The sequence below is a fragment of the Parvibaculum sp. MBR-TMA-1.3b-4.2 genome, from assembly GCF_053628815.1.
Map to the genome: position 1 here is coordinate 2303478 of NZ_JBRJHC010000001.1, position 55361 is coordinate 2358838.

56 protein-coding genes, 2 tRNA genes and 1 riboswitch (2 of these 59 cut by a window edge) are annotated in these 55361 nt (G+C 62.6%); of the genes, 36 read left to right on the top strand and 22 right to left on the bottom strand.

The genetic code is table 11. From position 1 onward, the window contains the following. The 3 genes from ACSSVQ_RS11025 to ACSSVQ_RS11035 form a co-directional block, all read left to right on the top strand. Positions 1–394, top strand: the 3' portion of a protein-coding gene (locus ACSSVQ_RS11025) for a YchJ family protein (protein WP_293325702.1). Its footprint begins 104 nt before the window's first position; 394 of the gene's 498 nt are visible here — the last part of the coding sequence; its start codon lies beyond the left edge, outside the window; it ends in the stop codon at positions 392–394. 112 nt (positions 395–506) lie between these two features. Next, complete coding sequence (locus tag ACSSVQ_RS11030) at positions 507–2003, top strand: MFS transporter (protein WP_454183053.1); 1497 nt, start codon at positions 507–509, stop codon at positions 2001–2003. Beyond that, positions 2003–3427, top strand: coding sequence for an MFS transporter (locus ACSSVQ_RS11035; RefSeq protein ID WP_454183055.1), 1425 nt, complete (start codon positions 2003–2005; stop codon positions 3425–3427). The genes ACSSVQ_RS11030 and ACSSVQ_RS11035 overlap by 1 nt, the downstream gene beginning before the upstream one ends. 112 nt (positions 3428–3539) lie before the next feature. Here ACSSVQ_RS11035 and ACSSVQ_RS11040 read toward each other — a convergent pair whose 3' ends face one another. Together ACSSVQ_RS11040 and purH are read right to left on the bottom strand one after the other, a co-directional pair. Continuing rightward, positions 3540–3860: a heavy metal-binding domain-containing protein gene (locus ACSSVQ_RS11040; RefSeq protein WP_454183057.1), complete on the bottom strand. Its 321-nt coding sequence runs from the start codon at positions 3858–3860 to the stop codon at positions 3540–3542. A 76-nt stretch (positions 3861–3936) separates the two neighbouring features. Beyond that, entirely contained in the window at positions 3937–5550 is a 1614-nt protein-coding gene (purH, locus tag ACSSVQ_RS11045) for a bifunctional phosphoribosylaminoimidazolecarboxamide formyltransferase/IMP cyclohydrolase (RefSeq protein WP_454183059.1), read from the bottom strand. 190 nt (positions 5551–5740) lie between these two features. Here purH and ACSSVQ_RS11050 point away from each other — a divergent pair, with 190 nt between their 5' ends. After that, positions 5741–6172: a PaaI family thioesterase gene (locus tag ACSSVQ_RS11050; protein ID WP_454183061.1), complete on the top strand. Its 432-nt coding sequence runs from the start codon at positions 5741–5743 to the stop codon at positions 6170–6172. A 3-nt stretch (positions 6173–6175) separates the two neighbouring features. Here ACSSVQ_RS11050 and ACSSVQ_RS11055 read toward each other — a convergent pair whose 3' ends face one another. From ACSSVQ_RS11055 to htpX, 6 genes are all read right to left on the bottom strand, one after another. Then, entirely contained in the window at positions 6176–8065 is a 1890-nt protein-coding gene (locus ACSSVQ_RS11055) for a heparinase II/III family protein (protein WP_454183063.1), read from the bottom strand. A gap of 90 nt (positions 8066–8155) precedes the next feature. Further along, complete coding sequence (rpe, locus tag ACSSVQ_RS11060; protein WP_454183065.1) at positions 8156–8818, bottom strand: ribulose-phosphate 3-epimerase; 663 nt, start codon at positions 8816–8818, stop codon at positions 8156–8158. 93 nt (positions 8819–8911) lie between these two features. Beyond that, on the bottom strand, positions 8912–9940 hold the full coding sequence (locus ACSSVQ_RS11065) for a glycosyltransferase family 9 protein (RefSeq protein WP_454183067.1): 1029 nt from the start codon (positions 9938–9940) through the stop codon (positions 8912–8914). 25 nt (positions 9941–9965) lie between these two features. Next, the gene (locus tag ACSSVQ_RS11070) at positions 9966–10829 is read right to left on the bottom strand and encodes a class I SAM-dependent methyltransferase (RefSeq protein ID WP_454183068.1); all 864 of its coding nucleotides are present in this window, start codon (positions 10827–10829) and stop codon (positions 9966–9968) included. Positions 10830–10941: 112 nt separating this feature from the next. Then, complete coding sequence (locus ACSSVQ_RS11075; protein WP_454183070.1) at positions 10942–12276, bottom strand: RsmB/NOP family class I SAM-dependent RNA methyltransferase; 1335 nt, start codon at positions 12274–12276, stop codon at positions 10942–10944. Between the two features lie 98 nt (positions 12277–12374). Continuing rightward, entirely contained in the window at positions 12375–13238 is an 864-nt protein-coding gene (gene htpX, locus ACSSVQ_RS11080) for a zinc metalloprotease HtpX (RefSeq protein WP_454183072.1), read from the bottom strand. A gap of 120 nt (positions 13239–13358) precedes the next feature. On the opposite strand from htpX, the gene ACSSVQ_RS11085 reads away from it, so the two are divergent. Together ACSSVQ_RS11085 and ACSSVQ_RS11090 are read left to right on the top strand one after the other, a co-directional pair. Continuing rightward, the gene (locus tag ACSSVQ_RS11085; RefSeq protein ID WP_454183074.1) at positions 13359–13586 is read left to right on the top strand and encodes a DUF1674 domain-containing protein; all 228 of its coding nucleotides are present in this window, start codon (positions 13359–13361) and stop codon (positions 13584–13586) included. A gap of 28 nt (positions 13587–13614) precedes the next feature. Continuing rightward, entirely contained in the window at positions 13615–14310 is a 696-nt protein-coding gene (locus ACSSVQ_RS11090; protein ID WP_454183076.1) for an extensin-like domain-containing protein, read from the top strand. 3 nt (positions 14311–14313) lie between these two features. On the opposite strand, the gene ACSSVQ_RS11095 is transcribed toward ACSSVQ_RS11090, so the two are convergent. From ACSSVQ_RS11095 to ACSSVQ_RS11115, 5 genes are all read right to left on the bottom strand, one after another. Further along, complete coding sequence (locus ACSSVQ_RS11095) at positions 14314–14745, bottom strand: hypothetical protein (protein ID WP_454183078.1); 432 nt, start codon at positions 14743–14745, stop codon at positions 14314–14316. Positions 14746–14965: 220 nt separating this feature from the next. Next, on the bottom strand, positions 14966–15661 hold the full coding sequence (locus ACSSVQ_RS11100; RefSeq protein ID WP_454183080.1) for a hypothetical protein: 696 nt from the start codon (positions 15659–15661) through the stop codon (positions 14966–14968). A 132-nt stretch (positions 15662–15793) separates the two neighbouring features. Further along, on the bottom strand, positions 15794–17761 hold the full coding sequence (acs, locus tag ACSSVQ_RS11105; protein WP_454183082.1) for an acetate--CoA ligase: 1968 nt from the start codon (positions 17759–17761) through the stop codon (positions 15794–15796). Positions 17762–17848: 87 nt separating this feature from the next. Continuing rightward, positions 17849–19102: a CaiB/BaiF CoA transferase family protein gene (locus ACSSVQ_RS11110; RefSeq protein WP_454183084.1), complete on the bottom strand. Its 1254-nt coding sequence runs from the start codon at positions 19100–19102 to the stop codon at positions 17849–17851. Between the two features lie 18 nt (positions 19103–19120). Then, positions 19121–19570: an N-acetyltransferase family protein gene (locus tag ACSSVQ_RS11115; RefSeq protein ID WP_454183086.1), complete on the bottom strand. Its 450-nt coding sequence runs from the start codon at positions 19568–19570 to the stop codon at positions 19121–19123. Positions 19571–19610: 40 nt separating this feature from the next. Here ACSSVQ_RS11115 and ACSSVQ_RS11120 point away from each other — a divergent pair, with 40 nt between their 5' ends. After that, positions 19611–19970 carry a hypothetical protein gene (locus tag ACSSVQ_RS11120; protein WP_454183088.1) on the top strand — a complete coding sequence of 120 codons (360 nt, stop codon included), beginning with the start codon at positions 19611–19613 and terminating at the stop codon, positions 19968–19970. Between the two features lie 63 nt (positions 19971–20033). Further along, positions 20034–20780, top strand: a complete 747-nt coding sequence (locus tag ACSSVQ_RS11125) for a creatininase family protein (protein WP_454183089.1) — start codon at positions 20034–20036, stop codon at positions 20778–20780. A 3-nt stretch (positions 20781–20783) separates the two neighbouring features. Here the strand turns inward: ACSSVQ_RS11125 and ACSSVQ_RS11130 are convergent, their stop codons facing one another. From ACSSVQ_RS11130 to ACSSVQ_RS11145, 4 genes are all read right to left on the bottom strand, one after another. Then, on the bottom strand, positions 20784–21155 hold the full coding sequence (locus ACSSVQ_RS11130; protein WP_454183091.1) for a Rieske (2Fe-2S) protein: 372 nt from the start codon (positions 21153–21155) through the stop codon (positions 20784–20786). Between the two features lie 14 nt (positions 21156–21169). Then, a complete protein-coding gene (locus ACSSVQ_RS11135) occupies positions 21170–21598 on the bottom strand; it encodes an EVE domain-containing protein (protein WP_454183093.1) in 429 nt (142 codons plus the stop codon). Positions 21599–21617: 19 nt separating this feature from the next. Continuing rightward, the gene (locus tag ACSSVQ_RS11140) at positions 21618–21905 is read right to left on the bottom strand and encodes a YciI family protein (protein ID WP_454183095.1); all 288 of its coding nucleotides are present in this window, start codon (positions 21903–21905) and stop codon (positions 21618–21620) included. A gap of 112 nt (positions 21906–22017) precedes the next feature. Beyond that, positions 22018–23019, bottom strand: a complete 1002-nt coding sequence (locus ACSSVQ_RS11145; protein ID WP_454183096.1) for an NAD(P)H-dependent glycerol-3-phosphate dehydrogenase — start codon at positions 23017–23019, stop codon at positions 22018–22020. An 89-nt stretch (positions 23020–23108) separates the two neighbouring features. Between ACSSVQ_RS11145 and ACSSVQ_RS11150 the strand changes: the two genes are divergently transcribed. Together ACSSVQ_RS11150 and ACSSVQ_RS11155 are read left to right on the top strand one after the other, a co-directional pair. Next, on the top strand, positions 23109–23750 hold the full coding sequence (locus ACSSVQ_RS11150) for a TetR/AcrR family transcriptional regulator (protein WP_454183098.1): 642 nt from the start codon (positions 23109–23111) through the stop codon (positions 23748–23750). 432 nt (positions 23751–24182) lie between these two features. Further along, positions 24183–24311: a hypothetical protein gene (locus ACSSVQ_RS11155; RefSeq protein WP_454183100.1), complete on the top strand. Its 129-nt coding sequence runs from the start codon at positions 24183–24185 to the stop codon at positions 24309–24311. Between the two features lie 165 nt (positions 24312–24476). On the opposite strand, the gene tsaD is transcribed toward ACSSVQ_RS11155, so the two are convergent. Then, positions 24477–25559: a tRNA (adenosine(37)-N6)-threonylcarbamoyltransferase complex transferase subunit TsaD gene (gene tsaD / locus ACSSVQ_RS11160; protein ID WP_454184687.1), complete on the bottom strand. Its 1083-nt coding sequence runs from the start codon at positions 25557–25559 to the stop codon at positions 24477–24479. Between the two features lie 149 nt (positions 25560–25708). On the opposite strand from tsaD, the gene hemC reads away from it, so the two are divergent. The 6 genes from hemC to ACSSVQ_RS11190 all read left to right on the top strand — a co-directional run bounded on the left by hemC (position 25709) and on the right by ACSSVQ_RS11190 (position 31841). Continuing rightward, a complete protein-coding gene (gene hemC, locus ACSSVQ_RS11165; protein ID WP_454183102.1) occupies positions 25709–26635 on the top strand; it encodes a hydroxymethylbilane synthase in 927 nt (308 codons plus the stop codon). Between the two features lie 6 nt (positions 26636–26641). Beyond that, positions 26642–27400 (top strand): uroporphyrinogen-III synthase, encoded by a 759-nt coding sequence (locus ACSSVQ_RS11170; protein ID WP_454183104.1) that lies wholly within the window; start codon positions 26642–26644, stop codon positions 27398–27400. A 51-nt stretch (positions 27401–27451) separates the two neighbouring features. Further along, entirely contained in the window at positions 27452–28936 is a 1485-nt protein-coding gene (locus ACSSVQ_RS11175; protein WP_454183106.1) for a mitofilin family membrane protein, read from the top strand. An 8-nt stretch (positions 28937–28944) separates the two neighbouring features. Continuing rightward, entirely contained in the window at positions 28945–30627 is a 1683-nt protein-coding gene (locus tag ACSSVQ_RS11180) for a heme biosynthesis HemY N-terminal domain-containing protein (protein ID WP_454183108.1), read from the top strand. Further along, positions 30621–31631, top strand: a complete 1011-nt coding sequence (locus ACSSVQ_RS11185; protein ID WP_454183110.1) for an alpha/beta fold hydrolase — start codon at positions 30621–30623, stop codon at positions 31629–31631. The genes ACSSVQ_RS11180 and ACSSVQ_RS11185 overlap by 7 nt, the downstream gene beginning before the upstream one ends. A 134-nt stretch (positions 31632–31765) precedes the next feature. Beyond that, a tRNA-Thr gene (locus ACSSVQ_RS11190) sits at positions 31766–31841 on the top strand. Positions 31842–31891: 50 nt separating this feature from the next. Here ACSSVQ_RS11190 and ACSSVQ_RS11195 read toward each other — a convergent pair. Then, complete coding sequence (locus ACSSVQ_RS11195; RefSeq protein ID WP_454183112.1) at positions 31892–32614, bottom strand: SDR family NAD(P)-dependent oxidoreductase; 723 nt, start codon at positions 32612–32614, stop codon at positions 31892–31894. 176 nt (positions 32615–32790) lie between these two features. Here ACSSVQ_RS11195 and ACSSVQ_RS11200 point away from each other — a divergent pair, with 176 nt between their 5' ends. Together ACSSVQ_RS11200 and ACSSVQ_RS11205 are read left to right on the top strand one after the other, a co-directional pair. Next, the gene (locus ACSSVQ_RS11200) at positions 32791–33576 is read left to right on the top strand and encodes a DUF4386 domain-containing protein (RefSeq protein WP_454183114.1); all 786 of its coding nucleotides are present in this window, start codon (positions 32791–32793) and stop codon (positions 33574–33576) included. Between the two features lie 56 nt (positions 33577–33632). Next, entirely contained in the window at positions 33633–34559 is a 927-nt protein-coding gene (locus ACSSVQ_RS11205; protein ID WP_454183116.1) for a helix-turn-helix transcriptional regulator, read from the top strand. A 155-nt stretch (positions 34560–34714) separates the two neighbouring features. On the opposite strand, the gene ACSSVQ_RS11210 is transcribed toward ACSSVQ_RS11205, so the two are convergent. Further along, positions 34715–34903 carry a hypothetical protein gene (locus ACSSVQ_RS11210; RefSeq protein ID WP_454183118.1) on the bottom strand — a complete coding sequence of 63 codons (189 nt, stop codon included), beginning with the start codon at positions 34901–34903 and terminating at the stop codon, positions 34715–34717. A 467-nt stretch (positions 34904–35370) separates the two neighbouring features. On the opposite strand from ACSSVQ_RS11210, the gene ACSSVQ_RS11215 reads away from it, so the two are divergent. The 13 genes from ACSSVQ_RS11215 (at position 35371) to ACSSVQ_RS11275 (ending at position 50410) form a co-directional block, all read left to right on the top strand. Then, positions 35371–35712, top strand: a complete 342-nt coding sequence (locus tag ACSSVQ_RS11215) for a P-II family nitrogen regulator (protein ID WP_167095826.1) — start codon at positions 35371–35373, stop codon at positions 35710–35712. Between the two features lie 251 nt (positions 35713–35963). Beyond that, entirely contained in the window at positions 35964–36761 is a 798-nt protein-coding gene (locus ACSSVQ_RS11220) for a sensor histidine kinase (RefSeq protein WP_454183119.1), read from the top strand. A gap of 3 nt (positions 36762–36764) precedes the next feature. Continuing rightward, on the top strand, positions 36765–38516 hold the full coding sequence (locus tag ACSSVQ_RS11225) for an ATP-binding protein (RefSeq protein ID WP_454183121.1): 1752 nt from the start codon (positions 36765–36767) through the stop codon (positions 38514–38516). Positions 38517–38634: 118 nt separating this feature from the next. Further along, entirely contained in the window at positions 38635–39288 is a 654-nt protein-coding gene (locus ACSSVQ_RS11230) for a MarR family winged helix-turn-helix transcriptional regulator (RefSeq protein ID WP_454183123.1), read from the top strand. Positions 39289–39661: 373 nt separating this feature from the next. Then, the gene (locus ACSSVQ_RS11235) at positions 39662–41647 is read left to right on the top strand and encodes a DUF1302 domain-containing protein (protein ID WP_454183125.1); all 1986 of its coding nucleotides are present in this window, start codon (positions 39662–39664) and stop codon (positions 41645–41647) included. 416 nt (positions 41648–42063) lie between these two features. After that, positions 42064–43422, top strand: a complete 1359-nt coding sequence (locus tag ACSSVQ_RS11240; RefSeq protein WP_454183127.1) for a DUF1329 domain-containing protein — start codon at positions 42064–42066, stop codon at positions 43420–43422. 539 nt (positions 43423–43961) lie between these two features. Continuing rightward, positions 43962–45047 carry a WD40/YVTN/BNR-like repeat-containing protein gene (locus ACSSVQ_RS11245; protein WP_454183129.1) on the top strand — a complete coding sequence of 362 codons (1086 nt, stop codon included), beginning with the start codon at positions 43962–43964 and terminating at the stop codon, positions 45045–45047. A 160-nt stretch (positions 45048–45207) separates the two neighbouring features. Beyond that, entirely contained in the window at positions 45208–46017 is an 810-nt protein-coding gene (locus ACSSVQ_RS11250) for an enoyl-CoA hydratase/isomerase family protein (RefSeq protein ID WP_454183130.1), read from the top strand. A gap of 14 nt (positions 46018–46031) precedes the next feature. Further along, on the top strand, positions 46032–47219 hold the full coding sequence (locus tag ACSSVQ_RS11255; protein WP_454183132.1) for an acyl-CoA dehydrogenase family protein: 1188 nt from the start codon (positions 46032–46034) through the stop codon (positions 47217–47219). A gap of 14 nt (positions 47220–47233) precedes the next feature. Beyond that, positions 47234–48400 (top strand): acyl-CoA dehydrogenase family protein, encoded by a 1167-nt coding sequence (locus ACSSVQ_RS11260; protein ID WP_454183133.1) that lies wholly within the window; start codon positions 47234–47236, stop codon positions 48398–48400. Positions 48401–48411: 11 nt separating this feature from the next. Beyond that, positions 48412–48792 (top strand): hypothetical protein, encoded by a 381-nt coding sequence (locus ACSSVQ_RS11265; RefSeq protein ID WP_454183135.1) that lies wholly within the window; start codon positions 48412–48414, stop codon positions 48790–48792. Positions 48793–48836: 44 nt separating this feature from the next. Next, a complete protein-coding gene (locus ACSSVQ_RS11270; protein ID WP_454183136.1) occupies positions 48837–49622 on the top strand; it encodes an SDR family oxidoreductase in 786 nt (261 codons plus the stop codon). Between the two features lie 83 nt (positions 49623–49705). Beyond that, positions 49706–50410: a glutamine amidotransferase gene (locus tag ACSSVQ_RS11275; RefSeq protein WP_454183137.1), complete on the top strand. Its 705-nt coding sequence runs from the start codon at positions 49706–49708 to the stop codon at positions 50408–50410. Positions 50411–50414: 4 nt separating this feature from the next. On the opposite strand, the gene ACSSVQ_RS11280 is transcribed toward ACSSVQ_RS11275, so the two are convergent. Next, positions 50415–51815, bottom strand: coding sequence for a DUF1254 domain-containing protein (locus ACSSVQ_RS11280; RefSeq protein WP_454183139.1), 1401 nt, complete (start codon positions 51813–51815; stop codon positions 50415–50417). A gap of 89 nt (positions 51816–51904) precedes the next feature. Here ACSSVQ_RS11280 and ACSSVQ_RS11285 point away from each other — a divergent pair, with 89 nt between their 5' ends. Then, positions 51905–52582 (top strand): Crp/Fnr family transcriptional regulator, encoded by a 678-nt coding sequence (locus ACSSVQ_RS11285; protein ID WP_454183141.1) that lies wholly within the window; start codon positions 51905–51907, stop codon positions 52580–52582. Positions 52583–52636: 54 nt separating this feature from the next. On the opposite strand, the gene ACSSVQ_RS11290 is transcribed toward ACSSVQ_RS11285, so the two are convergent. Then, positions 52637–52712, bottom strand: a tRNA-Ala gene (locus ACSSVQ_RS11290). Between the two features lie 254 nt (positions 52713–52966). Between ACSSVQ_RS11290 and ACSSVQ_RS11295 the strand changes: the two genes are divergently transcribed. From ACSSVQ_RS11295 to ACSSVQ_RS11310, 4 genes are all read left to right on the top strand, one after another. Further along, positions 52967–53260, top strand: a complete 294-nt coding sequence (locus ACSSVQ_RS11295) for a YggT family protein (protein WP_454183142.1) — start codon at positions 52967–52969, stop codon at positions 53258–53260. Then, positions 53250–53573, top strand: a complete 324-nt coding sequence (locus tag ACSSVQ_RS11300; protein ID WP_454183144.1) for a DUF167 domain-containing protein — start codon at positions 53250–53252, stop codon at positions 53571–53573. The genes ACSSVQ_RS11295 and ACSSVQ_RS11300 overlap by 11 nt, the downstream gene beginning before the upstream one ends. A 37-nt stretch (positions 53574–53610) precedes the next feature. Next, positions 53611–53697, top strand: a riboswitch (ZMP/ZTP riboswitch). Positions 53698–53717: 20 nt separating this feature from the next. Continuing rightward, positions 53718–54626, top strand: a complete 909-nt coding sequence (gene folD, locus ACSSVQ_RS11305; protein ID WP_454183146.1) for a bifunctional methylenetetrahydrofolate dehydrogenase/methenyltetrahydrofolate cyclohydrolase FolD — start codon at positions 53718–53720, stop codon at positions 54624–54626. A 17-nt stretch (positions 54627–54643) separates the two neighbouring features. Beyond that, positions 54644–55361, top strand: the 5' portion of a protein-coding gene (locus ACSSVQ_RS11310) for an aldo/keto reductase (protein ID WP_454183148.1). Its footprint extends 293 nt past the window's final position; 718 of the gene's 1011 nt are visible here — the first part of the coding sequence; it begins with the start codon at positions 54644–54646; its stop codon lies beyond the right edge, outside the window.

Here is a 55361-nt window from a genome sequence, read left to right on the forward strand (position 1 = left end):
GCTGATGCGCTCGCGCTATACGGCCTTTGCCACGCATAATGCCGATTATCTGGAAGAGACCCTGCTGCCCGGCACGCGGGAGGATTTCGACCGCGAGGCCGCGCTGGAATGGGCGAAGTCCAGCCTCTGGACAGGGCTTGAGGTGCGCTATGCGGAAGCCGGCAGCGAGCAGGATGAGGATGGCGTCGTCGAATTCGTAGCGCATTTCCAGGCGGACAATCAGGACCGCGTCCATCACGAGACGGCGACCTTCCGCAAGCAGGACGGGCGCTGGTGGTATGTGGACGGCATCATGGGCGCGCGTCCGCGCAAGGTCGAAAAGATCGGCCGCAACGATCCCTGCTCCTGCGGGTCGGGCAAAAAATACAAGAAGTGCTGCGGGCAGGCGGCCTAGGCGGGCCCGTCCGACGTTACGGCCGAATAACTTTTCCCTGTCCTCCTTTCATGCTCCAATTACGAAAAAATTGGGCCGCTCCCGGTAAAGGCGAGCGGAACGGGAGGATAATTTGGTCGATTTTGCGAAGGAAGCGGGCCCTGCCGTAGAAGCGGGCGCGCAAGGGGCGGAGTCTTTTTCAGCAGGCGCCGATCATGACGGGCATCCGCTCTCCGCGACGGGCGACAGGGCGGCGGACAAGAAGGGCCAGGTGAGCTGGGCCGTCTTCGAATGGGCCCGCAATCCCTACGTCCTCCTCATCACCATCTACATTTTCTCCCCCTATTTCACCAATGTGGTGGTGGGCGACCCGGTAAAGGGTCAGGCCATATGGGGCAATATCAACTCCATTGCCGGGTTCGTTATCGCCTGCCTGGCACCGGTTCTCGGTGCGATCGCGGATTCGGGCGGACGGCGCAAGCCCTGGCTTGCCGTCTTTGTCGGGATCATGGCCCCGGCCACTTTCGCGCTCTGGTGGGCGATGCCCGGGCCGGAAGGTCTGTCCATTTCGACGATTGCGGCGCTGATCGTGATCGTCTCGGTGGCTTTTGCCTTTTCGGAAGTCTTCCACAATTCCATGCTGCCGTCGGTCGCGCCGAACGAGCGGATCGGGTTTCTTTCAGGTCTGGGGCTGGCGCTGGGCAATGCGGGCGGGCTGCTGATCCTCTGCTTCATGCTCTATGCCTTCATGCTGCCGGGCCGGGTGAGTTGGGGGTTCATCCCCGACCATGCGCTGTTCGGTATCGATGTCAGCACATTTCAGAACAGCCGTATTGCCGGTCCGATTGCAGGTTTGTGGCTCTTCTTCTTCACGTTGCCGCTGATGTTCTTCACACCCGACAGGCCGCGCGAGGCGCGCCCGGGTCTGGTGGACAGTATCCGGCAGGGCGGCACGCGCGTTATCAAGACGGTGCGTCAGCTCAAGCATTACCGCAATGTGGCGACCTATCTCATCGCCCGGATGTTCTACAATGACGGGCAGACGGCCATTCTCATTTTCGGCGGTGTCTATGCGGCGGGCATCTTTCACTGGGATGCGCTGACGCTGACGATCTACGGCATCGTGCTGTCGATCTTCGCGGTCGGCGGCGGGTTCTTCGGCGGCTGGCTCGACGACACGTTCGGGTCGAAGGCTGCGATCCTCATTTCCATCGGCGGCACGTCTCTGGGTCTGCTGCTTGCCGTTTCCATTACGCCGACGGAGCTCTTCTTTTTCTTTCCCTGGGATCCCAATGCACCGAAAGTCTGGGACCTGCCTTTCTTCGCCACTGTTCCCGAACTTCTCTATGTGATGGTGGTCGTTCTGATCGCGATTTTCATTACCGCGGCCTATGCCAATAGCCGGACCATGCTGGCGCGACTTGCCCCTGCAACGAAAATGTCGGAGTTTTTCGGTCTCTATGCGCTATCGGGCACGGCGACGGCCTTTCTCGGGCCGGCGGTTGTGGGGTTCACAACGTCCTTCTTCCAGAGCCAGCGGGTCGGCTTTGCCTCCGTTCTGCTGCTTCTCGGTGTCGGACTGGGGCTCGTTCTCTTCGTGAAGGAAGAACGGGCGGAGGCAGCAGAGTAGTGAGTGAGATCATCGAGGGGGCCGTGCCCCAATGGCAGCCGCCGCACGACACCGGCGGCAAGGAACCGGCCTCCAACTGGGCGCAAGGCGCCTGGGTTCTCTATGAATGGGCGAACCAGACATATTTCTCGCTCATCACGATCTTTCTCTTTCCGCCCTTCTTCACCAATGTGCTTGCTGCCAACCCGGTCGAGGGGCAGGCCTATTGGGGATATGTGCAGGCGATTGCCGGCGTCACCATCGCACTTATGAGCCCGCTTCTTGGCGCAATGGCGGATGCGGCCGGACCGCGCAAACCCTGGATCGTTGCGTCCATGCTGATGTGCGCGACGGGCTGTTTCGGCCTCTGGTTCGCGATACCGGGCGAGCCGCTTTTCCATGTCATGGTGTCGCTCATCGTCGCGGCGGTGGGGATGGAATTCGCCATCATCTTTGCCAATGCCATGCTGCCCACCATCGCATCCGATCGTCGCATCGGTCTTTTGTCGGGTATCGGCATCGGCATGGGTCAGCTTGCGGCGATTTTTGCGCTTATTCTTGTGCTGATCTTTTTCCAGTTGCCGGGCGAGGTGAGCGCATCCTTCATTCCGGCCGAACCGCTTTTCGGATTGTCCAAGGCCGCGCATGAGACGGACCGCATCGTCGGGCCGATCTCGGGCGCATGGTTCGTCATCTTCATGCTGCCGCTCCTCTTCATGGTGCCCGATCAGGTGACCAAGGGTCTTGGGCGGCGCGAGGCGGCGAAGGCTGGGCTCATACGGCTTTGGGAGACGCTCAAATCGGTACGCCATTTCCGCAATGTCGGTCTTTATCTGCTGGCGCGCATGCTGTTCTACGACGGTATGACGGCGATCTTCGTGTTCGGCGGTATTCTGGCTGCGTCCATTTTCCAATGGGGCGCGATGCAGATGGCGATCTACGGTGTCTGGGTCACGCTCTTCGCGGCGCTGGGCGGATTCGTTGGCGGCTGGGTCGACCTCAAGATCGGGTCGAAGCGCACGCTGGTCTGGGCGATCATCGGCGTGGTGGTGTTCTTCGCCGTCATCCTGTCCTTCGACAGGGACCGGATTTTCTATTTCATCACCGTGCCGGTGCCTGAGGATGCGGCGGCCTTCTCCACATTGCCGCAGCAGCTCTTCCTGGTGATGATCGCGCTCTTCGGGCTGATGGTGGGGCCGGTCATTGCGTCGAGCCGCACCATGATGGCGCGCATCTCGCCCAAGGAGATGATGACGGAGTTTTTCGGTCTCTTCGCGCTATGCGGGAAGGCGACGGCATGGATCGCCCCGCTTTTCATCGGCATTGTGACGGAACTGACGCAGAACCAGCGCTTTGGTCTGATGGTCGCGATCCCGCTGATCCTGACCGGCCTCGTGCTGCTGCTCTTCGTGAAGGAAGAACGCGCCAGCGCCGTCGTGCATTGACGTGAGGTTCAACTGCAAAGTCGTCATTCCGGGCTTGACCCGGAATCCATAACCATCTCTCCATGGACCCCGGATCAAGTCCGGGGTGACGGGTTATGAGCGATTTGAGCCTTTAGCCCAGCGTGACCGCTGTGCCCGAGGCGATGCAGATCAACATGGAGCCGGACTGGCCGACGACCTCATAGTCCAGATCGACGCCGATGATCGCGTCGGCGCCCAGCCGGGCGGCATCTTCCATCATGTCGCGCATGGCTTCGTCGCGGGCCGATTTCAGCACCTTCTCATAGGAGCCCGAGCGGCCGCCGACGAAATCGCGGATGGAGGCAAAGACATCGCGAAATACATTCGCGCCGATCACGGCTTCGCCCGAGACGAGTCCCTTATAGTCGGTGACATTGCGGCCTTCGACGGTCGGTGTGGTGGTGACGATCATGGGCTTCTCCTCCTTCAAAGCAAAATCCCCCGAGCATCGCCCGGGGGATCTGAGACTGTAAGGCTACTTCGTCTTTTTAATGACGGAAGTGCCGCATGCCGGCGACGACCATCGCGAGGCCTTTTTCGTCAGCCGCGGCGATGACTTCCTCGTCGCGCATGGAGCCGCCGGGCTGGATGACTGCCGTGGCGCCGGCTTCGGCCGCCGATAGAAGGCCGTCGGCGAAGGGGAAGAAGGCGTCGGAGGCGACGACCGATCCGATGGTGGCGGGCTTGCTCTCGCCTGCGGCTTGCGCTGCGTCTTCCGCTTTGCGGGCTGCGATGCGGGCTGAATCCACGCGGCTCATCTGGCCCGCGCCGATGCCGACGGTGGCGCCGTTCTTCACATAGATGATGGCGTTCGATTTCACATGCTTGCAAACCTTGAAGGCGAAGCGCATGTCGGCAAGTTCCTGATCCGAGGGCGCGCGCTTGGTCACGACCTTGAGGTCGAGATCGTCGACGCAGCCATTGTCGCGGGACTGGACCAGCATGCCGCCCGATACGGATTTGTAGAAAAGGCCGGGCGAGCGCGGGTCCGGCAGGCCGCCAGTAGTCAGCAGACGGAGGTTTTTCTTCGCCGCGATGATGCGCCGGGCGTCCTCATCCGCGTCCGGCGCGATAATGACTTCGGTGAAGATCTTCGCAATCTCTTCGGCCGTTTCCCCGGTGAGCGGCATGTTGGAGGCGACGATGCCGCCAAATGCGGAAACCGGGTCGCAGGCAAACGCCTTTTTATAGGCCTCGGTGAGCGAGGCTCCCGTAGCGACGCCGCAAGGGTTGGCGTGCTTGATGATGGCGATGGCGGGCGCTACGGCCGGGTCGAACTCGCCGACCAGCTCGAAGGCGGCGTCGGTGTCGTTGATGTTGTTGTAGGACAATTCCTTGCCCTGAAGCTGGGTCGCGGTGGCCACGCCCGGACGCCGGTCGCCCGACACATAGAACGCCGCATTCTGATGCGGGTTTTCGCCATAGCGCAGTGTCTGCTTCAGCTCGCCGCCGAAGGCGCGCCATTCCGGCGCGTCGTTCTCGAGTTCCTTTGCGAACCAGTTGGAGATCGCCGCGTCATAGGCCGCCGTGCGCGCATAGGCCTTGTGGGCAAGGCGCTTGCGGGTGGCGAGCGTGGTACCGCCTTTTTCCTTCAGCTCGTCGACGATCGCGCCATAGTCCGACGCTTCCACGATGACGGAGACATAGGCGTGGTTCTTCGCCGCGGCGCGGATCATGGCCGGTCCGCCGATGTCGATATTCTCCACGCATTCCCCATAGCCCGCGCCCTTCGCAACGGTTGCCTCGAAGGGATAGAGATTGACGCAGAGAAGGTCGATGCCGGCGATGCCGTGTTTCTCCATGGCCTGCGTATGTTCGGCGTCGTCGCGCACGGCGAGGAGCCCGCCATGCACCATGGGATGCAGCGTCTTGACCCGGCCATCCATCATTTCCGGGAAGTCCGTGACCTCGGCAACGTCGCGCACCGGCAGCGCCGCATCCTTGATCGCCTTGGCCGTGCCGCCGGTGGAAATCAGTTCCACGCCCGCCTCGTGAAGGGCGGTGGCGAATTCGATGAGCCCCGTCTTGTCGGAAACGGACAGCAGGGCGCGGCGCACGCGCTGGATATCGGCGGCGTCGGGGGCGGGCTTGGTGGAGACCATGGGACATGCCTCGGCAATATGTGACGGGATGCGGGGGCGATAGCACGAAACCCGGGCGGTTCCAAGCTGGGTGGACGGGCGGGGGCCACAAGTGGTCCCAACCGATTGTGCCGGATTGGCCCTTAGAGGGGACCGAAGGCGGCCCTATCTCTTTGAGTGATCGATAGAACCACCCGAGAAGAGGTCAGAGATGAGCGAAACTGCCACGCCTGAAGAGGTCGCCGCTTCTCTGCAGGCACATCCATTGCCCTTTGCCAATTTGCTGGGGCTCGAGCTCGTTTCCGCCGGGCCGGACAAGGTCGTGGCCCGGCTCAAGGTCGAAAAACGCCACTGCACCCTCCCCGACATCCTGCATGGCGGGGCCATCATGACGCTGGCCGATACGGCGGGGGCGGTGGCGACGGTCCTGAACCTGCCGAAGGGGGCGACAACGACCACGGTGGAGAGCAAGACGAATTTTCTTGCGTCTGTACCTGTGGGTGATGTCGCGACCGCCACCTGCGAACCCTTTCACAAGGGCGGCAAGCTGATGGTCTGGCAGACAAAGGTCACGCGAGGCGATGGGCGGCTTTGTGCAGTCGTCACGCAGAGCCAGATGGTTCTCCAGCCGAAGGCGGGCTGAAGCTCAGCCCTCCTCCGGTTCTTCGTCAGGCATGGCGAGTTCAGGCAGCTCCGGCATGGCGGCGGTCTCGTTTTCCTTGCCCGCATTGCGGGTGGAAAGCCGTCGCCAGGCCCAGTTCACCTTGGCTTCTCCCCGGAAAACCTCGCCGGAAACGACGATCTGCTCGGCGCGGCGCGTGGTGTCTCCCGAGCCCAGATAGACGCTTTCCTCGATGTCGATGGCGCAGTCGCCCTGGCCCGATCGGGCGCGGAACTGCCAGCCATCGCCATTGGGCAGCAGCACCAGCACGTTGGAGCGGTCATGGGCGAGCGAGACGCGCGCATCCGGATGGATGTGGAAACGGACCGCATAGGGCGGGTCTTCCGGCGGCTTGCGCCAGAAGCGGGGGGGGCTCCAGGGCCATTTGCGGACGGGACGGCCGAGTGGTTCCAGCAGGTCTTCGCCGCGCAAATCTTCGCCCGAGCCGGAAAGATAGAGGCGGCGGCGATGGATGAGGCCGAAATCGGCGGCATAGCCGTCATGGGCGGCCTCGAGCCAGATGCCGGCCTCGTTTTCATTGCGGCGATTTTCGACACGCGTCGGGCCTTCCATGATGCGCGCGCCCAGGAGGCGGCGCGAGAGGCGGCCCCGCAGCATGCGGGCCGACGAGGTGTCGGCCAGCACCAGCGTGGAATGGGCCGCCGTCGCGCGGCTTGCCGCCTCCCAGTCGGGACCGAGGATACGGGTTGCGCCGCAATTCACGATCATGCGGGCGCGGCCCGCGCTCATTTCGAGCGACAGGCAGCCTGCATGGGCGTCATGGCTGAAGGGGCCTGGCGGCGGGTGGCCCGTATCGACCACGATATTGGCGGGCCCCGCTGCCAGCCGCTGATAGCCGGAATGGGGCGCGAAACCGAAAGGCCGTCCTTTGGTATCGTCACGGTCGAGGGCTGCGTCGATCGCGCCTTCCGGGCCTTCGTTGGAGCCGTTGAAAAGGGCGAGCCTGCCGTCGCCTTGCCGGAAGAAGCGCAGCATGGGCGTCATGCGGTCAATGGCGTCGCGGATCGGCTTGGGGACATTCATATGCCGTTCGCGCAGGCTGTCGCGCAGCATGAGAAGGTCGAGCAGGATGGAAAGCTGGGCGGAGGGGTTGCGGCTGACATGACCGCCATCCGGCAGGATCTGCCGGTCGAGTTCGCGGCAAAGAAGCCGCAGACCCTTGTCCAGCCGGCGATGGCCTTCCGACAGGCAGAGGCCGGAAAAGGCGAGGCCCATGGCGGCGGTAATGCGGGGTGCTCCCTCCGGGGCGCGATGGGCAGTACGGGCCAGGTGGCGGGCCTGCCGTGCCATGTTGCGCAGCAAGGTCGAGCGATAGACGAGTTCCGAACCGTCTATGATGAGCGGACCGTTGGAGGCGAGCGAGATGAGGCGCCGTCCGATGACATGGGGCCGCCACGCGACCGGGTGCCAGCGGCCTTCGACCTCGATCCATTCCGACATCAGTTTGCGGGCATATTCCCGGGCGGACGATCCGTTGTTCTGCACATTGGCGGCCGAGAAATGCCTGAGCCATGCAAAGCCGTGAAGCTCTTCCGCCCATGTCAGGCTGGGCGGATCGGCGGCGAATGGCGAGGAAGCGCCCGGCGCGCGGACTTGTCCGCCGGGCAGGAACCAGCGGCCCTGGAACATGGCGTCGGCGCGCGAGGCGCGACCGGGGCGCAGCTCCCTAGGGTAGTGGAGCATGTGATCGGGCATGGGCCCGCGCAGCGTCTGGCCGTAGATCCATGTGCCGTAGAAGCGATCCATGGCGGCGGTGCGGATACGGCCGGCTGCCGCAAGCGCAAGGTCGATCAGCCGGTTCCCCGAGACCGGGCCGCCTTTTGCCGATGCCTTTTTCGCGCTCTCACCGGCCATCGTCCGTGACCGCCTCCCTGAAATGTCCCGAGTAACGCATCGAACAACGTCCCGAATGACATCCCTGCCAGAGCCCTTTTAAGGGGGCGCTCAACCCTTGCCGCGCAGGGCCGCGATATTGTCCGCATAGGCGGCAGGGCCGCCCTTGAAGGTCGCGGTCCCTGCGACCAGTACATTCGCACCCGCCGCGATCGCGCGGGGGGCCGTCTCGAAATTGATGCCGCCATCGACTTCCAGCTCGATATCGAGGCCCTCGGCATCGATCCGCTTGCGAATGGCTTCGATGCGGGCAAGCTGGCTTTCGATGAAACTCTGTCCGCCGAAGCCCGGATTGACCGACATGACGAGGACGAGGTCGAGATCGCCCAGCAGCGGCCAGAGCATCTCAAGCGGCGTGCCCGGGTTGAGCGACAGACCCGCCTTGCAGCCCGCCGCCTTGATGGACTGAATGGTGCGATGGGGGTGGAAGCCCGCTTCGGGATGAAAGGTGATGATGTCGGCGCCCGCTTCCGCGAATTCCGCGATATAGGGATCGACCGGCGAGATCATCAGGTGCACGTCGAAAGGCTTCGTCGAATGCGGCTTCAATGCTTTCACGACCGACGGGCCGATGGTGATGTTGGGTACGAAATGGCCATCCATCACATCGACATGCACATAGTCGCACCCCGCCTCGCATATGGCGCCTACTTCCTCGCCCAGACGGGCGAAATCGGAGGCGAGGATGGAAGGGGCGATCTTGATGGCGCTCATGTGATTCTCGGTGGCGGAAATACGGGAGACTTGCGGCAAAAAGCCTGATCTCCGTTCAGTAGCACCCGCCTTGAATCGGTGCAAGAAAGCCCGTCAGCTCCGGCACATGCCGGTTTGCGCCAGCGCCGCCTCCATCTCGTGCTCCACCCGATCGAGCGGTATCAGCTTATGATCGAGACCTCCGAATTCCTGTGCCCAGACGGACCTGAGGCCGGGAACGAGCGGGGCGTATTTCGCAGGGGTATGGCGGCCATAGAGCAGGACGAGGGGTTTGGCGGAGATGGCCAGCAAATGCCCGAGCCCGGAATCGTTTGCGATGGAGCCTGCCATGCGCCGGCCGAGGGCGGCGACCAGAAGGGGGCCGGGCTTTTTTCCCGGGGGCAGGGCTTGTTCCGGAAAAACAGCATCCGGGAATGCGGTCCTTAGCGGCTCCAGCAGGTCCGCCTCGCCGGGGCCGACCATGAAGACCGGAAGGAAGCCACGTTCCCTGAAATGCCCGGCAAGCGCGATGAACCGATCCAGCGGCCAGCGTTTGGCCGGATCGCCCGAGCCGGGGGCGATGCCGATATAGGGGGAGGCCTCTCCGTTTGTGCCGGAGCCCGGCAGCAGGGTGTCTGCCAGCGCGTCGAGTTCGGCGGGGATTTCGACGGGCGTGTCGTCGCGCCTGAAGTTTTCGCCCGCGGCCAGCTCGGCCAGCCGCAACAGATGTTCGACGAAGTGCCTCGGTTTGGTGCGGTCGTCGTCGGGGGGTTGGACGCTCGAAAGGCGATAGTCCATGGCAGCGGAAATGAAGCATTTCGGCTTGAGGCCACGCCTCACTACCAGCGATCGCCAGAAAAGCGTCTGTGTGTCGATCGCGATGTCATAGGGCGTGCCGGGGATGCGTGGCGGGAAGATGAGCTGCCGCTTGTGCTGCGACAGGTCCGTCATGATGTGTACCCGGTCGATGAAAGGTGCGACCAGAGGCGCGAGGACGCCTGCATAGACGCATTGATAGGCGGAGACCCAATGGATTTCCGCGTCGGGGAAGCTTGCCCGCAGGCTTCGGACAAAGGGAAGCTTGAAAAGCCCGTCGCCGAGCTGGTCATGCCCGGAAAAGACCGCGATGCGTTTGCTCGCCACATCGGATGATGCGGTCCCCCGAACTCTATCTACCATTTGTCCCCCATCGGCTGGAGAGGATAGATAGCAAATTGGGCCGATCTCTCCAAACGCGGGGCGCGGCGCCTTTTGCCGCGTCTTTTGCCGCAGTAGTGCCGACATTCCGGGCGAGGACCTTCAATCCGGGCTTCCGGCAGTACTCGACCTTGACGACCTCCAGCCCATAGGCCGTCAGAAGCGCGGTCAGCGAGGGCCTGTCGAAGAAGATGAGGTGATGCGGCGGGACGACCTGGTTCCAAAGCTCGAACTTGTGCGGGACGTGTCGGTGGCCGGCGTCGGGCGTTGTCAGATAAAGGATCGCGCCGGGGCTCATGCGGGCCGACATCGCGGCCAGATAGCCATGCGGGTCGGTCAGGTGTTCGATAACCTCGGCGCAATAGACGAAGTCGAAATTGCCCCATTCGTCCGGCAGTTCCGAAACGGGCCCGGCGTGGTAGCGCCCGTTCGGGAACATCTCTCTGGCCAGACGAATGCTTTCAGGGTCGATATCGTTGCCGAACGCCTCGAATCCCAGACGCGAGGCGGCCTCGACCGCCGTGCCGATGCTGCAGCCGAGGTCGAGAAAACGCCTGCCGGGCGCCAGGCGTCGGTAACGCCGGATGCGGCGTCTGGCCCGGGTGAGTTTGCGGGCGGTCTTGCCGATGTAGTGGGGGGTGGTTTCGTAGTTGCTGTAAAAGGCGGCGAGTTCCGCGACGCCGGGCATCGGATCGACATAGCGAATGCCACAGCCGGGGCAAAACAGAAGCTGGAACCCCGATTTGGTCCCGATGGGTGCTCCCTTGTCAGATCCGCAAACCGGGCAGAGCGGTGCGGCGGTCTCGACTTGCGGGACCGAAATAGTTTGTTCCATCCTGAAAGATTAGAGGGAAAAACATCTCGTGTATTTCATCAAATTCACGCTGAGAAATACGCGATCTATAAGTATTATTTTTATACTTATACTGTTTTTATCTATTGTCTTTTCAGTTAGACCGGATCAGCCGGGCCGCGTAGAAACCGTCCATGCCGCCCCTGTCGTCTAGATGGCAGGGCAGGCTGCGCATATCGCCTTCCGCCGTGACGAGGGCGCTCAGATCGCCGACTTCCGACGCACGGATGGGCAGGCGTGCAAAGCCGGGCCGCCCGGCCAGAAACGCGTCGATCTGGCGCGGGCCTTCTTCGGCTTCCAGCGAGCAGGTGCAATAGACGAGGATGCCGCCCGGTGCGAGAAGGCCGGAGGCATGGGCCAGAATGCGGGCCTGCAAGGCGGCGAGCTTGTCGCGGTCGCCCGGTGTTTTGAGGCGCAGCACATCGGGATGGCGGCGCGCGGTGCCAGTCGCCGAACAAGGGGCATCGAGGAGGATACGGGCCCATTGCCTTTTGGGCTGCCAGAGCGCGGCGTCGGCGGCGACCAGTTCGGCTGCAAGATTGACGCGGGTAAGGTTCTCGCTCACGCGTTCCAGACGGGCCCTGGAGCGGTCGAGCGCGGTGACCCGCGCGCCCATGGCGGCAAGTTCCACCGTTTTGCCGCCGGGCGCGGCGCAGAGGTCGAGCACTTCGGCACCTGCGATCTGGCCGAGCAGGCGCGCAGGGATGGCCGCCGCGGCGTCCTGCACCCACCAGGCGCCCTGATCGAAGCCCGGCAGCGTATCTACCCGTGCCGTCTCTCTCAGACGCAAGCTGCCTGTCGGCAGGATCTCCGCACCGAGTTCGTCCGCCCAGTACTGGCGTTCGTGATCGTGCTTTACCGAGAGATCGAGAGGCGGGTCGGCATAATGCGCTTCGGCGATGGCGCGTGCGGTAATCTCGCCATAGGCACGCGACCAGCTCTCGAAGAGCCAGTCCGGCGTGTCGAGATGCGCCATGTCGAGGCCGGTGAGCAGCGTGTCGCGTTCGCGGTCCGCGCGCCGGAGAATGGCGTTCACCAGCGCCTTGAAATGCTGGGCAACGCGGCTGGCGCTTGCGCTTTCCACGGCCATACCGACGGCGGCATGGGGTGCGACGCCCATGAAGAGAAGTTCGGCAAGTCCGATGCGCAGAATGTTGCGTACATGGCCGGCGCGCGCGGGCAGGGGCTTTTCAAGGAGGCCGTCCAGCACGTGGTCGATGCTGCCGAGGCGGCGCAGCGTGGTCGCGGCGATGGCGCGGGCAAAGGCACGGTCGCGCGCTTCGCAAGCGGCCAGCCTGCCGCTCGCCGCTTCTTCGGCGAAAGCTTCGTCGAGCGGGCGGCGCTTTTGCAGAACGGCGCGCAGCAAGGCGGCGGCTCCGGCGCGGGGTGCGAGGCCCTGCGGCGCTTTCTGTCGGGTCGGTGTGGACATGGCAGGGTTAGATCATAAGGGGAGAGCGAAAGGAAGCATGGAAGCGGCCCTTCCGCCTACGGATGGCTCACGCTGCGTTTTGGCGGCATTGCGGCGTCTTATCCCCAAGGGCGGCCGTTTGCCCGGTTGATGTCCTGAGCCAGTTTCTTGAGCGCGGCAACGCGGTTCGCGGTCGCCGGGTGAGTGGAGAAGAGGCTGTCGCGGCCTTCGCCCGAAAGCGGATTGATGATGAACATATGCGCCGTGGCGGGATTGGCTTCCGCGTAGTCGTTTCGTGACCTGTGGGCATAGTTCTCGATCTTCTCCAGCGCCGAGGCGAGCCACATGGGATGGCCGGAAATTTCGGCGCCTGCCTGGTCGGCGGAATATTCGCGGGTGCGGCTGATCGCCATCTGCACCAGCCCGGCGGCCATGGGCGCAAGGATCGCCAGCGCCAGCGAGCCGATGATGCCGCCAGCGTTTCGATTGCCGCCGAAGAAGAGCGCGAAATTGGCGAGCATGGAAACCGCGCCTGCGATGGTCGCGGTGATGGTCATGGTCAGCGTGTCGCGATTGCGGATATGCCCGATCTCATGGGCCATGACACCGGCGAGCTCTTCGGGCGTCAGCATTTCGATGAGGCCGCGCGTTGCCGCCACCGCTGCGTGGTCGGGATTGCGGCCCGTGGCGAAGGCGTTGGGCTGGGGCGTGTCGACGATATAGGTGGCGGGCATGGGAATGCCGGCATTCTCGGCCAGGCGGCGAACGAGGCGCACATATTCAGGCGCCGTGCGCTCATCCACGGGCTGCGCTTTGTACATGCGCAGCACCATCTTGTCGGAGTTCCAATAGGCAAAGAGGTTCATGCCCGCGGCCAGCATGAACGCGAAGGCCATACCGGCACCGCCGCCGATCAGATAGCCGAGGCCCATGAAAAGGGCTGTCATGGCGGCCAGCAGCATGCCGGTTCTGAGCGTATTCATCTGTTCGTCTATGGCTCCGTTGTTTGTCCGACGGGTTCCTGCGGCGCAGGGTGGCGCGCGAGAGAACCACGCTCTATATGTGGACAATCATCATGGGCTTCAAGCAGATCCGGAGCGGATATGAGCGCCGAAACTCCCCGTAACGCCGCCGAAGAGACGGAAAACGAGCCGAAAAAGGAGCCGTCCCCGGCTGCGCAGCGCGCGCTGGCGGAGGCCGAGGCGCGCCGCAAGGAAGCCGACCGGCTGGCGGCGGAAAATCCCGCCCCGAAAGAGGTCGACGGGCGTGGCGGCAAGGACCCGGCGCGCTATGGCGACTGGGAAGTGAAGGGGATCATCTCCGATTTCTAGATGGCGGAAGGAGGGGCACAAGGACGGGTTGAGCCGATGGGCCATCGCCGCGCGGATAGCCCTGTTCTCGGGCATGGCGTTCCTGGCGGGCTGGGCCTTGTGGAACCTGCCCGACAGCATCAATCCCTTTTCGCCGCTCGAAATCGCCGACGCGCCGACGCTTGCCACCCCGATCAAGCTGCGCATTCTCGAACACCGGCCGGAGGCCTGCATCGCTGCCGTGCGGCGTTCGCGCGTCGAGTTTGCGCGCGCGCCCATCACATCCGACCATAAAGGGTGCGGGGCGGAAACGGCGCTGACGCTGGAGCGCTCGGATGTGAGTTATGGCGGCGGGGTCAAACTTTCCTGTGCGACCATGGCGGCGCTTCTCATCTGGGAGCGGCATGTGGCCGAACCGGCGGCGGAAGAGATTTTCGGCTCGAAGCTCACTCGTATTGTCCACTACGGCACTTATCAATGCCGCCATATCAATCACGATCCCGATCAGCGGCTTTCATATCACGCGACGGGTCGGGCCATCGACATCGCGGCCTTCGTGCTGGCGGACGGGAAAAAGATCAGTGTTCTGAAGGACTGGGGAAAAGACACGCCGGAAGGAAAGTTTCTCACGCGCGTACATGACGGTGCCTGCGAGGTATTTCGTGGCGTGCTGGGCCCCGACTACAACAAGCTCCACGCCAATCATTTCCACATGGAGATGGGGCGGTGGAGTTTCTGCAAATAGCCGCTACTGCGCCCGTACATAGATGGAGATGTTGGTCGGCTTGGTGCCGTCGGGCAGCAGCACGGCCTGGATGAGGCGCATGGCGCCGCCCGTGTCGTCGAGCTGGCGCGAGGCGATCATCAGTTCGCGCCCCTTCATATAGGCGGCGCTGTTGAGTTCGCGCGCCGAGACCGGCGTCACCGACATGGCGTCGGCAAGGTCGCCACCGGCGAAAGGTTCGGGTTTGCCATCGGGCTTGCCGGTGAAGCTGGCTTTATGCGCTTCGCCCTCTGCATCCACCCATTCCATGTGAAAGGCGAGGCGGCCATCCGGCGTTTCCTCAATGCGGTAACTGCCGGAGCGGGGCGGATCGCCCTGTTCGTACTGGCAGCTATCGGGGTCGAGAACCCAGAGGCCGAGAAAGCCCTGCCAGAGCAGGTCGGATTTGTTGGACATGAGGGCGGCTCCTTCGCGAATGACGGTTCCCCGTTACTCGCGGAGTGAGGCCGTCGCGTCAAGGATATAGCCGTCGCCGTCCGGCTTCACATGACCCGCCACGGGGGCGAAATGCGTGTCGATCATCAGGATCGCGCTATCTGCCAATTCGTTATCCTGTCGTTCCTGACAGAATTCGCGAAAACAGTCAGATGGGGAGGGCGATGGCCCCGCGCAATGGCTAATGCGGCACCGGTAGCGTGCAGGGCTTCGCGCTGTCGGCCGTATTGCAGATCACAACTTCCTCTTGCGCGAATTTCATCATGGCGGCCTGGGCTGCCTCGAACTCATCGCGCTTCTTGTCAGGACCCTTGAGGCCTGCTTTGCCGTCATCCTCCAGTTTGTTTGTATGCCATGCCCTTTGAACCTGGAGTGACCAGCCGCCTTGACTGGTCATGGAGATGCCGATCAGGGACTCGAGGTTTTTCACCTGTTCTGGGCGTGCTGCCTTGGCCTCCGGTCGCACGATGCAGGACATGTAGAAAAGGGCGGTCGGATAGCCGTTGCGCGTTTCTGTCGGCACCATCATTCGTTCGGGATGTCCGATACAGAGATCGCGGTAGAACTTTATCGTCATCGCCTTCGCGTTATTGACATACTGTTCGTCGTCGGGCGCCTTTTCCGGCCTCGTAAGCACCACCGTGATCATTTCCTCCCAGTCGGACACTGTCTGTCCGTCAGGAACATATTCATGAATGATGGTGCGCCTGGTGCCGGATGCTTTCTCGTCGGTGAGGGCTTCGACCCATCCTTCCGGCAGATCGATCAGGACTTTCTCCGTCGAATCCGGGATGTCGATTCCTATAGTCCCGGCATGCGCAGCGACTGTTGCGCTCAGCACAAACAATGAGCTCAGCAGTCCGACCCTGAATGACATAGCTTCCCCCTTCCCGTCATCTTCCTGAAACGAGTATTTCAGCGCCCGCCGGCTCTGTCATGAAAAAAGGGCCGCTCGAATGAGCAGCCCTTTCATCCGCATCCGCAAACCTTTTTTGTGAGCTTGATCCGCTCAGTCCGCCTTGTTCTGGCGGTTGTCGATGAGGTCGTCCACCACGCCGGGATCGGCCAGCGTCGAGGTGTCGCCGAGATTGGAGAAATCGTCCTCGGCGATCTTGCGCAGGATGCGGCGCATGATCTTGCCGGAGCGTGTCTTGGGCAGGCCCGGCGCCCACTGGATGAGATCTGGCGAGGCGATGGGGCCGATTTCCTTGCGGACCCACTGCACCAGTTCCTTGCGCAACTCCTCGGTCGGCTCGTCGCCGGCATTGAGCGTCACATAGGCGTAGATGCCCTGACCCTTGAGGTCGTGCGGATAGCCGACAACAGCGGCCTCGGCGACCTTGGGGTGGGCGACCAGCGCGCTTTCCACTTCCGCCGTGCCCATGCGGTGGCCGGAGACGTTCAGCACGTCGTCCACGCGGCCCGTGATCCAGTAATAACCGTCTTCGTCGCGGCGACAGCCGTCGCCGGTGAAGTAGCGGCCCGGATACTGGATGAAATAGGTGTTCACGAAACGCTCGTGATCGCCATAGACGGTGCGCATCTGGCCGGGCCAGCTGTCGTCGATGCAGAGATTGCCCTCGGTCGCGCCTTCCAGCACGTTGCCTTCGTGGTCGACGATGACGGGTTTTACGCCGAAGAAGGGGCGCGTGGCGGAGCCGGGTTTCAAATCGGTCGCGCCGGGCAGCGGTGTGATGAGGATGCCGCCGGTTTCCGTCTGCCACCAGGTATCGACGATGGGGCAGCGTTCGTCGCCGACCACCTTGTGATACCAGAGCCAGGCTTCCGGATTGATCGGCTCGCCGACCGAGCCCAGCAGGCGCAGCGATTTGCGGCTCGTCTTTTTCACCGGGCCTTCGCCTTCGCGCATCAGCGCGCGGATGGCGGTGGGGGCGGTGTAGAAGATGTTGACGCTGTGCTTGTCGCAGACGTCCCAGAAGCGCGAGCTGTCCGGATAGTTCGGTACGCCTTCGAACATCAGCGTCGTCGCACCATTGGCGAGCGGGCCATAGACGATATAGCTGTGGCCCGTCACCCAGCCGACATCCGCCGTGCACCAGTAGATGTCACCGTCGTGATAGTCGAAGACATATTGATGCGTCATCGACGCATAGACCATGTAGCCGCCGGTCGTGTGCATGACGCCCTTGGGCTTGCCGGTCGAGCCGGAGGTGTAAAGGATGAAGAGCGGGTCTTCCGCGTTCATCTCTTCCGGCGGGCAGTCGGGCGATACTTTCGCGGCTTCTTCCTCGTACCAGATGTCGCGGCCGGACTGCATGTCCACATCGCCGCCGGTGCGTTTCACCACGACGACCGTATCCACGTCGGGGCATTGTTTCAGTGCTTCGTCGGTGTTCGCTTTCAGCGGGATCTTGCGGCCGCCGCGCACGCCTTCATCGGCCGTGACGATGCAGCGCGAGTCGCAATCGACCACGCGATTGGCGAGGCTGTCGGGCGAGAAGCCGCCGAACACCACGGAGTGCACTGCGCCGATGCGCGCGCAGGCGAGCATGGCGTAGGCCGCTTCGGGGATCATCGGCATGTAGATGGTGACGCGGTCGCCCTTCTTCACATTGCGCGCCTTCAGCACATTGGCGAAGCGGCAGACATGCTCGTGAAGCTCGCGATAGGTGATCTTCTTGTCCTGGTCCGGTTCGTCGCCTTCCCAGATGATGGCGACCTGATCGCCGCGCTTTTCAAGATGACGGTCGATGCAGTTGGTGGCGGCATTGAGCGAGCCGTCTTCGAACCATTTGATCGACAGATTATGCGGATCGTAGCTGGTGTCCTTCACCCTGGTGTAGGGCTTGATCCAGTCGATGCGCTGTCCGTGCTCCCGCCAGAAGCCTTCCGGGTCATTGACGCTCGCGTCATACATTTCCCGGTACTTCTTTTCATCCACCAGCGCGCTCTTTTTCCACTCGTCGGGGACGGGGAATACGGTTGCCGATTGCGTATCGGTCTCAGCTTTGGACATGGGGTCGCCTCCTTCCCGGAATCCTGACAAATCGTTCGATTATTGTTGTTGGCGGGCATTATGGGCCTCGGTGCCCGAGGCCTCAAGTTATCCGCCCTTTCGTGTCAGTTTTGCGATTTCTTCATCGCTGAAGCCCGCTTCGCGCAACACTTCCTCGGTGTCCGCACCGAGGCGCGGCGGATGGCGGCGAATGGTGGACGGCGTTTCGGAGAAGCGCACGGGCGGGCGCAGCGCGAAATAGCCGCCCGCATCGGGGTGCTCGTAGCGGGCGAAGAAGTCGACCGCCTTGAGATGCGGATCGTCCTGCAGATCGTCCAGCCGGTTCGCCTTCACCGCGGGAATGGACAGCGGCTGCAACACATCGAGCCACTCCTGCGTGGTCTTGGCCTGCGTCGTTTCCTCGATCATCGCGTAGAGCTCGCGAATGTGCTGGGTGCGCGTCTTGTAGTCCTTGAAGCGCGGATCGTTCTTGTATTCGTCGAGGCGGCCTGCCAGTTCGAAGAACTGTTCCCACTGCTTGTCGGAATAGGGCAGCAGGCCGATATAGCCGTCCTTGGTCTTGTAGGGGCGGCGGTCAGGATTGGTGATGCGGCCATAGGTCCAATCGCCGGTGGGCGGGTCGTAGACATGGTCGTAGAAATGCTCCGCCAGCACGAAGGAGGTGACCGCCTCATACATGGGCACTTCCACGAACTGGCCCTGGCCGGTCTTTTCCTTGTGATAGAGCGCCGAGGTGATGGCCGAGACCATGAAAAGGCCTGACACCTTGTCGGCGACGATCGTCGGCATGTAGCGGGGCTGTTCGTTGCCGTCCATGTGCGGCAGCAGGTCCGATGCGCCGGAGCCCGCCTGGATGAGATCGTCATAGGCGGGGAGGCCGGCGTAAGGGCCGTTGGAGCCATAGCCCGCCGCATGGACGAAGATGATCGACGGGTTCACCGCCTTTACATCCTCATAGGAGAGGCCGAGACGCACCATGCCGTCATAGCGGATGTTGGAGGTCAGCACGTCCGCCGTCGCGATGAGCTTCATCAGCGCCTCGCGGCCCTCGTCGGACCGGAGGTCCAGGAGGACGGAGCGCTTGTTGCGGTTGATGGTCATGAAGATGGGACCGAGATCGGCGGGCGCGCCTTCCGGCGTATGGCCGGGCCAGCGCATGATGTCGCCCCCCATGCCGCCACCCCCCGTGGCGGAGGGCGCTTCCACCTTCAGCACATCCGCGCCCATATCGGCCAGGATCTGGGTTGCATAGGCGCCGAACACCACGGCGGTCAGATCCACAATGCGCACGCCCTTCAGCGGGCCGGTGTTCTCGGTGGCCAGCTCATTCGTCTTCGTCAACGCCTTCACTCCCTGACTTCAATTTTCATTTTTATGGCCCGGCCAGCGCAGCAGCATGTCGGGCAGTTTTTCTTCATTCTCGGCGCCGTCCGTTGCCTTGACCAGGCGGCAGCCATGGCGCCGGTAGAAGCGCCGGGCGCCGAGATTGGCCTGAAAAACCCAGAGCGAAAAGCCTTGGGGCATGAATTTCTTGGCGGCGTCCATCAGGAGCGAGCCTGCCGCTGCGTTCTGGCGGGCGGGGTCGACGTAAAGATGATGGAGCCAGCCGGATTCCATGGCGGCAAACCCCAATATGCCACCGTTTTCCGCCAACAAGACCGTCTGCTCGCTTACGACATTGTAGATAAAGGCCCGCGTTTCCTCCCGGTTGTGGAGGCCGGGGTTGAGATAGGGCATGCGAGCGCGGGCCGCGATAAAGAGAGCGGCGAGCGCGGGCGAATCCTCGATTGTCGCCTCTCTGATGCTCATTTTCATATGATGATACGTTCCATGGGTGCGGGGAGAGAATATGGCGTCGAAACCGAAAACCGGCCCCCTGGTCATTGGTGAGCACATCGAGATCGACGGAGGCGACGGTGATCAGGCTTTTCTCGATGCCGCTCGCAATCTGAAGCTGACTAGGGCGAACTGGTTTCCCGGGGAGATCTCTCGGGGGGCAGCTCTTCTTTTTGTCATAGACGACGGACCTCTCGAGGGTGAGTTCGTGGCTTTGACCAGCCGAACGTTGGCTCCTTTAAATGAACATTTGGAAGCTTACGGCTGGGCGAGCGTGCTCGTGCATAGGATCACGAATCCAACGGATTCATTCTCTGGCAGCGATAAAGAAGCCTTACCGCTAGCGATGGCCTACGTGGTCAGGTCCGAGTGAAGCACCTTTCCCGGGTGGAGATTGATCCCTCAAACGGTCACAATAGGGCGGAGGAGGCAACCCATGCTTTTGCACAAATCGAGCTGGCCCGAAATTGAAGACTATCTCACGCGATCGAAGGGCATCGTCATTCCCATCGGGTCTACCGAGCAGCATGGGCCCAACGGGCTTATCGGCACGGATGCGATCTGCCCGGAAGTGATCGCCCATCGTGCGGGCGAGGAGGCCGGCATTCTCGTCGGGCCGACCTTCAATGTCGGGATCGCGCAGCATCATCTGGGGTTTCCCGGGTCGATGACGCTTCGGCCCTCCACCATGATCGCGGCGATTTACGACTGGGTGGCCTCGCTCGCCCATCACGGGTTCGAGCGGATCTATTTCTTCAACGGTCATGGCGGAAATATCGCCACCATCGACGCCGCCTTTGCCGAGATCTATTCCGACCGCTCGCTCGGACGTGGCGCGTCCAATCGCGGGCCGGTGAAGCTCAAGCGCGTCAACTGGTGGGACTACAAGCCGGTCTTCGACCACTGTAAGAAGCTATATGGCGCTTCGCATGGCAGCCATGCGACGCCGTCGGAAGTGGCCGTTACCTATTACGCCTATCCCGATGCCATCAAGAAGGTGGAGATGACCCCGAAGGTCGCGCCCAACGGTCGCTTCACCGATGCGGAAGACTATCGCGCGAAGTTTCCCGACGGGCGGATCGGGTCCGACCCGTCGCTCGCCAAACCGGAGGACGGCAAGGTGCTGATGGAGATGTCGGCCAAGGCGCTGATCGACGATTTTCGGAGTTTCGAGACGAGCTGACCGTCAGTCCGCAATCCGGATTTCGCCGTCGACAATGTCGATGGGTATGGGGATCAGCGATTTGCTCGCGCAGGGGCCGGAGGTGCAGTAGCCGTCCTCGATACGAAACAGGGCCGCATGAGTGGAGCAGATGATGCGCTCCTCATCCAGCGTCAGGAACTTGTCCGGCCATGTTTCCAGTGGCGTGAAGGCGTGCGGGCATTCGTTGATGTAAGCGCGTATCGCGCCATCCTTCCGTATAAGGAACATATCGAAGCGTTCCGCGCCCTTGCCGAAGAGAAACCCCTTCGCGCCCGGCTCGTCGATCTCGTCGAGCGCGCAAAGGCGCGTGCCGGGAACGGGTGCGCCGGGCCGGGCGAGCGGGTCTTTCGTCATTTCTGTTTTGGGGCCTATTTCGGGAGCTTCTTCAGCCCGCCCATGGCGCAGATTTTTTTCCACGCGTCGGGTTCGACGGGCTGAACGGAAAGGCGCGACTGCTTTATGAGCGACATTTCATGCAGATCCGGTTCGCCCTTCACGTCGTCGAGCGTGACCGGGTTCGGCATGTCGCAGACGGCTTCGATGTCGACGAGGCCGAACTTGCCTTTCTCGTCGGTCGGGTCCGGGCGGTGCTCGCCGATGACGCGGACAATGCCGACGATCCGCTTCTCGTTCACCGAGTGGTAGAAGAAGCCGAGATCGCCTTTCTTCATGGCCTTCATGTTGTTGTTGGCCTGGTAGTTACGCACGCCGTCCCAGGGCTCGCCCTTGGCGCCCTTCTTTTTCTGATCGTCCCATGACCATGTGCCGGGTTCGGATTTGAAAAGCCAGTAAGCCATTGCGTTCGTCTTTCCCCTGTCAGTCCTGTTGCGGTCCGAGCAGCCATTTCCAGGCGCGGACTTCGGTGGACTGGAAGAGGCCGGCCTTGTTGTAGGGGTCGCTTTCGACCAAAGCTTCGGCTTTCGCCTTGTTGTCCACGTCGATGACCAGCATGGATCCGTTCATCGTGGCACCGTCATCGGTGGTGAAGGGGCCGCCGATCTTCACGCAGCCCGCATCGGCCCAGTACTTCAAATGGGCGTCGCGATTGGCGAGGCGGATGTCGACCGAGTCGGGTTTGTCGGTGCAGTAGAGACAGAAAAGCATGTCGGGAACCTTCTACAGGGCAGGTTTGGCTACGGGGCGGGTTGGGCGCGAGTCTATCCGGAACGGCGACCGCGCCCAAGTCTCACAGGTTTGAGTTTCATGCGTCCAGGTTTCAATCCCCCTCCGCGCGGAACGGGCGGGAGAGGAGCGCGACCATGGCCTCGTCGACTTCCATGCGGCCTGTCACGATGGCCGCGACGGCCTGGGCGATCGGCATGTCCACCCCTTTGGCGCTGGCGAGCTCGGCCAGCGCCGTTGCGGTATGGACGCCTTCGCTGACTGAATTGCGGGCCCCCATGATCTCGTCGAGCGATTTGCCTTCGCCCAGCGCAATGCCGAGCGACATGTTGCGCGATTGGGGCGAATTGCAGGTGAGGATGAGGTCGCCGAGGCCGGAAAGACCGGCCAGCGTTTCGCGCCTTGCGCCGAACGCGAGGCCAAGCCGCGTCATTTCGGCAAAGCCGCGCGTGGTGAGCGCGGCGCGGGCGCTGGCGCCGAGCTTGCGGCCTTCCACCACGCCGCAGGCAATGGCGAGGACATTTTTCACCGCCCCGCCGATTTCGGCGCCGGTGAGGTCGGTCGAGTAATAGGGACGGAAGGTGCGCGAGCCGATGGCTTCGGCCAGCGCATGGCCGAGCGTCTCATCGGCGCAGGCCAACGTCACCGCGGTGGGCAGGCCCATGGCGACCTCGCGGGCAAAGCTCGGCCCCGAAAGAACGGCGGCGGTGGCTTGCGGCACCGTTTCCGCCAGCACCTGTGTCAGCAGCGAACCGGTTCGTTGTTCGATCCCCTTGGCGCAGAGGATGACAGGCGTGCCGGGCACCAGATGGGGCTCCATTTCCTTCAGCGTGGCGCGCACGAACTGGGCGGGCGTGACGATCAGCAGCGCATCGGCGTTTGCCGCACCGGCGAGGTCGGCCGTTGCGTCGATACCGCGATCGAGTTCCACACCGGACAGGAAGGTCGCATTTTCATGCGTGGCATTTATGCTCTCGACGACCTCCGGCTCGCGGGCCCATATGGTGACGTCGCGCCCGGCGTCCGCCGCCACCTGTGCCAGCGCCGTTCCCCAGGCGCCTGCGCCTATGACGCTGATTTTCTTAAACTGCCGCATTGGACCCCTCGTATTTCGTCGCCCGGAACACGCGACTGAAGATTGAACGGTTCATTGATCGTTCAATGGTCTTGCTTATAATCGTTCAAATGACAGATAGCGACGATCCCAGAACAAAAATCATCGAAGCCGCCCGCAGCCGTTTCAAGCATTACGGCTACACGAAGACAACCATGGCCGAGCTTGCAGAAGACTGCGAGATGTCGCCGGGCAATATCTATCGCTATTTTCCGGGCAAGCTCGATATTGCCGAGGAAATCTGCCGCAATGCCTCGATTCAGAATGCGGCGGCCCTGTCTCATATCCTGACCCGGCCCGGCCGCAGCGCGGCGGAGCGGCTTTACGATTTCCTGTTTCAGGATTTGCGGGAGACCTTCCACACGCTGGAACAGGACCCGAAGATCGTGGAGATGGCGCATATCGTCGCCACGGAGCGTCCGCAGTTCCTGAATGAAGGGGTGAAACGCGAGCGCGAAGTGCTGCAGCGGATCATCGAGTTCGGGAACGCCTCCGGCGAGTTCAGGGTGGCCGATCCGGTCTTCTTCGCGGAAATCATCCAGTCCGCCACCATGAAGTTCATGTATCCCCAGCTCTTCACCAGCCTGTCGCTGGAGCAGCTGGAGCGAGAACTGAAGGGCGTCTACACGATGATTTCGACCGCGCTGATGGCCGGAATCGAGCTGGCAGATCCGGGCGTTCAAGCTCTCGAGAGCCTCTCCGAAGAGGCCTGAGGGCCAAAAGTTCTGCGGCGCACAAATTTTCTTTCCAGCTTGGTGCGATTGCAGCAAACGATCTAACCCATTGAAATATCTTATTTAACTCGTTTTTTCTGTGCAAATTATTGTTGCATTGCGGCAACATGAATGCTGAACGATGAATATTTTTTGTTTTGTTCATTGTTTTTTGTTCAGAGGGCTCCTAAATCCCCGTCATCGGCACTGGAGAGCGCCGAAACGCTGCCCTCCTTCAGGCACAGGAGAAGACCCATGATGAACATTCAGCCCCGCAAGGTTTCCTACAAGCTCGCTGCCTTCACGCTTGCGAGCTATGCGGTCGCGCTCTTTGCGCAGGTCGTAACCCAGTACGGCGCCTGAGGCGTCGACGAATTCGGCAGGCCGGGTCGCCCGGCCGCCAAGCCGCCAGCCGACATTGAGGATCGGAACATGAAACGCATCGCAGGCAATCTGGACGAGCTTCTGGACAGGGGCACAGGCCTCGCCGCCGCCATCGTTCTCGCCGCCTATGCGGTTTCGCTGATCCTGATGTCGGGTGGCGTCGTATCGACAATGTGAGGCGAGGGGCTCCTCCCCCTTGGCTTGTCGCCTTTCAATAGCGTTCCCTCAGTCGGCTTTCACCCTCCCCCTATGGAAAGCCGGCGACCCCTAGGGCCTTGTTTGAGGTCCATTTGCCCCGATACCGCCCCCCGGTATCGGGGCTTTTTTTGTGCGGGTAGTGGGCTAGGCCTTTACGCCCGCGCCGCGGGCGGGGGCGGCGTCGGGGTCGAGCGGCCAGCGGGCGCGGGGCGCCACATCCAGCGTGTCGGTTTCGCCCCGGGCCAGATGTTCGGCACCCGCCCAGGCGATCATGGCCGCATTGTCGGTGCAGAGTTTCAGGGGCAGGGTGACGAATTCATAGCCGCAGGCATGGGCCGTTCCGAGGAGGCGTTCGCGCAGCGCCATATTGGCGGCGACGCCGCCCGCCACGGCAAACCGGCGTTTTCCTTCCGGGATCACGAGGTCGGCTTGCGCCATCGCGGTTTCTGCCCGGTCGGAGAGTACATCGGCCACGGCGGCCTGGAAGGAAGCGGCGATATCGGCCTTGTCCTTGTCCGTCAGCGGGTCGAAGGCGTCGATTGTCTGACGCACCGCTGTCTTGAGGCCGGAGAAGGAAAAGTCGCAGCCGGGCTTGTTGAGGAGCGGGCGGGGGAAGGCAAAGCGCGCCGCATCGCCTTTCTTTGCCAGCTTTTCCACCGCCGGGCCGCCGGGATAGCCGATCCCCATCAGCTTGGCGACCTTGTCGAAGGCCTCGCCCACCGCATCGTCGATGGTGGTGCCGAGGCGACGGTATTTCCCGACATCCTCCACGATGAGGAGCTGGCTGTGGCCGCCCGAGACGAGCAGCAGCAGATAGGGAAAGGGCAGGCCGTCGGTCAGCCGCGCGGTGAGCGCATGGCCCTCCAGATGATTGACGCCGATCAGCGGCAGGCCGCGCGCGGCGGCGATCCCCTTGGCGGTCATCAGGCCAACGATCACGCCGCCGATCAGGCCCGGCCCGGAGGTCGCCGCGATACCGTCGAGGTCGTCCCAGTCGAGCCCGGCGTCGGAAAGCGCGCGCTCGATCAGCCCGTCCAGATGCTCGATATGGGCGCGGGCGGCGATTTCGGGCACCACGCCGCCATAGGGCGCGTGATCCTCAATCTGGGAAAACACCACATTGGAAAGAATTTGTCCCTGCGTGCCGATGGCCGTCTCGCCGGGCTCGAGGCGCACCACGGCCGCCGCGGTCTCGTCGCAGCTCGTCTCGATGCCCAGAACGGTCAATGTGGGTTGCACGTGCGGTGCCTTTCCCGGGTTTTCTTTCGCGAATGCGGCTATGCGCCCCTCTCGAAAGAGGCTCGAAACACTATATAAGGGGCGCGTCGGAGTTTCGCGCGCCATCGGAATGGGCGCTTACAGCAACGGGAAGACGCATGCAACGCCGCTATCGCATCGGCACACGCGGGTCCAAGCTCGCGCTCATTCAGGCAAACGATGTCGCGGCGCGGCTCGCGGCGGCGCTGGGCCGTCCGGTGGAAGAGGCGACCGAGGTCGTCGTCATCTCCACGCAGGGCGACCGGGTGCAGGACCGCAACCTGTCGGAGCTGGGCGGCAAGGGCCTTTTCACGCAGGAAATCGAGGACGGGCTTATCGACAAGAGCATCGATATCGCCGTCCACTCCATGAAGGATATGCCGACCGTACTGCCGGACGGGCTGCTGATCGACTGCATTCTGGAAAGGGTGGATCCGCGCGATGCCTTTCTGTCGTTCAAGGCGGGTTCGCTTGCCGAACTGCCGGAAGGCGCGGTGGTCGGCACATCGTCTCTCCGGCGCGCCGCCCAGGTAAAGCTCCGGCGACCTGACATCAAAATCGTCCCCTTCCGCGGCAATGTGGATACGCGGCTGCGGAAACTCGAAGAGGGCGTCGCCGATGCGACGCTGCTCGCCATGGCCGGTCTTACCCGGATGGGGCTGACGGACCGTGTGACGGCACCGCTTTCGAGCGATGAAATTCTTCCCGCCGTTGCCCAGGGCGCGGTGGGCGTGGAGCGCCGCGCCGATGACGATGAAGCGGCGGAAGCGCTTGCCCTGATCCATCATGCCGCGACGGGTCTGCGCATCACGGCCGAGCGTGCGCTGCTGCGCGTGCTGGACGGCTCCTGCCGCACGCCGATCGCGGCACTGGCGGAAATTTCCGGCAAACGGATGCGGCTTGCCGGCATGATCCTGACCCCGGACGGGGCGGAAGTGATAGAGACCTCGCGCGAAGGCCTTGCCGGCGAGGCGGAAAGCCTCGGCATTGAGGCGGGCGAGGAGCTCAAATCCCGCGCCGGACCCCAGTTCTTCCAGACGGTATGAGGTGATATGCGGCTCCTCGTCACAAGACCGGAAGCCGATGCGGGCAAACTGATGGCGGCTCTTGCCGGGAACGGGCATGAGGCCGTTCTCGCGCCGCTGATGGAAATCGATTTTCACGATGCGGCCGAATTGCCGGTCCGCGACTGGCAGGCGATCCTCGTCACCAGCGCCAATGGCGCCAGGGCGCTGGCGGCGCGCGGCGAGGCTGCGGCGTTGAAAGCCGTTCCCGTGTTTGCCGTCGGGCATGCCTCGGCGGAGGCGGCGCGGGCGGCAGGGTTTAGCCATGTTCGCAGCGCCGATGGCGATGTGGAGGCGTTGGCCGATCTGGTGAGCGCCGAGCTTTCGCCGGATGCCGGGCCGCTTCTTCATGTTGCGGGCAGCGTGACGGCGGGCGATCTGCAGGTCATGCTGGGCGTGAAGGGGTTCGAGGTGGTCCGCGCGGTGCTTTATGAGGCGCGTCCGGTCCGTTTCCTGCCCGACGTGGCGCATGCCGCGCTGGAGGCCCGCGATGTGGATGGTGTGTTGCTCTATTCCCCGCGTACGGCCCGGCTTTTCATGACGCTTGTGCATGAGGCGGGCCTTGACGGGGCACTGGCCGGGGTCGAGGCCTTCTGCCTTTCCGGCGCCGTGGCGGCGGATGCGGCGGGGCGTGACGGCGAGGGCGCTCTTTTCAGGCGCGTTCACGTTGCGGAAAGGCCGGAACAGCCCGCGTTGATTGAACTTGTGAACAAGACGGCCCTCGCGGCCCGTGACGACCTGACCTGAAGGCGCCAAGCCCTTATAGTATCGAGTCGACAAATAGATGGATGCCCCCAGATGAGCGATGCGAACGGTCCGAAAAAACCCGCAGATGGCGACGCCAGGTCGGAGAGCGAAAAGGCATCTCCCGACGCGGAGGTGCTGAAGCCCGACGCGCAAGGGCAGGGCAAGAGCGCGGACTCCCAGCGCAAGCGCCCCAAAGTGCTGGACGGCAAGGCCGAGGAAGTGAAGGCCGATACGCCGAAAGGCGCCTCAGGGTCGGACAAAACGGGCGCGGCGGCCCAAGGCGCCGCGGCGCAGGGAGCAGCGTCCAAGAGCACCGCTTCGGGGTCGGGCAAGCCGGAGGCCGCTTCAACGGGCGGCAAGGGCGGCAGTGGTGGCAAGGGCAATGGCGGCGATGGCACGAAAGCCCCGCCGCCCGCGGCCTCCCCGGCCAGTCATCTCCATCTCATCAGCGGTCTCATCTCGGGGATCGCCGGCGCGGCGGCGGTGGTCGTCATTGCCTGGCATTTCGGTATTGCAAAGCCCGATGGCTCCGCCGAGACGGCTGATGCCGTGAGCGCCAACAAGCAGGCCATTGCCGATATCGCGGACAAGATCGACGGTCTGCAAAGCAGCCAGCCGGATGTGCAGGCCGCCATCGGCGATGCGCTTGAGCCCCTGGATGCGCGTCTTGGCGGTCTCGAGCAGGAAGTGGCCGCGCGGGGCGAGACGGCGGGCGCGGGCGGCGGCGCCTCCACGGAGGCGGTGGACAAACTCTCCGCCCGTCTCGACGCGCTCGAAGAACGCAATGCCGGGCTGGCGGACACGATCACCGAAGCGAACAAAGCCGCGGTCGCCGCGCAGAACCGTCTCGGCGAGATGCAGGCGCAATTGCCGTCTGCCGGTCTCGACGACAAGGTGGCGCGTCTCGACGCGATGATCGGCAAGCTCGGTGCCCAGATCGACAAGCTGGAGCCGCAGATTCAGCAGATCGAAACGCGCCTCGCCGCGTTGGAGCAGAAGGCCGACGATCCGGGTGCCGCGCAGCGTGCCGCGCTCGCGCTGGCGCTTGCCAATCTCTCCCGCGCCATCGAAGGGGCGGGACCGTTCAAGACCGAGCTTGAGACGGTCTCCTCCTTCCTGCCAAAAGAAGACGTGCCGTCGGAACTCGATGAGGCGGCGGTAAACGGCGTGCCGACGCGCGCCGCGCTGAAGGCGCGTTTCGAGCCGCTGATCGAGAAGATTTTCGATGCCGCCCGCCGCGAAGGCGACAGCAGCATCTGGGATCGTTTTCTTGCCAATGCCGCTTCGCTCGTCACCGTGCGGCGCACGGGCGAGATTTCCGGCGACAGCACGGAAGCCATCGTTGCGCGGATGGAAGAAAAGCTGAAGGAAGGCGATCTCGCTGGCGCGGTGGCGCAGGGCGAAGCGCTGAAAGGGGCCGCCGCCGAAGCGGCAGCGCCCTGGATGAGCGAGGCGCAAAAGCGTCTCGATGCGGAGAAACTCGTCCGTGAGCTGACGGCTCGTGTCACGGCGCGTCTTGCCGAACTGAAAGGCTGAGTTGCCCCATGCTGCGTGCCTTCTATATATTTCTCGTCATTGCGGCGCTTTCCGCCGTCGGCATCTGGCTTGCCGACAATCCCGGCCAGCTCGTCATGCATTGGCGCGGCTATGAGATCCGCACGAGTTTCGTGGTCGGGATCGCACTGCTTGCTGTCGTCTCTTTCCTCGCGCTGTTCATCTATCGTCTCTTTGTGAGTGCGATGGGCAGCCCGGCGGAGCTGACGCGCTATTTTCAGGAGCGGCGGCAGAAGAAGGGCTTCCTGGCGCTTTCGCGCGGCATGGTGGCGGTGGCCGCCGGGGATGCGGGCGATGCGAAACGCTTTGCAAAGGATGCGCGCGAGCTTCTCGATGCGCCGTCGCTGACGCTTCTCCTCTCGGCGCAGGCCGCCCAGCTTGAGGGCGACGATCAGGCGGCAGCGGGTTATTTCCGCCAGATGATCGCCACGCCGGAAACGGAATTTCTCGGGCTTCGCGGCCTCTTCATCCAGGCCAAGCGCACGGGCGACCGCGACGAGGCGCTGACAATCGCCAAGCGCGCCTTCAAGCTCCGCCCCAATACGCCCTGGGCGGCGCAGGCCGTTTTCGAGATCGAGGCGGCGGAAGAAAACTGGAAGGCCGCGCTCGACGTGCTGGACGCGGAACTGGCTTCCAAGCTGATCGACCGGGAGAAAGCGCGCCGTCGCCGCGCCGTGCTGCTGACCGCGCAGGCCCAGGAGGCGGAGGTCGCGGCCCGTATGCAGGCGGGCGATGCGGGCCGCAAGGCATTCGGCCGGGCTTTCCGGCTGGCCTCGGAGGCTCTGTCGCTTGCTCCCTATTTCCCGCCCGCCATGGCGCTTGCCGTGCGCGCCGCAGCGGCGACGGGACGCACACGCAAGGCGATGAAGCTCGTGCAGGATGGCTGGGCGCATGAGCCCCATCCCGATCTTGCGAGCGCCTGGCTGGAAATGGTCGAGGGTGAGAGTGCCTATGACCGGCTGACGCGGGCCTATGACCTTGAAAAGCTGGCGCCCGATCATGTCGAGAGCCGCATCCTCGTGGCGCGCGCGGCAATCGGCGCACGTGACTGGCAGGCCGCGCGCAAGGCGCTTGCACCCTTTACCGGGCCCGGCGCCGAAGAAGCACCGACACGCCGGGTGTGCGAACTGATGGCGGAGATCGAGGAAGGCGAGTTCGGCAATCGCGGCTCGTCGCGCGGCTGGCTTACCCGTGCGCTGCATGCGCCCGACGATCCGCAATGGGTGGGCGAGGCCTATCGCTCGCCGCGCTGGTCGCCGATCAATCCGGTCACGGGCGAATTCGATGCGCTGCGCTGGACGATGCCTGCCATCCGGCTGCCCGCATCCGGCATGCCGGGCGGAGCGGAAGGCGCGCCGGAAGAGCGGCATGAAAGCGTGGTCACTGAAACGGTCGAGCCGGAACCGTTTTCCGCGCCCGGCGACGATGCCCGCGACGTGACGGAAAAGCTTCGCTCGCCGGTTGCTCAAACAGCTGCGGCGTCCGCCGGGACGGCTGAAAAACCCGCGCCCGAAAAACCCGAGGCACCGAAATCCGATGCCCCGGTCAAGGCGTCACCCGCCGAAGACGATGCGAACGCGGAAGAAGACCTTGTCATCGTGCCGCCCGTGCCCGACGATCCCGGTCCCGATGGGGATGAGGACGAGGCGCGGGAGGGCTCGACGAAATGGTGAAACGCTTTGTCTGGGGGATCGTCGGGCTCGTCCTTGCCGCGCTGGCGGTGATCGCCATTGCGGCGGTTCGCTTCGACATCCCCAAGGATGACCTCATTGCCAAATATGCGCAGCCGCCATCACAGTTCATCGAACTGCCGGATGGCGCGGATGCGCATGTGCGTGTGCAGGGCAATGAGGCCGGGCCGGTGCTTGTGCTGCTGCACGGGTCCAACGCCTCGCTCCAGACATGGGAGCCATGGGCCGCGCAACTCGGCGACAGCTACCGCATCGTGACCATGGACCTGCCGGGCCATGGCCTGACCGGTGCGGTGCCGGGTGACGATTACAGCCGGAAGGCCATGGCGGATTTCGTCGATGAGGTGATGGTCGCGCTTGGTTTCGACCGTTTCGCCATTGGCGGCAATTCCATGGGCGGCGGGGTTGCCGCGCAATATGCGGTTGACCATCCGAACAAGGTAACGGCGCTGATCCTGGTCGATTCCGCCGGTATTCCGCGTCAGCATTCCGAGGATGAAAAGGCGCCGCTCGCTTTCGAGCTGGCCAGCAGCTCCATCGGCCGCGTCATCATGCGCTGGGTGACGCCGCGCGCGCTTATCGAGGAAGGCGTGAAGAGCGTCTTCGCCGATCCCTCCAAGGTGACGCCGGAGATGGTCGACCGCTATTACGATCTCACGCTTTACGACGGCAATCGCCGGGCGACCGCCCTGCGGTTCGCCGCTTTCAAGCCGGACGATGACAGTCTTGCCGTCCGCCTGCCGGATATCGAGGTGCCGGTACTGGTGATGTGGGGCGCGCAGGACCACCTCATTCCGGTTTCCGTGGCGGGAGAATTCAAAAAGTGCATCCCTCAGGCAAAGATCGTCACCTATCCCGATGCCGGCCATGTGCCGATGGAAGAAGTGCCGGCAGAAAGCGCGGCGGATGTGCGCGGTTTCCTGAGTTTTGCGCTGGGCGGGGCCTCCGGCCCGGCGACCGCGCCTGCCTTGCCGGATGCGCCTTAGGCCGCCTGTAACGTCTTTGCGGGAAAATCTTTGCGGCTTGCGCGTTTCCGCGGCGCAGGGATATTGCCAAAGGGCGCGCGCCGCGTTATTTGAGGTCCTCTTTCGGCGGCGTTTTCGAAACGCTCGCGATGCGGGCCGCTTTAGCTCAGTTGGTAGAGCACATCATTCGTAATGATGGGGTCGGGTGTTCGAGTCACCCAAGCGGCACCACTTTCCCCGAAATTCCACCGTTTTTCTCCGGTTGGGCAGATGCTGCTTGCTTATCCTTTCGACAGGATGCGCGCCATCAGCCCGGGAAAGAGACGGTTGAACCGTAACGCCCGCCCGGCCAGCGCGGGCGCGACGATCCGCGTCTTTACCGAAATGCCGTTGCGGATCTCCGTTGCCATGGCCTCCGGGCTTAGTTTGCCCTTGCCCCGGCCCTCGGTCATCGAGGTGTCAACGAGAGGCGGCACCACCTCGATCACCGATATGCCGACCGGGGCGAGCTGACGCCGGAGGGCATTGGTGAAAGAGGCGAGGCCTGCCTTGGATGCGGAATAGACCGGGGCGGAGGTCTTGGGGTGGCGCGACAGAAGCGAGGTCACATTGACGATCGTTGCTCCGGGCCGGCGGAAGAAGGGCATCAGGCCGCGCGTCAGTTGAATGGGAGCGGTCAGATTGATCGCGATTTCCCGGTCGATGCTGTTGCCGGCTATCTCACCGGTGCTGAGGTCGAGTGCATTCTGGATGCCTGCATTGTTGATGAGCGTGCCGACGGGCCGTCCTTCTTGCGCTACGGCGTCGACAACCTGACGAATGCCCTCGGGTGTGGAGAGATCTGCCTCGACCCGGATCGCGCCCGGCGCCGGGGTGCCGGAAAAGGAGCGGGCGACCGCAATGATCGGGCAGCCTTCATCCGAATAGAGGTCCGCCAACGCTTTCCCGATGCCTCGACTTGCGCCTGTGATGACGACAAGGTTTTTGTCTATGTCCGCTTGCATGCCCTGTCTCCGGTTGAGGTGCATACCCTTTTGAATAGGCGGTCGGCGGGCGCGGATATTGAAAGATCGCGCCAATTGCGGGGATTGCGCGCTGTGCGGAGTTTGGCGCGATCTTTCAATCCTCCCCTGTTGCGGGTGGCCATGATCGGCATGTCAGCAACAGGAGGACATTCCGCATGACACAGACTGTACAGCTGCCCGCCGTTCCGTCGCCCGACCGGGCTGCGGCCGTTTTTCTCATCCTTCACATCGTTGCGATGTTCGGCGCTTTCATGATGCTCGGCCCTGCTTTCGACTTTCCCGAGGTCCTGCGCTATCCGTCCGCCGACAGGTTCGCTCTCTTTGCCGCGAACCAGAGCGTGATCCGACCCACCTACTGGGTCCTCACCATGACGGGTGTCACCCAGATTCTGATCTCGGTGCTGCTCTTTCACGTTGCGGGTTCGCGGCGCGGGGCCTTTGCGACGCTTGCTCTTACATTCGGTACGCTGGCGGGTCTCTGCCAGGCGCTCGGTTTTGGCCGTTGGGTCATCCTGATCCCCTATCTGGTCGAACAGGCCGGGCTCGGTCAGGCGGGTGCGGGGCTTCTCGAGGGCGCCTTCAATCACTACTCCGGCATGCTGGTCGGCGAGCATCTCGCCAACATCTTCTGGGGCATCTGGTTGGCAAGCATGAACGTGACGCTGTTGCGGACCACGGATATCAGCCGGGGATTTTGCTGGTTCGGTCTCGTCATGTCGCCTGTCCTGATCCTGCTGGCGGGTGAGCAGATCGGGATTTCGGGCGATATTCTCGATCCGTTGGTGGATTTCGGTTTTCCGCTTCTCGCGGTGTGGCACCTCTTGCTCGCTGTTCAGTTGCTGCAGCGGCGAGGCGGTGCGCATTTCCAGCCGCTCGGGAGGGGATGGACGGTGGCCAGCGCAGCGCTTGCGGCCGGGATGGCGGCACCGGCGCTGCTATGATGCCGATTGGCGGCGCTGGGCATTGACTTGCCCCCGCCGGACCGGGGAGACGGGACATGGACGGATTCACGAGCACCGGGCTTGTCAGCCTTCTGGTCCGGATGCTTCAGGACAGGGCGCCGGACCTGCTGGACGGCATGGGACGGCCCGACCCGATGAAGCATGCGATCGAGCCGGCCGGGACCAAAGAACGTCTCGTTGCCCGGGCGATGGAGCAGCACGGTCCCGGCCTTCTCCTGTCGGTGGGGCATTATCTATCCGATGCGGATGAAACCCCGACGCTATCAGTCCTGACCCGCTCACCCGACCCAGCCGTTCTTGCCGAAAAATGGATGCGCCTCGAGCGCTATTATCATGCGACCCATCGCACACAGATCGCGGGCGAGGAGGAATGGGTCTGCAAGCGGATAAGCCAGGGGCAGCCGGCGACGCCGGGCGAGAACTGGCTGATCGCTGGGCTGCTTCTGGGCCTGGTCGCGAGCGTGATCGGCGACAAATGCGGGATCGAAGTCGCGGACGCCGCTGCGGATTTCAATGAGTTGAAAGAGGCGCCGTTCATCTCCGGCGAGACGGCCGAGCGTTTCCGCATTTACTGGGCCGGAAAGCTTCCTTCTGTCCTTCTTACCGGTGTCGGATCGGATACGGCGGACAGCCTCCCACTGGCTCATCGGTTGGCGGATATCATGGTCGCCGATATCGGCCGGAGCTGGAAAGTCGGCGATGCGGCGCGGGCACTGGCGCTTTCCTCCCGGTCGCTTCAACGGCGTCTCGGTGAGGAAGGGCGGAGCTTTTCAGGTGTGCTGCGCCGGGCCCGTATGAGGGAGGCAACACGGCTGCTGACCGATAGCGACACGGCGCTTTCGGAAATCGGCTATTGCTGCGGCTATGCCGATCAGGCCCATTTCCAGCGCGATTTTCTGCGGGCGACCAACATCACACCGCGTGATTTTCGTCAGTCGTTCAGAGAAGGCGCTTCCCGCTAAATGAAAGCCACTCCCGCGCGTGCCGGCGCATGGAGTGGCCCTTTAGTTCGATACCGGCTTCTTTTTTGTGATGTGCTCCCTGGGGGAAGCGGCCGGGATACTGCGCCGGTCGCGGTATCCGAGCAAGTTACGTCCGGGTAACCGGCCGGACAGCGTCAGCGCTGCTGGATGCCCCGATAGAGCAGGCCGCGATGATCGCGATGGCTCGGGGTTTCGGCATGGGGCTGGCGGTCGGAGCTGTATTCCTTGCCGCGATAATGCAGGTCCGTCGGTTTGCCCTTCGGGCCCTTCTTCGCTTCGCCATGATGATGCGCGCCGCGATAGTTCAGTTCGTCGTCCACCATTGCATCCTCCAATTGGCTCGCGTCTCAATGCGGTTTGCGTGAGCCCTGCTGATCCTTGTGCCGGACCTCCCATCCGGTCCGTTGTCGAGGATTATATGGGTAAGATGTGTAAGTTTGTCAACAACAGTCATTGGCGCGATTCCACAAACTTTGGACAGGCCTCTTTTCCGATGCTAGAAACTCAAGGATAGCAGGGGGTTAGCGGATATACGCGGGGTTCGTGCGCGAAGGTCCGGTGGTTCTCCCAATGATGTAGATAGCGGGTTAGACGGGTCGTTCAGGCGAATTCGGGCCCGCGCCGGAGTGGTTTCATGGAAAAACTGGATCAGCGCATCCAGCTCGTTGCCTCCAGAGAGTTCAACGATCTGGTGGATCAATGGAGACGGGCGCAGGCGGACCTGCCCTCCCGCTCGGAGGCGATCCGGCGTCTTGTCCATTATGGCCTTCAATACGACCAGGAATTTCCCATGCGCATGATCACGGCGATTATCCGGCCCCATAAATATGACGAACTGCGCGATGCGCTGGTGGCGCTGGGAATCGAGGGGATCACCAAGACGCAGGTGGCCGGTTTCGGCCGCCAGCGGGGGCAGACCGAGATTTATCGGGGGCGCGAATATGAAGTCACCGACGTGCCCAAGCTGCGGATCGACGTCGCCGTGCCTTCCGGCATGGTGGACAAGGCCCTTGCCGAGATCGAAAAGGTGACCCATACGGGCAAGATCGGCGACGGCAAGATTTTCGTCACGCCGCTGGAGCGGGTTATCCGGATCCGCACGGGCGAGCAGAACGAGAACGCCCTGGATTAGGTCGGGCAGGCCGGATCGGCGCCGATTGTTTCCGGGGCCAATGTTTCCAGGCTCCGCTGTGCAGCGCCAGATGTGTGAACCACATTAAAACTTCCCGTTTTTCCTAACGACCCGTTTACCTCCCCGAAACGAAGCCAGCCCTAAGCTGTCTCCGATCTGATGATTGCCTTTCGGGGGCTTTTCGCATGTATGCGGAGCGCATGGGGCGGAAGCGGCGGAAGACTTCGCTTCTCTCTCAATACACGGAAAACATGGGCGAACTGATGTCGCGGCGGCGCTCCGAAGAGGCGCTGCGCGCGGCCAAGCTCGAATCCGATCTCGCCAGCCGCGCAAAGTCCGAATTTCTGGCCAATATGAGCCATGAACTCAGGACGCCCCTCAACGCGATCATCGGCTTTTCGGAATTCATCCAGCATATGCAGGATACCGCCGCTCAGCAGGACCGGGTGGTGGAATATGCAACCCATATCTCCGGCGCCGGGCGGCATCTCCTGAACATTATCGGCGATATCCTCGATATCTCGAAGATCGAGAGCGGGAATTTCAAACTGGATCTCGGACGGCACGACCCGGCGGAGATCGTGGATTCCTGCGTTGCGATGGTGCAGCCGAGGATCAGCGAGAAGGGCCAGGTGCTCGAGGTCAAGATGACGCCGGAGCTGCCCCCGCTGATGCTCGACGAACGGCGGGTGAAGCAGGTCCTCATCAATCTCCTGTCCAATGCGCATAAGTTCACGCCTGCGGGCGGGCGGATCGTGCTGGTCGTTGCTTGCAACCGGAACAAGAGTGTCAGTTTCGCCGTGGCCGATAGCGGTATCGGCATGAACGAGACGCAGATCGCCAGGGCGATGACGCCGTTCGGCCAGGTCGAGTCGGCCTTTTCCCGCAGTCAGGAAGGGACCGGCCTGGGACTTCCGATCGCCGCGGCGCTGACGCGGCTGCATGGCGGCGAATTCCATATTTCCAGCGAGCCCGGGCAGGGCACCACAGTCGTATTCACGTTGCCTGAGACCAAGAAGGCAGCGGTCGAAGACAAAAAAAGGCGGTGAAACGTGACCAAGGGCATTACGGCACCTCGTCAGGCGCCTGACGGTTCGGGTATGGAAGCCAGCGGAGACGGTTCGGAGCGGCGGGGGAAACCCGCCTCGCCGCCGGTGCGGATCGCGCATATCGTTTCGGTGTCGGGCCCGCAGGCCGTGGCCGTGATGGAAAAGGTGCCGGGCGACAAGGGTGCCTTTCGCCGGCGCATTGAAATTGGTCAGCTGGTCAAGGTGCCGACGCGCGATCGTCAGGTCGTCGGGATCGTCTCTGCGGTCAGCGCGCCCGCGCCCTCGAATGCGGACGACCAGGTCGATATGGGTCTGGTCGAGATCAATCTCGCCGGCGAAGTGGTTGTCGATGGCAAGGACGGGCGGCTCAAATTTCAACGCGGCGTGTCCAGTCTTCCCACGCTTGGCGATCCCGTTCTGCTCGCCGACCGGCACGATCTGACGCGCGTCTACAACCAGCCGGGCAAGGCAACGGTGGAGGTCGGCAGCCTGTTTCAGGATGCCAATGTGCCTGCGAAACTTCTCCTCGACGACCTTCTGGCCAAGCATTTCATCGTTGTCGGGACGACGGGCTGCGGCAAGTCCTGCGCGCTGACGAGTATCCTGCAGCGCGTGCTCGTCGGTCACGAATATGCGCATGTGGTGGTCCTCGATATTCACAATGAATATCCCAGCGCCTTCGGCGCTCAGGCCGAGCTCATCAATGCCCGCAATCTCAACCTGCCGTTCTGGCTTTTGAACTTTCAGGAGCTGACGGCGGCGCTTGTCAGCCATGACAGCCATAACGATGCCGAAGTGGAAATTCTGAGCGACGCCGTTCTTTATGCGAAGCGGCGTTTTCATGACGCCTCGTCGGGCCGCGCCGCCATTGCGCGCCGCGTGGGCGAGACGGGCGGCATCACCGTCGAGACGCCGACGCCTTTCCGTCTTTCGGACGTGCTGTTCTATATCGACGACCAGCTCGGCAAGCTCGAACGCACGCGCACGACGGTGCCCTATCGCCGGCTGAAGAGCCGCATCGAAACGATGGTCAGCGACCAGCGCTACAGTTTCATGTTCGGCAGCCTGACCGTGCAGGACAATATGGCCGACGTGCTGGGCAAACTCTTCCGTATACCGAGCGATGGCAAACCGATCACCGTCATCGACCTTTCGACCGTGCCGCCGGAAATTCTCGATGTCGTGGTGTCAGTGATTTCGCGTATCGCGTTCGATCTCGCGGTCTGGAGCAAGGGGGGGCTTCCCATGCTTCTGGTTTGCGAGGAGGCGCATCGATACGCACCGGCTCATGGCGGCGACAAGTTCATGCCGACACGCCAGGCGTTGTCGCGTATCGCCAAGGAAGGCCGCAAATACGGCCTGTCGCTCGCGTTGGTCAGCCAGCGGCCCTCCGAACTCGATCCGACCATCCTGTCGCAATGTTCCACGGCGGTCGCCATGCGGCTTTCCACCGAGCGCGACCAGCAGGTGATGCGGGCCAATACGCATGACGGCGCGCTCGACCTTCTCGATTTTCTGCCGCTGCTCGGCGATCGCGAAGCGATCATTCTCGGTCAGGGCGTTGCCATGCCGATGCGTATCCGCTTCCACGATCTGGCGCCCGACACGCTGCCGCGCAATGTGAATGCGGCCTTCTCGCAATCGTGGAGCGCGCCCAATCTCGATCGCCAGGGGCTGGAACAGATCGTGGCGCGCTGGCGTGTCAGCGGGCGCGAACGCGATGCGGCCGAGCCGGGCGATCCCCAGGAAATCTGACGAGCCCGTTTCGACAGCTTTCGTCGGAACGTCGTTTGACACGCTGACAGCCGACCCTAGGATGCAGATATCTGCATGTGCTTTTCGCGCATTGTTGCCATGCATTCTCGAGGGTCCGATGGGGAAGAAGCGTCAGCATTCGGAAAAGGAGCAGCCGGAGAGTGCCGAAGGCGCGTCCCCGAAACCGTCCGAGGACGCACCGACAGGTGCCGTTCCCGGCTCGTTGACGCTCATTCCGGGCCAGCAGGGCAAGAAGCTCCAGACCCTTCTCGAACTCATCGACGCGGTGAACCGGCTCCATTTCGAGCTGGGGGCGATGGCCGCGCGTATCCATGGCGAGGCCGATGCCCGTGCGCCGCACCGGGCATTGCTGCGCAATCTCATCGAGATGGGTCCGCGCACCGTGCCGCAATTGGCAGGCCTCAGATCTGTTTCCCGGCAGTTCATCCAGAAGCTCGTCAACCAGCTCCTGAAAGAGGGGCTGGTCGAGTATATCGACAATCCCGCCCACAAGCGCTCGCGGCTGGTGCGGATTGCCCCGCGCGGCTATGCCGCCTACCGCGCCATGCGGGACCGCGAGGCGCCGGCAGGCAAATGGCTGGCCGGCGGATTGTCCAAATCGGACCTTCGAACGGCGCTGGACGTGCTGAACGTGCTCGAGGCGAAAGCGGCCGGCTATACGGTTGCCGGAGAGGGCGAGCCGACCGTGGAAGCGGTCAAGGAAACCGGCGATCCCTCTTCCGACGGGTCTGAACGGTCCGCCTCTTCCTGATATTTTTCACCTGCTTTGGGCGCGCGGACCGGTTTCTTCTCCCGCCTGGGAGGAGAACCATCTTCACGATATGGCGAGTCTGATTCGGAAGGTCATGTTGCGGCGCACATCATCAGTGTGCGGTGCAATATGTTCCGGAAAGCTTGCCGTTGCGTCCGTCGGCCGTGTCAAAAATGTCATACCGTGGGCGAATGTGGAGCGCTTCTCCGTATCCGGCCCTTTCTCCGGCTTGACTTGGCTCCTCAATAAGGGTGGGCTTGCGACTGAGGGATGCTGACTGGCCGGGGGGAGAACAGTCGATCGCTTCCAGATTACACCTCCCGATCCAGCTGCAAAGTTAGTGAAGACGTCGAGGATCGAGGAGGATCACTCAATGATAAAAAGGAGCTTGCGCGCGGCGCTGCTGGTTGGCGGTGTCGTGGCAACGGCGCTGGGGGTTTCCCCGAGCGCCGTACAGGCCACTGAATTCAGCTTCGGGGATGTTAGCGTAAACGTCGATAATACCGTTTCGTTCGGTGTCGGCATCCGCGCGTCCAACCAGGATTGTACGCATATTGCTATTGCAAATGGCGGTTGCGCGGCCAGCAATGGCGCGTCGATGGGCCTGAACGATGATGATGGGAACATCAACAACGGTCCTGGCGTGCCCTATACGATGACGGGCAAGATCACGACCGATATTAGCGCCAGATATCAGAACTTCGGTGCGTTCCTTCGTATCAAGGGGTTCTACGACTATTGGGCGGATGAGCATGTCGGCCGTCGTAGCTCCGGATACGGGACGCGGCCGCTTGAGGACGCCGTTCGCGGTAGCGATGCGCATCTCTCGGCATCTCGGGACCTGTCCATTCTCGATGCCTATGTCTATGGCAATTTCGATATCATGAACCAGCCGGTCTCGCTGCGCGTGGGCAAGCAGGTCATCAACTGGGGTGAAAGCCTGTTCATTCCGGGCGGCATCAGTTCCTACCTGCCGGTGGATCTGAGCGCGCTGCGCACGCCGGGTTCGGAACTGAAGGAAGCCTACAAGCCGGTTCCGGCCGTCTATTTCAACATGGCGCTGCCGGCCAATTTCGCAATCGAGGCCTTCTGGCAGTTCAACTGGGAGAAGCTGACGGTCGATTCCTGCGGCACCTTCTTCGCCGGTTCCGATGCGGGCTGCGAAGGCGGCCGCTACATCATGCTGGGTGCCGAGTATCCGGGTCCGGTTCTCATTCCCCGCACGGCGGATGAAGATGGCGAGGACACCGGTACTTGGGGTGTGGCGATCAAATACTATGCCGATTGGTTGAACGGCGGTACCGACATGGGCCTTTATGCCAATCGCTATAGTCTGGTGGCTCCGATAGGCACCTTTACCGCGGCGGACTATGCTGCTGCGACGGCCGCTTTCCCGGGCGGTCCCTATACTGACACCGCGGGTGCATGTGGTGCTCTGGGTACACCAACCTTCTTTGGTTGTGCGGCTGCGAACTTGGAGACCGTGATTGGCGCTGCTGCGTCGACGAAGAAGTATCTGCTGCAATATCCGATGGTTACGCAGTTCGGTTACAGCTTCAATACGACAATTCCGATCCTGGGTGGCTCGGCGCTGTCGGGCGAAGTGTCTTATTCGCCTAACATGGCGTTTGCGCTCAGCGATACCAACATCAACTGTAACGATCTGGCCAATGGCGATCTCGGCGGTTTTGTTTCTTCTACGACGCCTTATACGGTTGCCAACAGTTCGTTCTGTGAAAGCTACAACCCGGCATCTGCCGGAGAGGCCTATCGTGGTTATGCGCGCCATGATTCCGTAACAGGTCAGCTTGGTCTCATCAGTACGCTGAACCCGTCTCACCCGGTGACGTCGTCTATCGGGTCTGATCTGGTGATCCTCATCGCCAATGCCGGCTTCCAGTATCTGCCGGGTGTCGATAGCGCGACGAGCGGTCTTGCCGCGCCGCGTGCGGCGAACGTGACTAACAATCCGTTTACGACGGCGATTCTTGGCGATTCTGCTTGTTCGCAAATCAATGGCGTTGGTGCGATTGTTGCTGGCTCGTGCCGGGTGAAATACGCCTCGCAGTTCTCGACGGGCTATCGTTTCTCGTTCATCGCGGACTACAACAATGCCTTCGATACGCCCTGGACGCTTTCGCCGAATATCAATTTCGCGCACGACGTCTCGGGTTATTCCGCCGGTCCGGTCGGTCCCGGCTTCGTGCAGGACAAGAAAGCCGTGTCTATCGGCCTGACTGCCAATCTGCGGTCGGTGTGGAAGGCGAATTTGTCTTACACCCACAACTGGGGTAACCCGTTCCGTAACTTCTCGTCCGACAAGGATTTCGTCGCGGCGAGCATCTCCTACGCCTTCTGATCGGCGGGTGAGACGACGAAAAACGGGCCCGGCGGCAGAGATGCTGCCGGGCCTATTTCTTGTGCACCGTATTTTCAGGAGGCAGGTTTCGCGGGCGGGTGCCGGGACGCGGCGCTCTTTCCGGGTGTGCGGGAATAACGTCCGTAGGCAGAATAAATCCGGGTGGCGGGTCTTTGCCCCCGGGATGTGTCGACGGACGCACTTCATTAAAAAGATTTAATGAAGTGCGTGGAAAAACTGGCGGAAAATGAACGGCGAGCGATGCTCGGGGGACACAGAAATACAGGGTGAACCGTTTGCCGCGGTCCTTTGTTTTGCTATGATCTTGCCAGAATAGGCGGGGAAACCGGCCTTGGCGTGTACGTGAGTTTCGGACGCGTCAGAAGCCTCATAAGAATCCAGTGGAGGGAACGTAGATGAAAAGGACAACCATGCTGGTGTCCGCCCTTGTGTTCGGTGCGCTGTCCACCAGCGCCCTGGCCAAGGTGCCGCAAGCACAGGTAGACCGTCTGGGTAACGACCTTACCCCGATGGGTGCCGAAAAGGCCGGTGACGGCGGGGATATTCCGGCCTGGACCGGTGGTCTGCAGACCGTGCCCAGCAATGTGAACTACAAGCCGGGCGACAAACTGGCCGACCCGTTCAAGGACGATCCGGTCAAATACACGATCACGTCTTCGAATGCCGGTCAGTATGACGACGTGCTGACGCCGGGCTACAAGGCCCTGCTGTCGACGTACAAAGACTACAAGATGAACGTCTATCAGACGCGTCGTAGCTGCGCTTATCCGGATAAGGTTTACGAAGCGAACAAGCGCAATGCGGCGGTCGGCGAACTCGTCGGCGGCGGCTCGGGTATCTCGAAGGGCATTTTCGGCTTCCCGTTCCCGATCCCGAACAACGGGCTTGAAATGATCTGGAACCACACGCTGCGTTACCGCTCCTTCAAGGTGGTGCGTCAGTTCGCTGCGGCGCCGGTGACCCGTTCGGGCGACTACACGATGCAGATCGTGCAGGATGAGGCGATCCTCGCCTGGTCCGACCCTGCCGTGAAGAGCGCGGAAGATCTGGACAACATTTCGCTTTACTACATCGCCAACACGATCGCCCCGGCCCGTTCCGCGGGTAACGTGATCCTGGTGTATGAAGCTCTCAACGCCGAGAAGCAGCCGCGTCAGGCCTGGCAGTACAGCCCCGGTACGCGTCGCGTGCGTCGTGCGCCGAATATCGCCTACGACAATCCCGGCACGAACTCCGACGGCCTGTCCACGTCCGACAGCTTCGACGGTTATAACGGCGCTCCGGACCGCTACGACTGGACCGTTCTCGGCAAGCACAAGCGTGTGGTCGCCGCGAACGATTACGAAGCGGAATCCACGTCTTATGACGAGTTCATCAAGCCGCTTCACCTGAACCAGGACAAGGTCCGCTACGAGCTGCGCCGTGTCTGGGAATTCGAAGCGAACCTGAAGGCCGGTACGCGCCACGTCTATTCGCGTCGCGTCTATCACAATGACGAGGACGCCTGGCAGATCTCCACGGCGGAACTCTATGACGGCCGCGGTCAGCTCTGGCGCGTTCAGGAACTGCACCAGCTCCAGCGCTACAATGTGCCGCTCTGCGGTTCGGGCGCGGAAATCGTCTATGACCTGCAGGCCGGCCGCTACCTGGCGCTTGCCATGCAGAACGAAGAGCCGCCGGTGAACTACTTCGCCGACGAGATCGACAAGAACCGCTACACGCCGAACGCCATCCGTCAGATGGGCGTTCGCTAAAAAGACCCTCCCTTTCGGGAGAGCGGCCGGGCCCCGGAGAAATCCGGGGCCCGGTTTGTTTTCAAGGCCGGTTTTGCCGGAGTGAGCCCGGACTTTGCCGTCCGTTTCCGGACAGGGGGAGGCGTCTCAGCGGCAGGTACGCCATGGCCGGCGAGGGTCCCGGCCCTTGAAAAAACCACGACTTTGCCAGCAGTTCCGGCCATGCGCGTGCAAATTTACCGCGTTTGATTTCCGTTGATGCATGACGCGCCGGAACGCGCTATAAGACCGGCTGACCAAAATGACGGCCGCGAAAAAAGAATAAACGGGGCGGTCGTCGGGCCTGTGGTCCTTCCGAAATCCGGACCCGGTATGCCGGGGAATAAAGGGGTAGGGGGAGCAGGTTGTCGCCTATGTGTCGCCGGGAGGCGAGCCCGGGAACATCTTTGCGCTCGTTCAGGCGCGGACGGGATGTTCCAGTGCTGTTTAGACGATCGGCATCTGTCTTCGGGGAAATTGCCTGACAGCATGTCGATCTAAGTGAGGAGCCCTAGGGACCTATGAATTCGAGCATTCAAAACATTACGCAGACGATTACGCGTGCGCTGGCCTGCGGCGCCGTCGCGGCACTCGTCGCTTTCATGCCCCTGACCGCCAAGGCTGCCGACGACGCGGCACAGGGCCAGAATGGCGGCCAGAAAGACGAAATCGAATACGCCACCCAGTCGAAGCTGGCTGCGAAAGAGCTTCTGCTCGCCGCTGCCTATGCCGGCGACCGCATCGTCGCGGTGGGTGAGTTCGGCAATGTGGTCTATTCCGACGACCGGGGCCAGACCTGGACCCAGGCCAAGACCGTGCCGACACAGGCAACGCTGACCGACGTCACTTTCATTACCGACAAGCTCGGCTATGCCGTCGGCCATGATGCGATCGTGTTGCGGACGCGCGATGCCGGTGAAACCTGGGAACGCGCTTTCTACGATCCGAAATCCGAAACGCCCTTCATGACGGTGCTGTTCGAATCCAAGAAGCACGGCTTTGCCATGGGCGCCTTCTCCAAATTCGTCGAGACGAAGGATGGCGGCGAGACCTGGAAAGAGCGGACGCTGAGCGAAGGCCTCCTGGACGACTATCATCTCAACGGTGCGTTCGAGACGAAGTCCGGTGCGATCTTCATTGCCGCCGAATTCGGCGTGGTCTACCGCTCGACCGACGACGGCGCCAGCTTCGACCGTATCCAGACGCCTTATGAAGGGTCGTTCTGGGGCGGCCTTCCGCTCGATGATGGCTCGGTGATGGTCTTCGGCATGCGCGGCAACGCATATCGCTCGTCGGATAATGGCGAGACCTGGAAGAAGGTCGATACCGGTACGGACAAGTCCATCGCGGGCGGCGTCCAGCTCGACAAGGATCACGTCGTGCTGGCCGGTCTGCAGGGCTATGTCGGTTACAGCGACGATGGCGGTGAGCACTTTACGGAAGTCACGCGGGCTGACCGTCTCGGTTATTCCGCCGTGGTGAAGGGTGCCGACGGCCAGATCATCGTCTTTGGTGAGCCGGGTGCGAAAGTCATGCCCGATACCGCTGCCGAAGCCGAGAAGGCTGTGGGTGCCAGCTATTCGATCGCCAACCCTTCCGGTAGCTGATCGATACTGTCTTCCGAATTTCAGAAAACCCCGGCCTGTCGGCCGGGGTTTTTTTATGTGTTTCCTTCCATCGGCTTCCCTCGCTCCTCTTTCAGCGTCACAATCGTGAAAACAGAAAAGAAGATGCCGGCGAGGAGGCCGGCAAGGCAGGGAGGACGAGATGGCAGAGAGTGAGGCTGTCGATTTTTCAGGCTATGAGCGTATCAAGGCGGCACGGCGCGGGCGCGTTCTGACGCTGAGTCTCAGCAATCCGGGAAAGCTCAATGCCGTCGACGCTGTGATGCACCGTGAGTTGTCGCGCATCTTTCTCGATGCCGCCGACGACCCGGCCTCCGACATCATCGTGCTGACGGGCGAGGGCGCCCATTTTTCGGCCGGCGGCGATCTCAACTGGATGAAGCAGGGGTTTGAGGAAGGTACGAAAGGGCCGGACGCTGCGGAGGCCAAGCGCATCGTCTTTTCGCTACTCGATCTTGAAAAGCCGATCATCGCCAAGGTCGCAGGTCCCGCCATCGGGCTCGGCGCCACCATCGCGCTTTTCTGCGACGTGATTTTCGCTGCCGAAACTGCGCGCTTTGCCGACCCGCATGTCCGGGCGGGTATCGTCGCGGGCGACGGTGGCGCGATCATCTGGCCTCAGCTCATCGGTTATGCGCGGGCGAAGGAATATCTGATGACGGGCGACGCGATTTCCGGTGCCGAGGCGGCGCGGATCGGCCTCGTCAACTATGCCGTGCCCGAGGATGAGCTGGATGCGCGTGTCGACGCTTTCGCCGACAAGCTGGCGGGCGGCGCGCAGATGGCCATCCGCTATTCCAAGGTGTCTGCCAATATCGGGTTGAAGCAACTTGCCCATTCCATTCTCGATACCTCGGTAGGTTATGAAATGGTGACCTTCACCACGGACGATCACCGCGAAGCGGTGCGTTCCTTCCTCGAAAAACGCCAGCCGCGTTTCACCGGCAAATGACCGGGAGTTCCGAGATGGGTGCGTCCGCCGCGGAGGGAGAGATGAATTTCGACGAGCCGGAGCATGTCCGCATGTTGCGGGACAATGTCGCGCGTTTCGTGCAGGCGGAAATGCCGCGCGAGGCCGCGCGGGAATGGGACCGCGGCAATATCTATCCGCGAGAGGTCATGAAGAAGCTCGCCGGTATGGGGCTGATGGGCCTGACGGTCGAGGAGCGTTATGGCGGCGCAGGGATCGACATCTATGCCACCATGGCCGTGATCGAGGAACTGGCGAAACGCTCCGTCGCGGTTGCCTGTCCCTACATCATGGCCGTTTGCTATGCGGGCATGAATCTCGGCGAGAGCGGCAGCGAGGCGCAGAAGCAGGAATTGTTGCCGCGCGTGGCCGCGGGCGAGCTGCTGTTTGCCTATGGTCTGTCGGAACCCAATGTCGGCGGCGATCTTGCCATGGTGGAAACCAGTGCGCGTATTGAGGGCGAGGATCTCGTCATCAACGGCGCCAAGCGCTGGTGCACCGGCGCGCATATCGCCGATTACATTTTCTGCCTGCTGCGCACGGGGCCGAAGGAGGAAAAGTACAAGAACCTTTCCATCGTTCTCGTGCCGCCGACGCTTCCCGGCATCACGATCACCCCGCTCGGGCATGTCGGCATACGCGGTGTGGAAACCAAGGATGTGACATTCGACGATGTGCGTGTGCCTCTTGCGAATGTGCTGGGCGGTCCGGAAATGATCGGCCGGGGCTGGCAGCAGCTCGCGGGCCGTGCGCTGGAAGTCGAAAAGCTTGAGCTGTCGGCCTGTGCGCTCGGCCTTTCCGAAGCTGCGCTCGACGATGCATGGCGCTATGCCGAGGAGCGGACGCAATTCGGAGGTCCTATCGCGCAGCATCAGTCGATCCGCCATGAGCTTGCCGATGCTCGCACACGGGCTCGCGCCATGCGGCTCATGCTTTACAGCGCGGCCTGGCTTGCCGACCATGGCCGGCCCTGTTCGGTCGAAACGTCGATGGCGAAACTGTTCTGTTGCGAGGGGGCGGCGGCGATTACGCAAACCGCCATGCGCGTCACGGGCGCCTATGGACTTTCCGACCAGATGGATATGGAACGCTATGTACGCGATGCGATGAGCCTGCCCATCGTGGGTGGGTCGTCGAACATGCAGAAAAACAATATTGCAAACCGGCTGAAGCTGGGGGCATGAGGCAGGGAGGAAATATGGCGGAGGATATTCTGGCAGCAGCCGAGGCATTGTCCGGCGAGTTGGCGCAGCGCGCCGCGGAGGTGGAGGCCAATCGTTTTCTGCCGCAGGACCTCGCATCCAAATTCGCCGCTGCCGGTTTTTACCGGCTCTGCGTTCCGGAGGCTTGCGGCGGGCTCGAGGCCAATCCCCGCCTTCTGGTGGAGGTTGTGGAGCGGCTGGCGCGCGGCGATGCGTCACCTGCCTGGTGTGTGATGATCGGTGGCACGACGGGGCTTCTCGCAGGCTTCATGGCGCCTGATGAGGCGCAGGCCGTTTTTGGCCCACCGGACGTTATCAGCGCCGGCGTTTTTGCGCCGCGCGGCAAGGCGGTGCGGGAGGTACGCGACGGCGTTCCGGGCTACCGCGCCACGGGACGCTGGCAATGGGGCTCGGGCTCGCGCAACGCGACCTGGATCGCGGGCGGGTGCCTCATCATGGGCGAGGACGGCAAGCCGGAAATGGCGCCCGAGGGCGTCCCGCAAAACCGGATGCTGATCTTCCCGGCCGGCGAGGTATCGCTGCTCGACACCTGGGATGTCTCCGGCCTCAACGGGACCGGGAGCACGGACTTCGAAGTGAAGGATGTGTTCGTGCCCGAATCCCGTGCGATCAGCCTTATCTCCGACAAACCGCTTCAGCGCCCGCTCTATGCCTTCCCGACCTTTGGACTTCTCAGCATCGGCATAGCGGGCGTAGCGCTGGGGGCAGCGCGGGGCGCCATCGACGATCTCATCGACACGGCAACCGTGAAGAAGCCGCAAGGCTCATCCAAGACGCTCGCCGAACGCGCCAAGGCGCATCTCGATGTCTCCGAAGCGGAGGCGCTAACCCGTTCCGCCCGCGCCTATCTCTACGAGACCATAGACGCAGCCTGGGAGGCGGCGACGCAGCATGGTGAAATCACGGAAGCTCATCGCCGCGATCTGCGTCATGCAAGCGTTCATGCCGTGAAATCGGCGGGGCGGACCATCGATCTGATGTATACGCTGGCAGGCGGTTCTTCGGTCTATCGCAGCCATGCCCTGCAGCGCCGCTTCCGCGATATTCATGTCGCCACGCAGCACGCGATGGTGGCCGATGCGACCTATGAGCTGACGGGGCGCCTGTTTCTCGGTGTGCCGACCAACACCGCGATGCTTTAAGGGGAACTTGCATGAAAGCGGCCAAATCGATCTTTCTGCTTGCGGCGATCTATGGCTTCTTCGTCATCGTGCCTTCCTTCTTCATGGAAGCGAATTTCGCGCGTGACGAACCCTTCACGCATCCGCAGTTCTTCTACGGCTTCATGGGTGTGGCGCTCGCCTGGCAGTTCGCCTTTGTCGTGATCGCGCAGGATCCGAAGCGCTACCGGCCTTTCATCCTCGCGGCCATCGTGGAGAAGTTTTCCTTCTTTATCGCGTCGCTGGCGCTCTTTTCGGAAGGGCGCATCGTCAGCGGCGACCTGCCTGGCCCGGCGATCGACGGCATTCTGGGCATAGCCTTCGTCTATGCATGGATCGTGACTGGCCGCGCGGAACCCGCCGCAGCCGAGTGATAATCGAGAATTCGTAAACTCAAAAACGTGAAAGGGAGTATCCGATGACAGGAACCGCAAAAGGCCGCGTGGCCGGCAAGATGGCCTTCATCACCGGCGGCGCGCAGGGGCTTGGCGAAGCCACGGCCCTGATGATGGCGCGCGAGGGCGCGAAGGTGACGCTGGCCGACATCAATGTGAAGGGCGCGGAAGACGTCGCCAATCGCATCAATGCCGAGGTGCCGGGCGCGGCCTTCGCGGTCGAACTCGACGTGACGCAGGAAGATCAGTGGAAGCATGCGCTCGCCGCGGCAAACGATGCGATGGGCGGCATGAATGTGCTTTTCAACAATGCCGGTATCGGCGGCGGCACGACGGTGGAAGACACCGATTTCGAGACCTTCAAGCATGTGCAGGCCGTGGATGTGGACAGCGTCTTTCTCGGCTGCAAGCACGCCATTTCCTACATGGTGCCGCATGCGCCGGGCTCGATCATCAACACCTCGTCCATCGCGGGGCTGATCGCGGGCCACAATATGGCTGCCTATAACGCGGCCAAGGCGGGCGTCTGGCTGCTGTCGAAATCGGTGGCGCTTCATTGCGCCAAGCGCGGCTATCGCATTCGCTCCAACTCCATCCATCCGACCTTCATCGACACGCCGATCCTGGACGGCATGGCGCGGGGTATCTCGCGCGACGAGCTGAAGGAGAAGCTTGCCCGTCAGGTGCCGCTCGGCGTGGTCGGCGATCCGGACGATGTCGCCTATGCGGTGCTGTTCCTTGCGTCCGACGAGTCCAAATTCATCACGGGCTCGGAAATCAAGATCGATGGCGGCATCTCCGCCATGTAGGCGGTAGAGGGATAAAGGGGCATGGGGCTTGCAGGTTTCGCGAGACCACCTCACATTTGAGAGGTTCAAACCTCGCGAGTGCCATGCCCCATTCCTCCGCCGATTCCCGGCCCATCCTCATCGTGCTGCATCAGGAGCGTTCGACGCCCGGCCGGGTCGGTCAGGTGCTGCGCGCGCGAGGGCGCAAGCTCGATATAAGGCGGCCGGCGCTGGGCGACCCCCTGCCGGAGACGATGGAAGGCCACAGGGCGGCCATCGTCTTTGGCGGGCCGATGAGCGCCAATGACGACCTCGACTACATCAAGACCGAAATCGACTGGATCGGCGTGCCGCTAAAGGAAGAGGCGCCTTTCTGGGGCATCTGCCTCGGCGGGCAGCTTATGGCGAAGCATCTGGGTGCGACCGTCTATGGCCGGGAGGATGAGAAGGTCGAGATCGGCTATTACCCGATCCATCCGACCGAGGAGGGGCGCGACCTCTTTGACGACCCTACTTACGTCTATCAATGGCACCGCGAAGGCTTCGAACTGCCCTCGGGCGCGGTCAGGCTCGCCGGGAGCGATGCCTACCCCGTGCAGGCGATGCGCTATGGGCCGAACGCCTATGGCATCCAGTTCCACCCGGAGCTGACGGCGTTGATGATGAATATATGGCTGACCCGGGGCCGGGAACGGCTGGAGCTTCCCGGCGCCCAGCCCGCCAGCGCGCATCGCCGTGCCCGCCATCAGTATGACAGGGAGCTCAGGGCCTGGCTTGAGCGGTTTCTGGACCGCTGGCTGGAGGGGTGACCCCTCAGCCTTCGATCGGCTCCAGCGGCGGGAGCGCCAGCGTCATGTCGAAGAACTCGTCCACCAGCCGCTGCACCGGGGAATAGATACGGAAAGTCACGCGGAACGGGCCGCCCTTGGGCGAGGGCAGCCAGTTGGTGTCCTTCGTCCCGCCCGGCGCGTCGGCCTGCACCCAGATATCCGCCGAACCGTCGTCATTCTTCACCAGCGTGTCGCGGCTCGAGACGCAATAGCGGTCGAGCGGATTGTCCACGAACATGAAGCTGCGCCCGTCATACATGGTGATCGACCAGAAGCCGATGTCGCTCGTTTCGGGCACCTTGTCGGCGGGCACATGGATACGATAGCGCTTCGACGCGTCGAGCAGCTCGCCATTGGCGTCGTAGTAAGTATAGAAGTAGAGCGCCTCGTCCGGGTCGTTGCCCATGAGGCCCACAAGCGCGACGGCGGCGCGGGCGGCGTAGTCGGAGTTGAAATTGCGCGAGTAGCGCGCCGAGTCCCAACCATTGGGGAATTTGCGGCCACGGTTCTTCGCCAGATATTCCATCAGCGCAGCCCCGTCCTGCTCGGCGCGCAGAATGCCCCGGCGCGTCGCCGGATCGAGCGTATCGGGATCGAAGGGCTGGCCCGGCGTGATACCGATCCGCCAGAGCGTGGTCGCCATCGCCCTGTGTCCGGCGGGCGGCGGGTTTTCGGCCAGCAGGTCGGCGGCTTCCTTGAACCAGGCGAAGTCGCCTTCATACTTGTTGCGGTGACGCGGGGCAGGCGGCGTTGCGGGCTTGTCGCTCGGGCCGCCCTTCCATTCCGACAGAAGCGTCAGCGACATCCGGCTCTGATAGCCGCGCACGATTTCGAGGTCGGCCTCGTCCTTTGCCGCGATGCGCACCGCGATACCGCCAATATTGGTGTCGAGCCGGCGCTCGATCACGCCTTCGGGCAGGGTGCCCTGCCAGTCAGGACCGACATAGGCGATCTGCACGTGATCGCACCCATTGGTGCGCGGCGAATAATCATAGGGCTGGTTTTCGACATAGGCGTTGATGACATGAACCACCGCATATCGGTCCTTGATCGCGGGCATGTCGAGGATGACCGGCTCGGCCGTCAGATCGAGGGAGATGCCGGTATAGACCGTGTCGCAATTGGGGCTGAAGGGAAGGTCGCCCTTGGCGGAGGAAAGCGCCGTCATATGGCCGAGCTGATTGATGGGCGCGGCGGGCTCGAAGGGAACGGGGCCGGTCAGATTTTCGCGGCGCAGGCGCTCGCGTTCGGTGATGAAGAGCGGGTATGCAAAGAGATAGGCCTGTAGCGCCGTCGAATAGGCAAGAGACTCGAGGCCTTTGGCATCTATGTCGTTTGTGCCCGACGCGGACGGAATGCTGATGTTTTGCTGCGCTGCCGACATTTTTTCCTCCCGGAGCGATCCATTGTTTCCACTTGCATAGCGTGGGCCCCGGGCCAAGACTGCCCAATAGTGGGCAATTGGAGCCGGTGATGATTTTTCATTCCAGCCGGGAGAGCGACTTTCTGACGGATCTGGACGCCTCCCTCCGGCAGATGCTGTTCGACGCGGCGATCCGCAGGCAGGTGGCCGCCGGACAGGCGATCCAGCGGGAAGGCGATACCGCCCGGACGCTGATGATCATCCGGTCCGGACGGGTGAGGCTTTCGCGGACCAGTGCCGAGGGCAAGCGCATGGCGCTAGCGCATCTGGGCGATGGAGATCTGTTCGGGCTCTTCGCGCTGATTATCGGCAGGCCCAAGAATTACGATGCGGATGCCGAGATCGATACGAGCCTGCTGGTGGTCGACCGGCCGACATTCAACGGCCTGCTCGATTGCGAGGCTGCGTTCCGCAACCATGTTTTCACGTTTCTCGGGCGGCGGCTGGAATCGGCCTTCCAGGCGCTCAATGACGAGCGGAACCTGCCCCTCACGCTCAAGACGGCCAGGATGCTTCTCTATTATGCGGATGAAGAGGGGGAGGTGAGGCTCACCCAGGAGGCGCTGGCCGAACAACTCGGCGCGTCGCGCAACGGGCTCGGCCTTGCGCTCAAATCACTGGCCGGGGATGGGCTCATCGAGCGGCACTACGGCTCGATCCGGATCATCGACCGGGAGGGGCTGGACCGGCGGCTGTCGGATCAGGGAACGCAGGATGTCATCTTCTGAGCCATTCAGGAGAGAAGGCATCTTTTCGCATGTGCGGAAGAAAAGGGCGAAGGCTGGTGGAGCCGAGCGGGATCGAACCGCTGACCTCGTCATTGCGAACGACGCGCTCTCCCAACTGAGCTACGGCCCCGTTCCAGCTTGCCTCGGCGGGGCCAACAGCCCTGAGCGCCGGAAGCCGCTACATATGCTTTGCGACCGGTATATGTCAAGAGATTGGTGGCCTTCGGGGCCGCTCTCCATGGGGTCTGGAGTGCTTCGCGCGCTTGAACCGGGCGCTCTGGCCCGCTACATCTGCTTGAACGCCATGTTGTCGCGCATTTCATCCGGAAACCGGGTCGCGCTTCCGGAATGCGCTCGCGCAGATGCCACATCAGAAGGGCTCCCATGACCTCTCTCCTGCAGCTGATTTCCACCATTATCCATCTCTATGTCTGGGTAATCATCATCCAGGCGGTGCTGAGCTGGCTGATCGCCTTCGACGTGGTCAATACGCGCAATCGCTTCGTCTATGCCGTGGCCGACACGCTCTACAAGCTGACGGAGCCGGTTTTGCGGCCCATCCGCCGGGTGCTGCCGGATCTGGGCGGTATCGATATTTCTCCCGTGGTTCTCATCCTGCTGCTGATCTTCATTCAGAACCTGATGTGGGAGACCTACGCTGCCTCCCTTGCCGGGTGATCTGCCGGTCCGGCGCACACCGGACGGGGTGCTGGTCGCACTGAAAGTGACGCCCAAATCCGGGGCGAACCGGATCGAGGGGCTGGTCAGCGACGGCGAGGGAACGAGGCTCCGGCTGCGGGTTACCGCCGCACCGGAAAAGGGCAAGGCTAATGAGGCGGTGATCAAGCTTGTCGCCAAGGCATGGGGCCTTCCCAAAAGTTCTCTCAGCATCGCCTCCGGCGAGACGGCGCCGCTCAAGATGCTGCTGGTGAGGGGCGACAGCGCGGCGCTGGAAGCGGATATCGCGACATATATCCGCGCCCTCTCCTGAGGCGTTGCCGCAAGGGGCGGGGCTCTCTATAGTCCACGCGACCTTGCGTAACTGGCGAGAAGAGGTGGATCGACCACCGGGGAGCGCGAGGGTTTGTCAAACGCCGCTCGCCTGGGCACCCACCCTCGAAAGAAAGGTGCCGGCATGTCCGAGACAGTCTCCAATCGTATCGATGGCAAGGCCATCTCCACCGCGCTCAAGGCCCGCGTGGGCGAAGAGGTTGCGCGCATCAAATCCGAGCACGGGCTGACCCCCGGACTTGCCGTGGTGCTGGTCGGCACCGATCCGGCGAGCGAGGTCTATGTCCGCAACAAGGGCATCGCCACGCGCGAAGCGGGCATGAACTCCTTCGAATACAAGATGGATAGCAGCGCCAGCGAGGAAGAGGTTCTCGCCAAGGTTGCCGAACTCAATGCCGATCCGGCCGTGCACGGCTTCCTCGTGCAGTTCCCCGTGCCCGAGCAGATTTCCCAGCAGAACATCATCGACGCCATCGACCCCATCAAGGATGCGGACGGGCTCCATCCGCTCAATGCCGGTCGTCTCGCGAGCGGTTTGCCGGCCATGGTCCCCGCGACGCCTGAGGGTTGCGTCATCATGGCGAAGCAGGCGGCGGGCGGAGAGCTTGCCGGCAAGCATGCCGTCATCATCGGGCGCTCCAATCTCGTGGGCAAGCCGGTGGCTCAGCTTCTGCTGAAAGAGAACTGCACCGTTACCATCGCGCATAGCCGCTCGCGCGACCTGCCTGCGCTGGCGCGCCAGGCCGATATTCTGGTCGCGGCGGTGGGCCGCCCGAACATGGTGCGCGGCGATTGGGTGAAACCGGGCGCCATTGTTATCGATGTCGGCATCAACCGTATCCCGGCGCCGGAAAAGGGCGAGGGCAAGACACGCCTCATCGGCGATGTATGCTTCGACGAGGCGAAAGAGGTAGCCGGCGCCATCACGCCCGTGCCGGGTGGCGTCGGGTTGATGACGGTCGCCTGCCTGTTGCGCAATACGGTGATCGCGGCCTGCCGCCAGCATGGCGTTGCGCTGCCGGACGATTTCTAGAGAGAGGAAGGCCGCCAATGGAGATGCGCCAGCTCGGAAATTTGTGGCCCGTCAGTTCGCTGACACTCGGTGGCGGCGGGCTCGGCCAGCTCTGGGGCGACACGTCACGCGAGGAAGCCGTCGCCACGGTGAAGCGCGCCGTCGATCGCGGTATCACGCTGATCGACGTTGCGCCTCAATATGGGCGCGGCGAGGCGGAGACGGTGGTGGGGGAGGCCTTCGGCGGCAAGCTGCCGGACGGTGTGCATGTCACGACCAAATGCATATGTGGAAACCTGAAGCCCGACGAGATGAAGGCGCGGCTGGAAAAATCCCTGCTGCGCAGCATCGATACGATGAAGACCGAGAAGGTCGACATCTTCTTCCTGCATTCCAATATCTATCCGGCCGGCTACAGCTATGAACAGAATGGCGACACGCAGGAACAATGGGCGGTCTCCTGGCCGCGCTATGTCGAAGGCGTGATCCCCGCCATGGAGGATTTCATGGCGCGCGGTCTGATCGGCGCATGGGGTATTACCGGTGTCGGGGTGCCGATCTCCATCATGGAGGCGCTGCGCTTCGAGCGGAAGCCCGCCGTGGTGCAGGCCGTCGCCAATCTGCTCGACTCGGCGGGCGATATGCGCCGCTACGAAGAACCGGCGGAACCGCGCAACATCATCCGTACCGCAAAGAACAACGATGTTGGTGTGATGGGTATTCGTGCTGTCCAGGCGGGGGCGTTGACCGCGAAGA

Coding starts and splice junctions, on each gene's coding strand:
- ACSSVQ_RS11175 (WP_454183106.1), top strand. CDS start 27,452: ATGAGCGATGCGAACGGTCCGAAAAAACCCGCAGATGGCGACGCCAGG.
- folD (WP_454183146.1), top strand. CDS start 53,718: ATGTCCGAGACAGTCTCCAATCGTATCGATGGCAAGGCCATCTCCACC.
- ACSSVQ_RS11040 (WP_454183057.1), bottom strand. CDS start 3,860: ATGATCGTCACCACCACACCGACCGTCGAAGGCCGCAATGTCACCGAC.
- ACSSVQ_RS11200 (WP_454183114.1), top strand. CDS start 32,791: ATGACACAGACTGTACAGCTGCCCGCCGTTCCGTCGCCCGACCGGGCT.
- rpe (WP_454183065.1), bottom strand. CDS start 8,818: ATGAGCGCCATCAAGATCGCCCCTTCCATCCTCGCCTCCGATTTCGCC.
- purH (WP_454183059.1), bottom strand. CDS start 5,550: ATGGTCTCCACCAAGCCCGCCCCCGACGCCGCCGATATCCAGCGCGTG.
- ACSSVQ_RS11140 (WP_454183095.1), bottom strand. CDS start 21,905: ATGCTTTTCTGTCTCTACTGCACCGACAAACCCGACTCGGTCGACATC.
- ACSSVQ_RS11235 (WP_454183125.1), top strand. CDS start 39,662: ATGATAAAAAGGAGCTTGCGCGCGGCGCTGCTGGTTGGCGGTGTCGTG.
- hemC (WP_454183102.1), top strand. CDS start 25,709: ATGCAACGCCGCTATCGCATCGGCACACGCGGGTCCAAGCTCGCGCTC.
- ACSSVQ_RS11170 (WP_454183104.1), top strand. CDS start 26,642: ATGCGGCTCCTCGTCACAAGACCGGAAGCCGATGCGGGCAAACTGATG.
- ACSSVQ_RS11130 (WP_454183091.1), bottom strand. CDS start 21,155: ATGACGAAAGACCCGCTCGCCCGGCCCGGCGCACCCGTTCCCGGCACG.
- ACSSVQ_RS11275 (WP_454183137.1), top strand. CDS start 49,706: ATGCCCCATTCCTCCGCCGATTCCCGGCCCATCCTCATCGTGCTGCAT.
- ACSSVQ_RS11220 (WP_454183119.1), top strand. CDS start 35,964: ATGGGCGAACTGATGTCGCGGCGGCGCTCCGAAGAGGCGCTGCGCGCG.
- ACSSVQ_RS11195 (WP_454183112.1), bottom strand. CDS start 32,614: ATGCAAGCGGACATAGACAAAAACCTTGTCGTCATCACAGGCGCAAGT.
- ACSSVQ_RS11120 (WP_454183088.1), top strand. CDS start 19,611: ATGGCGTCGAAACCGAAAACCGGCCCCCTGGTCATTGGTGAGCACATC.
- htpX (WP_454183072.1), bottom strand. CDS start 13,238: ATGAATACGCTCAGAACCGGCATGCTGCTGGCCGCCATGACAGCCCTT.
- ACSSVQ_RS11135 (WP_454183093.1), bottom strand. CDS start 21,598: ATGGCTTACTGGCTTTTCAAATCCGAACCCGGCACATGGTCATGGGAC.
- ACSSVQ_RS11185 (WP_454183110.1), top strand. CDS start 30,621: ATGGTGAAACGCTTTGTCTGGGGGATCGTCGGGCTCGTCCTTGCCGCG.
- ACSSVQ_RS11055 (WP_454183063.1), bottom strand. CDS start 8,065: ATGGCCGGTGAGAGCGCGAAAAAGGCATCGGCAAAAGGCGGCCCGGTC.
- ACSSVQ_RS11280 (WP_454183139.1), bottom strand. CDS start 51,815: ATGTCGGCAGCGCAGCAAAACATCAGCATTCCGTCCGCGTCGGGCACA.
- ACSSVQ_RS11215 (WP_167095826.1), top strand. CDS start 35,371: ATGCGCATGATCACGGCGATTATCCGGCCCCATAAATATGACGAACTG.
- ACSSVQ_RS11265 (WP_454183135.1), top strand. CDS start 48,412: ATGAAAGCGGCCAAATCGATCTTTCTGCTTGCGGCGATCTATGGCTTC.
- acs (WP_454183082.1), bottom strand. CDS start 17,761: ATGTCCAAAGCTGAGACCGATACGCAATCGGCAACCGTATTCCCCGTC.
- ACSSVQ_RS11125 (WP_454183089.1), top strand. CDS start 20,034: ATGCTTTTGCACAAATCGAGCTGGCCCGAAATTGAAGACTATCTCACG.
- ACSSVQ_RS11070 (WP_454183068.1), bottom strand. CDS start 10,829: ATGGAACAAACTATTTCGGTCCCGCAAGTCGAGACCGCCGCACCGCTC.
- ACSSVQ_RS11115 (WP_454183086.1), bottom strand. CDS start 19,570: ATGAGCATCAGAGAGGCGACAATCGAGGATTCGCCCGCGCTCGCCGCT.
- ACSSVQ_RS11250 (WP_454183130.1), top strand. CDS start 45,208: ATGGCAGAGAGTGAGGCTGTCGATTTTTCAGGCTATGAGCGTATCAAG.
- ACSSVQ_RS11240 (WP_454183127.1), top strand. CDS start 42,064: ATGAAAAGGACAACCATGCTGGTGTCCGCCCTTGTGTTCGGTGCGCTG.
- ACSSVQ_RS11145 (WP_454183096.1), bottom strand. CDS start 23,019: ATGCGGCAGTTTAAGAAAATCAGCGTCATAGGCGCAGGCGCCTGGGGA.
- ACSSVQ_RS11075 (WP_454183070.1), bottom strand. CDS start 12,276: ATGTCCACACCGACCCGACAGAAAGCGCCGCAGGGCCTCGCACCCCGC.
- ACSSVQ_RS11285 (WP_454183141.1), top strand. CDS start 51,905: ATGATTTTTCATTCCAGCCGGGAGAGCGACTTTCTGACGGATCTGGAC.
- ACSSVQ_RS11205 (WP_454183116.1), top strand. CDS start 33,633: ATGGACGGATTCACGAGCACCGGGCTTGTCAGCCTTCTGGTCCGGATG.
- ACSSVQ_RS11100 (WP_454183080.1), bottom strand. CDS start 15,661: ATGTCATTCAGGGTCGGACTGCTGAGCTCATTGTTTGTGCTGAGCGCA.
- ACSSVQ_RS11295 (WP_454183142.1), top strand. CDS start 52,967: ATGACCTCTCTCCTGCAGCTGATTTCCACCATTATCCATCTCTATGTC.
- ACSSVQ_RS11155 (WP_454183100.1), top strand. CDS start 24,183: ATGAAACGCATCGCAGGCAATCTGGACGAGCTTCTGGACAGGGGCACA.
- ACSSVQ_RS11085 (WP_454183074.1), top strand. CDS start 13,359: ATGAGCGCCGAAACTCCCCGTAACGCCGCCGAAGAGACGGAAAACGAG.
- ACSSVQ_RS11050 (WP_454183061.1), top strand. CDS start 5,741: ATGAGCGAAACTGCCACGCCTGAAGAGGTCGCCGCTTCTCTGCAGGCA.
- ACSSVQ_RS11150 (WP_454183098.1), top strand. CDS start 23,109: ATGACAGATAGCGACGATCCCAGAACAAAAATCATCGAAGCCGCCCGC.
- ACSSVQ_RS11210 (WP_454183118.1), bottom strand. CDS start 34,903: ATGGTGGACGACGAACTGAACTATCGCGGCGCGCATCATCATGGCGAA.
- ACSSVQ_RS11245 (WP_454183129.1), top strand. CDS start 43,962: ATGAATTCGAGCATTCAAAACATTACGCAGACGATTACGCGTGCGCTG.
- ACSSVQ_RS11095 (WP_454183078.1), bottom strand. CDS start 14,745: ATGTCCAACAAATCCGACCTGCTCTGGCAGGGCTTTCTCGGCCTCTGG.
- ACSSVQ_RS11255 (WP_454183132.1), top strand. CDS start 46,032: ATGGGTGCGTCCGCCGCGGAGGGAGAGATGAATTTCGACGAGCCGGAG.
- ACSSVQ_RS11260 (WP_454183133.1), top strand. CDS start 47,234: ATGGCGGAGGATATTCTGGCAGCAGCCGAGGCATTGTCCGGCGAGTTG.
- ACSSVQ_RS11180 (WP_454183108.1), top strand. CDS start 28,945: ATGCTGCGTGCCTTCTATATATTTCTCGTCATTGCGGCGCTTTCCGCC.
- ACSSVQ_RS11230 (WP_454183123.1), top strand. CDS start 38,635: ATGGGGAAGAAGCGTCAGCATTCGGAAAAGGAGCAGCCGGAGAGTGCC.
- ACSSVQ_RS11270 (WP_454183136.1), top strand. CDS start 48,837: ATGACAGGAACCGCAAAAGGCCGCGTGGCCGGCAAGATGGCCTTCATC.